A 57,671-nucleotide genomic window follows, 5' to 3' on the forward strand; every position below is an offset into this window, starting at 1 on the left:
CGCGGCCGCCCGGGTGATGCTCGGCGCGACCGTCAAGGAGCTGCGCGAGGAGGGCATGCTGCCCCCGACCGGTGACGGCGGCACGATGCCCGCGCACGCGCCGGTCTCGTGCAAGGAGGCGGTGCTGCCGTTCAAGCGGTTCCGCACCAAGGAGGGCGTCGCGGTCGACTCCCTGCTCGGGCCGGAGATGCGCTCGACGGGTGAGGTCATGGGGATCGACGTCGACTTCGGCTCGGCCTTCTCCAAGGCCCAGCAAGGCAGCGGGTCGGCCCTGCCGCGCTCCGGGGCGATCTTCGTCTCGGTCGCCAACCGCGACAAGCGCGCGATGCTCTTCCCGGTCAAGCGCCTCGTCGACCTCGGGTTCACGATCCTCGCCACGAGCGGCACGGCAGCCGTGCTCAAGCGCAACGGCATCGAGGCCACGGTGGTCCGGAAGATCACCGAGCGCGACGCGGACGCGACCGGCGAGAAGTCCATCGTCGACCTCATCCTCGACGGCACCGTGCAGATGGTCGTCAACACGCCCTCGGGCCAGGATGCCCGCGCCGACGGCTACGCCATCCGCGCGGCGACGACGAGTGCCGACAAGCCGATCATCACGACGATCGCGACCCTCGCCGCGGCGGTCCTCGGCATCGAGGCCCAGCTGACGGAGGAGGTGCGCGTCAAGTCCCTCCAGGACCACGCCCGCGACCTCGACCTCTACGGCCGGCGGGAGTCGCTGGCCGGGGCGGGAGCCCGCGCATGAGCGAGGCCACCCTGCGCGCCCGCGTCGCCCAGGAGGTGGCCGAGGTCATCGCGACCCGCCGGGTCGGCGCCTACCAGCACCTCACCGTCGTCGCACCCGGGGTCGCCGAGCTCGCCCGACCGGGCCAGTTCGTCGCCCTGGCGGTCGGCGGCGAGACGTCGGGCACGCTGCTCCGGCGCTCGTTCTCGATCCACAAGGTCAGCCCCTCTGGCACCTACGGCGGCACCGTCGAGATCGTCGTCTCGGCGGTCGGCAGCGGTACGCAGTGGATCGTGGACCGCGCCCCGCACGACACGATCGACGTCGTCGGCCCGCTCGGCAAGGCGTTCCCGCTGCCGACCGACCCGGTGGCGTGCGTGCTCGTCGGCGGCGGCTACGGCAGTGCTCCCCTCTTCTGGCTCGCCCGGGATCTGCGCGAGCGCGGCTGTCACGTCGAGATGGTGCTCGGCGCCGCGAGCGAGGACCGTCTCTTCGGCGTCGTCGAAGCGCGCCGGAGCAGCGACGGCGTCACGGTCACCACCGACGACGGCTCGGCCGGCCAGCAGGGCTGGGTGAGCGACGTCCTGCCCGAGATCATCACCCGCACCAAGGCGGGGGTCGTCTACGGCTGCGGCCCGATGGGCATGCTGCACTCGATCACCCAGGTGGCCGAGGCGCACGGCGCCGTGGCCCAGGTCGCCGTCGAGGAGTCGATGGCGTGCGGCGTGGGCGTCTGCATGACCTGCGTCATGCCCGTCGTCGGTGCCGACGGCACCACGCGCATGGTGCGCTCGTGCGTCGAGGGCCCGGTCTTCCGCGGTGACCGCGTCCGCTGGGACGCCTTCGACGGAGGGCATGCCCGCGTGCCCGACGACGCCGTCGGCGCCCCCAAGGTGGGGGGTCACTGATGGTGGACCTCTCCGTCGACCTCGGCGGCGGACGCCGCCTGCCCAACCCGCTCATGACGGCATCGGGCTGCGCCGCGAACGGTCGTGAGCTGCACCGCTTCTTCGACGTCGCCGAGCTCGGTGCCTTCGTCACCAAGTCCGTCATGGCTGACCCCCGCTCCGGCCGGGGCACGCCGCGCATGGCCGAGACCCCGTCAGGCATGCTCAACTCGATCGGCCTGCAGGGCCCCGGGATCGACGTCTTCGTCGACGAGGACCTTCCCTGGCTGCAGTCGGTCGGTGCGCGCGTGCTCCCGTCCATCGCCGGCAGCTCGAGCACCGAGTACGCCCACGTCGCGGCGACCCTGCGCGCGAGCCGCGCCTTCGACGCCGTCGTCGGTGTCGAGGTCAACATCTCGTGTCCCAACGTCGCCAACCGCGGCCTCGTCTTCGCGTGCGACCCGATGGCCTCGGCCAAGGTCATCGCGCTCGTGCGAGAGCAGCTGCCCCGCGACATCCCCGTCTTCGCCAAGCTGAGCCCCGACGTCACGGACATCACGGCTATCGCGGCGGCATGCGTCAAAGCCGGAGCTGACGGACTCACCATGATCAACACCCTCCTCGGCATGGTCATCGACACCGACCGGATGAGGCCGCAGCTCGGGGGCGTCACGGGTGGTCTGTCCGGTCCCGGCATCCGGCCCGTCGCCGTCCGGGCCATCTGGCAGGTGCGTCAGGCGATGTTCGACGGGCGCATCCCGACCGTGCCGATCATCGGCGTCGGGGGAGTGCGCACGGGCCGCGACGCCCTCGAGCTCGTCGCCGCCGGCGCCAGCGCGATCCAGGTCGGGACCGTCGTCTTCAACGACCCCTCGGCACCCGTGCGGGTCCTGCGCGAGCTGTGCGAGCTGCTCGAGTCCAAGGGCTACGCCCACTTCACCGACGCCGTCGCCGTGGCCCACGGCCGCTGACGGCGAGCGACCAGAGAACGGAGCCGACGTGACACAGCCCCACGTGACGCAGCCCTTCGGAGCCCGGCTACAGCGCGCCATGCGCGCGCACGCTCCGTTGTGCGCTGGCATCGACCCGCACCGCCGGCTCGTCGAGTCCTGGGGACTGACCTACGACGTCGCCGGTCTCGAGCGCTTCGCCCTGACGTGCGTCGAGGCCTTCGCCGGGCGGGTCGCGGCCGTGAAGCCGCAGTCGGCGTTCTTCGAGGTGTTCGGCAGCCGGGGCATCGCCGTCCTCGAGCGCGTGCTCACCGAGCTGCGCGAGGCGGGAACGCTGACGATCCTCGACGCAAAGCGCGGCGACATCGGCTCGACCATGACCGCCTACGCCGAGGCGTACCTCGGCAAGGACGCCGTGGCACCGCCCGACGCGCTCACGGTGAGCCCGTACCTCGGCTACGAGTCGCTACGCCCGGCGATCGACCTCGCGGAACAGACCGGCCGCGGCCTCTTCGTCCTCGCCCTCACGTCGAACCCCGAGGGCGCGAGCGTCCAGCACGCGACCCGTGACGGCGAGTACGTCGCCGGGTCGATGGTGCGTGGTGCCGGCGCCGACAACGCCTCCGCACGCCTCCGCGGCGAGCTCGGCAGCGTCGGCCTCGTCATCGGCGCCACGGTGGGCACCGCGGTGCACGACCTCGGTCTCGACCTCGTCGCGGCGGCGACCCCGGTGCTCGCGCCTGGCTTCGGTGCGCAGGGCGGCACCGTCGAGTCCCTCGCGCACACGTTCGGGAGCGCACGCGACCAGGTCCTGGTCGCCTCGAGCCGCGAGATCCTGGCGGTCGGCCCCGAGCCGAGCCGCCTCGTCGGGCAGCTGGGACGGGTCGCGGACGCGCTGCGCCCCTGAGGGCCGCTGGTCCTGCGCGGGTATGAGCCGCGCATGACCCAGCGTATGGCTCACGCCGTGTCACCTCGCCGACTGCTCGCCGTCGCCGCGATCGCCCTGACCGTGCCGTTCGCCGCCGCGTGCGCGTCGAGTGTGCCGCCGACCACGGGGTCCTCGAGCGCGTCAGCTGCCCCGACGACGTCGAGCGTGACGGCGACCGCCGCAGGCGACGCGTACTGCGACGCGCTCAAGGACGGCCAGAAGGAGCTCGAGTCGATCTCGAGCAACATCACCGACCAGGCGGCGCTCAAGCAGGGCCTGGCCGTGCTCCAGAAGATCAGGGCTTCGGCGCCGCCCGAGGTCGAGCATGCCTGGGACGACTTCATCGCGTTCGTCGACGCGGCAGCCGCCGGCAACACGAGCGCCATCGTCGGGGCCCTGGAGAAGATGCAGGCGGCCGGGACGACGATCGAGACCCACGCGAAGGCGACGTGCAACATCGACATGCAGTGACGCGGTCCTGACGCCCGCTCGCGAGCCCGGGCCCGCCGGGACGACCCGACGCCCACGGCATACGGTGTCCCCATGCGAACGACCGCCTTGAGCGCGCGCCGGTCGAGCCGGTCGAGCCGGTGGGTGGCCCTCCTCCTGCTGTCGACGGTCCTGCCCGTCGCGTCCTGCTCCAACGGCTCCACGTCGTACTGCGACGCGGTCAGGGACGCCGAGCAGGAGTGGAGCGAGGCGGGCGCGAGCCTGCAGGACCCCGCTGCCGCGGCCCGGCTCGTGACGACCGTCCGACGCATCGAGGCGAGCCCGCCCGACGAGGTCAGGGCCGACTGGAGGAAGCTGCTCGACCTCTTCGAGCGGTTCACCGTCGACAACCCGGACCTCAGCTCTCTCACGAAACAGCTGGCGGGGCTCGAGAGCGCGGCGAAACGGGTCGAGACGCACGCGAAGGAGACCTGCGGGGTCGACCTCGGTCGCTGACACCACGACGTGGAGCACGTCTCGCCTGCCACGCTGGCACCCCGCGTTGCGGCGCGGACGGACGACTGGCTAGGTTCGGCGGAGACAACACGCGAGGCGTGAAGGACGGCGGGGCGCACGGGCGTTTCCGCAGGCAGCAAGGAGACCGAAGACCGTGGCGCTTCCACCGCTCACCCCCGAGCAACGGGCCGCAGCACTCGACAAGGCTGCAGCCGCACGTCGGGAGCGAGCCGCGGTCAAGAACCGGCTCAAGTACTCCAGCGGCTCGCTCGCCGAGGTCCTCGAGGACGGCAAGGCCGACCCGGTCATCGGCAAGATGAAGGTCACCGAGCTGCTCGAGTCGATGCCCGGTGTCGGTCGCGTCCGGGCCAGGGCGATCATGACCGAGGTCGGCATCGCGGAGTCGCGCCGCGTCCGCGGCCTGGGCGCCAACCAGGTCGCTGCGCTGCTGCGCCGCTTCGAGAAGCCGTGATGTCGGCTGAGCAGACCGCGGAGACGACCCAGCACGACGCACCCGAGCGACCGCGCGGCCGCCTGACGGTGCTGGCCGGACCGACCGCTGTCGGCAAGGGGACCATCGCCGCCTACGTGCGCACCCACTTTCCAGGTGTCTGGTTCTCGGTCTCGATGACGACGCGTCACCCGCGCCCGGGCGAGGTCGACGGCGTGCACTACCACTTCGTCGACGACCACGAGTTCGACCGCCTCGTCGAGGCGGGGGAGTTTCTCGAGTACGCCGTCGTGCACGGCGCTGCGAAGTACGGCACGCCGCGCGGCCCCGTCGAGCGGGTCATCCGCGAAGGCCGTGACGCCCTCCTCGAGATCGACCTTCAGGGCGCGCGCCAGGTGCGTGAGACCTGGCCCGACGCCCTCTTCGTGTTCCTCGAGCCCCCGAGCTGGGACGAGCTCGTCCGCCGTCTCGTCGGCCGGGGCACCGAGGGGGAGGCCGAGCGTGAGCGGCGCCTGTCGACCGCGCGGGCCGAGCTGGCGGCCAGGAGCGAGTTCGACGAGGTCGTCGTCAACGACGATGTTCGTCGTGCGAGCGAAGAACTCGTATCATTGATGAGGTCGGGACGCGCCGAACGGTGAGTCCCGACCTGATGTGTGCACGCTGAGCGGCGCGATCCGCACCCGGCCGACGTCCCAGCGCACACCTCGAACCCGCTGAAACCAACGAAACGAGATCACTGTGTCCGGTACCCAGGCTGCTCCCATCGGCATCACCAACCCGCCGATCGACGACCTCCTGACCGCCGCCGACTCGAAGTACGCGCTCGTCATCTACTCCGCCAAGCGCGCCCGTCAGATCAACGCGTACTACTCCCAGCTCCAGGAGGGACTGCTCGACTACGTCGGCCCCCTCGTCGAGACCGAGGTCCACGAGAAGCCCATGTCGATCGCCCTGCGCGAGATCAACGAGGGCCTGCTGACCTCCACTCCGACCGAGGCCTGAGCCCCTCCCGGGCCGGCCGGTGCCGCAGATGCGTGTCGTCCTCGGCGTGAGCGGTGGGATCGCCGCCTACAAGGCCGCGTCCCTGCTGCGGCTCTTCACCGAGCACGGCCATGACGTCACGGTCGTGCCCACCGCGGCGGCGCTCCGGTTCGTGGGAGCGCCGACGTGGTCGGCGCTGTCGGGCAAGCCGGTCAGCACCGACGTCTGGACGTCGGTGCACGAGGTCCCGCACGTACGCATCGCCCAGTCCGCCGACCTCGTCGTCGTCGCGCCGGCCACGGCCGACCTGCTCGCCAAGGCCGCGCACGGCCTCGCCGACGACCTGCTGACCAACACCCTGCTCACCGCCCGGTGCCCCGTCGCGTTCGCCCCGGCGATGCACACCGAGATGTGGGAGCACCCGGCCACGCAGGCCAACGTCGAGCTGCTGCGCTCGCGCGGCGCGCACGTCATCGACCCCGCGGTTGGGCGACTCACCGGCAAGGACTCCGGAGCGGGCCGCCTGCCCGAGCCCGAGCAGCTGTATGCCGCCTGTCTCGCGATCGTCGAGGGGCGGGTCCCGGCCGCGGCCGGCGAGACCACCCGCGACCTCGAGGGGCGGCGGGTCGTCGTCTCCGCTGGTGGCACCCGCGAACCGCTCGACCCGGTGCGCTACCTCGGCAACCGCTCGTCGGGCAAGCAGGGGCTGGCCATCGCGCGGGCCGCCGCCGACCGCGGCGCGAAGGTCACGCTCGTGGCCGCCAACGTCTCGCTGGCCGTGCCCGACGGCATCGACGTCGTGCCCGTCGAGACGACGCTCGAGCTGCAGCGCGCGGTCGAGGAGGCCGCAGCCGCCGCCGACGTCGTCGTGATGGCGGCTGCGCCCGCCGACTTCCGCCCCGCCACGGTCAGCGACAGCAAGATCAAGAAGTCGTCCGACCCCGACGCCGGTCTTCGCGTCGAGCTCGTCGAGAACCCCGACATCGTGCGTGGCCTGGTGTCCGCCCGCGACGCGCGCGGGTCGAGCACGCCGTTCGTCGTCAGCTTCGCGGCCGAGACCGGCGACGACACCGGCACCGTCATGGACCACGCCCGCGCGAAGTTCGCCCGCAAGGGCAGCGACGTGCAGGTCGTGAACGAGGTCGGCACCGACCTCACGTTCGGCAAGGACGACACCACGGTCCACATCCTGCGGCGCGGCACCGACGACGTCGTCACGGTGGGCCCGGCCAGCAAGGACGCCGTTGCCGACGTCCTCTGGGACACCGTGTCACCCCTCCTGGGCTGAGCACTAGACTCTCGCCCCAACGCGCCTGCGCCACCCACGCACACCACGCACACCGCCACGCACCCGACCTAGGGAGAGCAAGTGTCCGCACGTCTGTTCACGTCCGAGTCCGTCACCGAGGGCCACCCGGACAAGATCTGCGACCAGATCAGCGACTCGATCCTCGACGCGCTGCTGACGGAGGACAAGAACGCTCGCGTCGCTGTCGAGACGATGGTGACCACCGGTCTGGTCCACGTCGCGGGTGAGGTGTCGACGACGGGCTACGTCGAGATCCCCAAGATCGTGCGCGACACCATCCTCGAGGTGGGCTACGACGGCTCCCAGAAGGGCTTCGACGGCCGAACGTGCGGCGTCTCCATCTCGGTCGGTGCGCAGTCGCCCGACATCGCACAGGGTGTCGACACCGCGCACGAGAACCGTCATGGCGGCGTCGACCCGCTCGACAAGCAGGGCGCGGGTGACCAGGGCCTCATGTTCGGCTACGCGTGCGACGACACGGCAGAGCTGCTCCCGCTGCCGATCTTCGTCGCGCACCGGCTCGCCGAACGCCTGACCCAGGTCCGCAAGAACGGCGAGCTCGCCTACCTACGCCCCGACGGCAAGACCCAGGTCACCATCGCCTACGACGGTGACAAGGCGGTCAGGCTCGACACGGTCGTCCTGTCGACGCAGCACGCGCCCGACGTGTCCCTCGAGGGCATGCTCGAGCCCGACATCAAGGCGCACGTCTTCGCGCCCGTCCTGGCCGAGCTCGCCGCCAACGGCACAGACCTCGACACCTCCGACTTCCGCGCGCTCATCAACCCCACGGGCCGCTTCGAGATCGGTGGGCCGATGGGCGACGCCGGCCTGACCGGCCGCAAGATCATCGTCGACACCTACGGCGGCATGGCCCGCCACGGCGGCGGCGCCTTCTCCGGCAAGGACCCGAGCAAGGTCGACCGCTCGGGCGCGTACGCCATGCGGTGGGTCGCGAAGAACGTCGTCGCCGCCGGCCTCGCCCGCCGCTGCGAGGTGCAGGTGGCCTACGCCATCGGCAAGGCGCAGCCGGTCGGCCTCTACGTCGAGACGTTCGGCACCGAGACCGTCCCGGTCGACAAGATCCAGGACGCGATCACATCGGTCTTCGACCTGCGCCCCGCGGCCATCGTCGACGCGCTCGACCTGCTCCGCCCCATCTACAAGCCGACCGCGGCCTACGGCCACTTCGGCCGCACCAAGGCCGACGGCATCGACAACGGCTTCACGTGGGAGCGCACCGACCGTGTGGACGCCCTGAGGTCTGCCGTCTCCGCCTGAGACTAGATTCGCCCCCGTGGGCGAGACCGACGACATCGAGCAGCGACCGGCCGGGCGGCCGGTCGCTGCCGTCGTCGTGGTGACCCCGCTCGCGCACCTCGACCGCGTCTTCGAGTACGCCGTCCCCGACGAGCTCGACGCCGACGCCGTCCCCGGGGCCCGGGTCCGGGTGCGCTTCTCGGGCCGCGAGCTCGACGGATTCGTCGTCGAGCGTCGGGAGCGCCCGACCCACGAGGGCCGGCTGACACCGCTGCGCCGCGTCGTGAGCCCCGAGCCGGTGCTGACGCCTGAGGTGCTCGCCCTGTGCCGCTCAGTCGCCGACAGGTATGCCGGCACGCTGAGTGACGTCCTGCGGCTGGCAGTCCCGAAGCGCCACGCCGCGGCCGAGAAGGCGCTCTCGCTCGAGTGCCCGCAGCAGGAGCCGCTCGCGGTGCCCGACCCGGGTGCCTGGACGGCATACGCGGCGGGTCCTGCCTGGCTGCGTCGGCTCTCCGCGGGCGAGGGCCCCGCGGCGGCATGGGGAGCCCTTCCGGGGCGCTCGGGGGAGGCGGACTGGCCCGCGGCCCTGGCCGTCGCCGCCGCGACCGCGCTCGCGGCGGGACGCGGTGCGCTCCTCGTCGTGCCCGACCACCGTGACGTCGAGCGGCTCGATGCAGCCCTGACCGGGCTGCTCGGCAAGGGGCGGCACGTTCGGCTCACCGCCGACCAAGGGCCCCAGGCGCGCTACACGGCATGGCTCAAGGTGCTGCGCGGGCACGTCAGGATCGTCATCGGCACCCGCGCGGCTGCCTTCGCGCCCGTGCACGACCTCGGCCTCGTCGCGTGGTGGGACGACGGCGACGACCTGCTCGCCGAGCCGCGCGCGCCCTACCACCACGTGGGGGTCGTGCTGGGACTGCGAGCCGCGGCGACGGGGGCGGCGTTGCTCACCGGCGGCTTCGCGCGCAGCCTGCGCGTCCAGGTCGACGTCGAGGCCGGCGCGATCGTCCCCGTCGACGCCGACGTGGCGACGCTTCGAGCCGCTGCGCCCCGCGTCACGATCGCGGGCGAGGGTGTCGACGAGGAGCGTGACGGGCCCGCCGCCCGCGCCCACATCCCGTCGCGGGCCTGGCGCGTCGCCAAGGACGCGCTCGTCGACGGGCCGGTGCTCGTCCAGGTGCCGCGTCGGGGCTACCTCCCCTCGCTCAGCTGCGCCGAGTGCCGCACTCCGGTCCGCTGCGCGCGTTGTCAGGGGCCGGTCGCGCTCGGCGGCTCCGGAGCGGCCCCGGCGTGCCGGTGGTGCGGCCTGCAGCTGGCGCCGCAGGGGTTCGAGTGCGGGCACTGCGGCTCGCGACGGCTCCGGTCGTCCGTCACCGGCGCGAAGCGCACGGCGGAGGAGATCGGGCGAGCCTTTCCCGGCGTCACGGTGCACACGTCCGGCTCGGGCGAGGTACTACGGGCCGTGCCGCGTGGGCCCTCGCTCGTCATCGCCACTCCCGGCGCCGAGCCGGTCGCCGAGGGCGGCTACACCGGCGTGCTGCTCCTCGATGCCTGGGCGAGCCTCGACCTCCCGGTCCTCGACGCACCCCTCGAGGCGGTGCGTCGCTGGATGGCGGCAGCCGCGCTCGCGCGGGAGGGGCGAGCCGTCGTGCTCTGCGGTGCACCCGAGGCGGTGGCGCTGCCCGCCCTGGAGGCGCTCGTCCGCTGGGACCCCACGTGGCTCGCAGCCCGAGAGCTGGCGGAACGGCGCGAGCTGGGGCTCCCGCCGGCCGCGCGGGTCGCGCAGCTGACCGGGGGTCGGCGGGCGCTCGAGGAGGCGCTCGAACAGGCCGACCTGCCGGCCAGCGCGCAGGTGCTGGGTCCGGTGCCGCTCGTCGGAGGCGCCGCCCCGCGCCGACAACCCCCCGACGGCGAGGCCTCGCGGGCGCCCGCGGACCACCACGTGCTCGTCCGGGTGCCCGCGGCCGACACCGCCACGCTGGCCCGGGCACTGCTCGCCGTCAAGGCGTTTCGTTCGGCCCGCAAGGAGACGGACGTCGTCACCGTACGCGTCGACCCGCTCGACACGTTCTGAGTCACCTCGAGAGCGTGCATGCGGCGGGCGGCCGGCCGCCATGGCAGCATGACGGCCATGTCCCCACGCGAGCTCGACATCGTCCTCTACGGCGCGACCGGTTTCGTCGGTGCGCTGACCGCAGCCCACCTCGTCCGGAACGCCGGCCCGGACATGCGCGTGGCGCTCGCGGGACGCTCGCGTCCCAAGCTCGAGGCCCTGCGGGCCGAGCTGGGCCAGGGCGCCGCGCAGTGGGAGCTCGTCGCCGTCGATGCGACGGACGCGCCCGGGCTGCGCACCCTCGCGGCGCGAACGCGGGTGCTGGCCTCCACCGTCGGCCCCTACGTCGCCCACGGCAAGGACGTCGCCCGCGCGTGCGCCGAGGAGGGCACGCACTACGCCGACCTGACCGGCGAGGTGCTGTTCGTCCGTTGGTCGCTCGACGAGCTCGACGCGAGGGCGACTGAGACCGGGGCCGCCATCGTCCACGCGTGTGGCTTCGACTCCATCCCGTCGGACCTCGGTGTCCTCATCACCGCACAGCGGGTGGCGGCGGACGGCGAGGGTGCCCTCGGAGCGACCACCCTGCTCGTCCGGTCGCTCAGAGGCGGGTTCTCGGGCGGCACCGTCGACTCGATGCGCCAGCAGGCCATCACCTCTCGGTCCACGCCCGGCGCCCGTCGCATCCTCGGTGACCCGTATGCGTTGAGTCCACGGCGCTCCGACGAGCCGCCCTCGGGACGTCGTCCGAGCTCGGGCCTGGTCGGCCGGCTGCGCCGCCTGGTGCCGATCGACCGTGACCCGGGCACCGGACGGTGGACCGGTCCCTTCGTCATGGCCTCCTTCAACACGCGCATCGTGCGTCTCTCCAACACCCTCACGGACTGGTCGTACGGCCGCGACCTCCGGTACCGCGAGGTCACCGACTTCGGGTCGGGGCCGATGTCTCCGGTCATGGCCGCAGGGATGGCCGTCGGGCTCGGTGGCCTCGTCGCCGGTCTGGCGTTGACGCCGACGCGCGCCGTCATCGACCGCTTCCTCCCCAGGCCCGGTGAGGGTCCCGGCCCGGAGGCTCAAGCGGCGGGCCGCTTCCGGCTCGAGATCCGCACCACGACGACGAACGGCGCCCGCTACCGCACACGGGTCGGCGCCGACCTCGACCCGGGCTACGGCGGTACCGCCGTGATGTTCGGCGAGACGATCCTGTCGCTCGCGCTGGACGCCGACGTGCCGAGGCGCGTCGGCGTGTGCACGCCTGCGACCGCCCTCGGGGAGGTGCTCGTCGACCGGCTCCGCGCCCAGGGTTTCACCTTCGACGTCGAGCGCGACGAGCGCGCCGGATCCGTCGCCGCCTGAGCGGGCGGCGTGAGGCTGACACCTCTCGTTGACCCCGCGGGCCTGGCATCCGGAGACTGAGTAGATCTCTCCCGAGAGCAGAGAGCCGGGCCAGGAGGGCCGGCGCAAGGGCCGCTGGACATGCCGTCTTCACGTGTGGCACCGCTGGCGCACCCACCGTTACCCCAACAGCACGGAGACCGGGGCTCGATACCAGGAGTGCATCGACTGCGGCAAGCAGCGGGACGTGCCCATCGGGCTCGGACTGGGGTGACTGACCACCTCGGAGCCTACCTCCAAAGGGATGCTTGACGGTTGAGCCGGCCGGGCTGCATACTCCCCAACATGTCTTTGGAGGAAGAGCGGATAAGCGAGCTGCGCGCCACGGCCCACCCGCTGCGGCTGGAGATGCTCTCGCTGCTGACGGGCGCGGAGCTCAGTGCCGCCGAGGTCGCCCGCGAGCTCGACGTCACGCAGGCCAACGCGAGCTACCACCTACGGCTGCTCCAGGCGGCCGGCCTGCTCGAGATCGCGGGCGAGGAGAAGGTGCGCGGGGGGAAGGCCAAGAAGTACCGCCACCCGTGGGACGCGCCGGTCGTGCGCCCGCAGGCGAACCGCGAGGAGGACCGCCTCGCCTACGTGCGGGTCCTCGCCGACATGATCCCGAGGCGGTTCGTCGAGCGAGAGCCCGGCTCGCCCGGTCGCTTCACCGACGCCGACCTCTGGGTCGAGCCGGAGGTGTGGGACCGGGTCGTCGCCCTCGTCGAGGAGGCGAGCTCGCTCATGCACGCGTCGGCGCGCCCGCCGCGCACCCAGGGGACGGTGCGAGCGGCGCTGTCCGTCGCCGCCTTCCGCCTCCGCGGCGAGAAGGCGACGGACGACGCGCGTGGGACGGTGTCGTCGTGAAGGTGCAGGAGTCGTTCGGCGCCCTGACGGACCCGCGCTTCGCGTGGTACTTCACCGCCCGCACGGTCTCGACGGCCGGAACCGTCATGGTCCCCGTCGCGCTCGCCTTCGCCGTCCTGCACATCGACCAGTCCGCCGCTGCCCTGGCCCAGGTGCTCGGCGTACGCACCCTGACGATGGTCGTCTTCCTCCTCGTCGGGGGAGTCGTCGCCGATCGCTTCTCGCGGATCGTCGTGCTGCAGGTCTCGCACGTCCTCACGTTCGTCACGCAGGCGCTCGCCGCCACCCTCATCATCAGCGGCCACGCCACCCTGACGCAGCTGACCGTCATCGAGGGCGTCAACGGCGCCGTCTCGGCCTTCACGATGCCCGCGATGATGGGCATCGTCCCGCTCGTCGTCGACCGGGCCCGGCTCCAGCAGGCCAACGCGCTGCTCTCGTTCAGCCGCAGCGGGCTGGCCATCATCGGCCCGGCCGTCGCGGGGCTGCTCGTCGTCGGCGTCGGCCCGGGCTGGGCGCTCGCGGTCAATGGCCTGACGTATGCCGTCGCCATCGTCTGCCTCACCCGCGTCGGGCTGCCGCGTCCCTCCGAGGAAGCGAGGTCGCGACGCCACGGGATGGTTCGCGATCTGCGGGAGGGGTGGAGAGAGTTCACGCGACGTGAGTGGCTCTGGGTCATCGTGCTCGCGTTCGGGCTGACGAACGCCATCCACTCCGGTGTCATCGGCGTGCTGGGGCCGCTCGTCGCGAAGTCCACCGAGGCGATCGGTGAGGCGGGCTGGGGCCTCGTGCTCAGCGTCGAGGCGCTCGGCACGGTGCTCATGACGCTCGTCATGCTGCGGCTGCGTCTGGCGCACCCGTTGCGTGCCGGCATGGTCGCGATCTGCGTGCTCGCGGTGCCGATGGCCCTGCTCGGCGTGGCCCCGGCCATCGTCCCGGTCGCCATCGGCTTCTTCCTGGCCGGCGCCGCCGGCGAGGTGTTCGGTGTCGGCTGGACCACCGCCCTGCACGAGCAGGTCCCGGTCTCGGTGCTCTCGCGCGTGTCGAGCTACGACGCGCTCGGCTCGTACGTCGCGATCCCCATCGGCACGTTCCTCTACGGCTGGCTCGCGACCATCGCCGACCTCGAGACGCTCATGCTCGTCAGCGCGGTCGTCTACGTCGTCATCTCGCTGTCCGCGCTGCTCTCACGTTCGGTCCGGGAGCTGGGCCGTACGACGGAGGAGCCCGACGAGTCCAGCGCTCGCAGTAGCGCGCCCGGCGGGGCCCGGGCCCCGAGGGGCCGGTGGCTGTCGGCCCCGAGACGTGACGGGGCCGACAGCACCAGCGTCAGCTGATGGTGACCCCGTTGTGGGCGGCGATCACCTTCTGCAGGGCCCGTGAGTCGACGAGCGTCGGGTTCGAGGACGACTGGTGCCTCCAGCCGTACGCGTAGTCCATGACCGGAGACGGAACCAGACGATCCCACTCCGCGTGCATCGCGCGCATCTGGTCAGCCGTGGGGAGGCGGTAGTAGCCGCCCGAGATCGCCTCCTGGCCGAAGGCCTGGTACACGGGGACGATGGCGCCGCGCGGGATGCCCGCGCTGAGGGCGGCGTTCACCTTGTCGGTGATCTTGCGCACCGGACAGGTCGGCGACGCGGTCGAGCACGGGTAGGGGTCCAGTCCGACCAGGTCCACATGACTGCTCGCAGGCTTGAACGCACTGTAGTCGGGGATCTTCGACAGGACGATGAACGACTTCTGGAGGCCACCGGTGCGTGACCGGATGTAGTCGGCGCGGCTCGCGAGGGCCGCGGCGCCTCCCGGGCAGTCGGCGATGTGGGGCTCGTCCGACAGGTAGTAGCCGAAGACCCTCGTGTTGGTGGCCAGCTTGTCGATCGTGGCCCGGAAGGTCGCGTCTGCCGGTGTCGGGCACTTCTGGCCCAGCCAGACCAGACCCTTGACCCCGCTGGGAAGGGTGGCGACACCCGAGACGCCGGTGTCGAAGACGTTGAACCCGAGGCCGGCGGGTGCCGTGGACCCCTGGAGGTTGGTGATGAAGTGCTTCGTGGTGCGAGAGACCGCCTGGCCGGTCTGCGGTGCGCTCGAGACGAGGAGGGCGAAGACTGCGGCGATGGTGAGGACGAGACGCTTCATCGAACGGCACCCTCCGCTCCGCCGGCGACCGGGCAGCGGTCTCGGTCAGCTCGCAGACGTGTCGACACCTGGGGGGAGGGGTTGATGGTGCGCATCGTGATCTCGCTCTCTGGTTGCGTAGAGACTGTGCAGCCTCGGAGAAGGGGGGTGAATGATCCCTAATGTCCCTGATGCGTGGGCATTCTAGGGTGTTTTCGGCATACATTGCCGGGTCGTCTCACGGCCCAGGCCAGGTGCCCGGCCGCGGGCATCTCGCCGGCGCCCCGCTGTTCCGACGGGGACGCGGCCACCTAGGATTGGCCCTGCCCGCCGGCCCAGGACTGAGGACGACACCGTGTCGATCAAGGACATCCGACTCTTCGGTGACCCCGTGCTGCGCACGCCGGCCGTCGACGTGGTCGACTTCGACAAGCAGCTCCGGGTCCTCGTCAAGGACCTCGAGGACACCATGCTCGACGCGCCCGGCGCCGGCCTGGCCGCCCCGCAGATCGGGGTCGGGTTACGGGTGTTCACCTACTGGGTCGACGGCGTGCTCGGGCACCTCGTCAACCCGGTTCTGGACCTGTCGAGCGAGGAACAGGTCGGGCCAGAGGGCTGTCTCTCGATCCCGGGTCTGGCCTTCGACACGAAGCGGGCCCTGTCGGTGGTCGCCAAGGGCCAGAACATGCACGGCGAGCCGGTCGTGCTCGAGGGCACCGAGCTGCTTGCGCGGTGCGTCCAGCACGAGACCGACCACCTCGACGGCATCCTCTTCCTGGACCGCCTCGACCCGGAGGCACGCCGTGAGGCGATGCGGGCGATCCGTGAGGCCGAGTGGTTCGCCGAGAACCCGCCCGAGGTGCGGATCAGCCCGCACTCGACCTTCGGCCGGGCGATGTGACATGAGGGTCGTCTTCGCCGGCACCCCCGAGGCGGCGGTGCCGAGCCTCGATGCGGTCGCGTCCTCGAGTCACGAGCTCGTCGCCGTCGTCACCCGCCCCGACGCCCCAGCCGGTCGTGGGCGACGGCTCGAGGCCTCTCCCGTGCGCCGACGCGCCGAGGAGCTGGGCGTTCCGGTGCTGACGCCGACCCGTGTCAAGGACCCCGTCTTCCTCGACGCCCTGCGAGAGCTCGCACCCGACGCATGCCCCGTCGTGGCCTACGGCAACCTCATCCCGACCGAGGCCCTGGCCATTCCGCGACTCGGCTGGGTCAACCTGCACTTCTCGCTGCTACCTGCCTGGCGGGGCGCGGCTCCCGTGCAGCACGCCGTCATGGCCGGCGACGAGGTCACCGGGGCGTCGACGTTCGTCATCGAGAAGGGCCTCGACACCGGGCCGGTGCTCGGCGTCATGACGGAGTCGATCCGTCCCCACGACACCGCCGGCGACCTGCTCGAGCGGCTCTCGACGGCCGGGGCGGGCCTGCTCGTCGCGACGCTCGACGGGCTCGAGTCGGGGCAGCTCGTCGCGCAGCCCCAGCCCGCCGAGGGCGTCTCGCTGGCGCCGAAGCTCGAGGTCGACGACGCGCGCATCGCCTGGGAGCGGCCGGCGCTCGCCGTCGACCGGCTCGTCCGCGGCTGCACGCCGGCCCCCGGCGCCTGGACGACCTTTCGGGGGGAGCGGCTCAAGGTGGCGCCTGTGACGGTGGCGGCCGCTGACGAGGTGTCGGGTGACAGCACCCTCGTCCCGGGCGCCCTGCTCGTGACGAAGAAGGACGTCTTCGTGGGCACCGGCACGCTGCCCGTCCGCCTCGGCACCGTGCAGCCGCACGGCAGGAGGCCGATGCCCGCGGCCGACTGGGCCCGCGGCACGCGCATCGAGGTCGGGGAGCGGGTAGGAGATGAGTGACGAGCGAGGTTCGGCCGGGCGTCAGGGAGGCCGCGACGGTGGCCGCGACGTCGGTCGCGACGGTGGCGGTCGTCGGGACGGCCGTCGGGGCGACCGCCAGCGTCCCCAGGCGCGCGAGCGGTCGGCCGGCCACCGGTCGGAGCAGCGCCCGTCCGAGCGGGCACGGCGCACGGACGCGCCGCGCCTCGCCGCGTACACGGCCATGCGCGAGGTCGCGGCCGGGGGCTACGCCAACCTCGTTCTGCCGAAGCTGTTGCGCGACAAGCAGATCCGCGGACGCGACGCCCGCTTCGCCACCGAGCTCGTCTACGGCGCGACGCGCCTGTCCGGGCTCTACGACTCGGTCATCGCCTCGGCGGCCGGGCGATCCCTCGACACCATCGACGCCAACGTGCTCGACACGTTGCGCCTCGGTGCCCACCAGCTGCTCGGCATGCGGGTGCCCACGCACGCCGCGGTCGACGAGACCGTGGCCTTGGCCCGGCAGGTCAACGGCGCCGGGGCGTCCGGCTTCGTCAACGCCGTCATGCGCCGGATCAGCGAACGTGACCCCGACGAGTGGCTCGACGTCGTCACGGAGGGCATCACCGACCCCGTCGAGCGCCTGGCGCTGCGCACGTCGCACCCGGTCTGGGTCGCCAAGGCGCTCCGCGCGGCCCTCATCGGCCACGGCGTCGCACCGGTCTCCGAGGTCCAGGCCTCGCTCGCGACCCTGCTCGAGAGCGACAACGCTCCGGCGAAGGTGTCGCTCGTCGCGCGGCCCGGACTTGCCTCGCTCGACGAGCTCGAGCACGACGGTGCCGAGCGCTCCGGGCTCAGCCCGGTCGGTGCGACGCTGCCAGAAGGCGACCCCGGCTCGATCCCCGCGGTGCGCGACGGGCGTGCCGCCGTGCAGGACGAGGGCTCGCAGCTGCTCGTCCTCGCACTTGCGTCCGCCGAGGTCCAGGGCGACGCGGCCGCGGCCGAGCGATGGCTCGACCTCTGCGCGGGACCCGGCGGCAAGGCCGGACTGCTTGCAGCCCTTGCCATCGAGCGGCGAATCCCGTTCGTGGCCAACGAGATCAGCGAGCACCGCGCCGACCTCGTCTGGCAGACCCTGGCCGCCGCACGGGCTGCCGCGCGAGACGCGGACGTGAGTCTCAAGGTGCGGCACGGCGACGGGCGGGAGCTCGGTGAGGTGGACCCGGAGGGTTTCAGCCGGGTGCTCATCGACGCCCCGTGCACCGGGCTGGGTGCGCTGCGACGCCGGCCCGAGGCCCGCTGGCGGCGCACCCCTGATGACGTCGCGGTCCTCGCCGGGCTCCAACGCGAGCTGCTGGCGTCCGGGATCGACGCGACGGCACCGGGCGGGCTGGTCGGCTACGCGACGTGCAGCCCCCACCTCAACGAGACACGGTTCGTCGTGAGCGACATCCTCAAGCGACGCGACGACGTCGAGCTCGTCGACGCGCGAGGACTGTTCGTCAACGCCGGCGGCCGCGAGCTGAGCAGCCTCGGGGAGGGTCCGTTCGTCCAGCTGTGGCCACACCTGCACGGCACCGACGCGATGTTCTTCGCCCTGCTGCGCAAGCGCTGAGCCGTCCCGAAACTCGCTGGCCGGCCGACGCTTTGGGTGGGCAGGGTGGAGGCATGACGGCATACCCGATGGACGACCTCGTGCCCAGCCCCTTCGACGAGAGCGTGGCGCCGACGTACGACGAGGGGTCCGCCCACATGTTCGACGCAGCCGTGCTGGGGCCGACCGTCGACGTGCTGCACGAGCTCGCAGGGGAGGGCCCGGCGCTGGAGCTCGCCATCGGCACCGGTCGGGTGGCTCTGCCGCTGCGCGCGCGTGGGGTGGAGGTCCACGGCATCGACTTCTCGGAGGCCATGGTCGCCGAGCTGCGGCGCAAACCCGGCGGCGACCGTCTGCCCGTGGTCGTTGGCGACATGACGACGACGCGCGTCGGCAGCGGCTACCAGGTGGCGTACCTCGTCTACAACACGATCACCAACCTCCTGACGCAGGACGACCAGGTCGAGTGCTTCCGCACCGTCGCGGAGCAGCTCGCTCCCGGAGGCTGTTTCGTCGTCGAGGTCTTCGTCCCGCAGCTGCGTCGGATGCCACCGGGACAGAGCGCGGTGCCCTTCCACGTGGGGGAGCGACACGTCGGCTTCGACACCGTCGACGTCGTCTCGCAGCGCTCTGTGTCGCACCACTACACCCGTGCGGGGGTGGATGCGCAAGGACGTGCACTGGCGACGTACGAGGCGTCGGCGCACCGCTACGTGTGGCCCTCGGAGCTCGACCTCATGGCCCGGATCGCCGGCCTGACGCTGCGGGACCGATGGGCGGACTGGACGAAGGCCCCCTTCACGGCAGAGTCCGAGTCGCACGTGTCGGTCTGGTCGAAGCCCGCCGACTGACCGCCTCTAGGCTGTGCGCGTGCAGATCTCACCGAGCATCCTGTCCGCCGACTTCGCCAACCTCGAGGCAGAGCTCGGGCGCATCGCGAACGCCGACTGGGCGCACGTCGACGTCATGGACGCCCACTTCGTCCCGAACCTCACCCTCGGGCTGCCCGTCGTGGAGGCCCTGGTCAAGGTGAGCCCCATCCCGATCGACGCGCACCTCATGATCGAGGACCCCGACCGGTGGGCGCCGCGGTATGCCGAGGCCGGATGCCAGTCGGTGACCTTCCACGTGGAGGCCGCCCGGGAGCCGAGGACGCTGGCCCGGACGCTGCGCGCGGCGGGGGCGCGGGCCTCGATGGCCATCAAGCCGGGCACCGACTTCGGCCCGTACGAGGAGCTGCTCCCCGAGGTCGACATGGTGCTCGTCATGACGGTCGAGCCGGGTTTCGGCGGCCAGTCGTTCATGGCCGACCAGATGCCGAAGGTGCGCCAGGTGCGCGAGGCCGTGCGCAAGCACGGGGGCGAGATCTGGATCCAGGTCGACGGCGGCGTCAGCGCCGACACCATCGAGCTGTGCGCCGATGCCGGGGCCGACGTCTTCGTGGCGGGCTCTGCGGTCTACGGCGCCGAGGACGCGGCCGCTGCCGTCGAGGAGCTGCGCGCGCTGGCCACCTCCCACCGCCACTGAGCCGGCCCGTCGCGTCGATGCGATCGCTCGCCGGGGTGCTCGTTCGTCGTCGTGGTGGCCGTCACGTGGTCACGGTGTGCGGCGCCGGTTGATGCGGGTGCATACTGGCTCTACGTGCTCCGGGGTCGGTGTAATTCCGAGCCGGCGGTTACAGTCCGCGACCCGACCGCATCCAGCGGCCGGTTGACCTGGTGAAACTCCAGGACCGACGGTGAAAGTCCGGATGGGAGGCAGCACGAGGCAGGCCAGGCTCGCTCGCGAGTCGCGCCGACCTCGCGACACGAGCGACGGTTCCGACCGGCTCGTGCCGCTCGGGTCGGGGCACCGGTCCGCGCAGAGTGTTCCCCGGAGTTCGTCCGTGCACCCGACGAATGACCAAGGACGAACACCCTCATGCAGGCTCTTGCTCTCGCGGACCACGCGAAGAACGTCTTCCAGCAGACCCTCGACGCGTCCATACCGATCGGCCCCTACCAGCTGCACTGGACCGAGCTCGTCGCCGTCCTGATCGGCCTCGCCTCGGCGTACCTCGGCATGCGCCGGTGGGTGTGGGCCTGGCCGGTCGGCATCATCGCCAACGTCATGCTCTTCTTCGTGTACCTCGGGGCCCTCTTCGGTGCCGACGAGCGGGTCCCGCTCTTCGGGCAGGCCGGCCGCCAGGTCTTCTTCATCCTCACGAGCCTCTACGGCTGGTGGCGCTGGTCGCAGGTGCGCCGGCTCAACCACGCCGACGACGCGAGCGGGGCCGCCATCACTCCGCGGTGGGCCACGGTCCGTGAGCGCACGGGCGTCCTCGTCTTCTGGCTCGTCGGGACCGTCGTGGTCCACCAGGTCTTCGTCTGGCTCTGGAGCCTCGCGCCGAACCCGTTCTTCACGCCGGAGTGGTGGTTCTACTGGTGCGACGCCTGGATCTTCGTCGGCTCGATCGTCGCCACCTACGCCATGGCGCGCGGCTGGAACGAGTTCTGGCTCGCCTGGATCGGCGTCGACCTCGTCGGGGTCCCGTTCGGGTTCGCGACGAACTACGTGCCCACCGCGGTGCTCTACTCCTTCTACGGCCTGTTCGTGGTGTACGGCTTCACGCAGTGGGTCAAGGCGTCGCGGCTCGAGAAGCCCGACGCCGAGCCCCAGCTCGCCGGGACGGCGACGAGCTGACCCATGGGAGACACGGCCGCACCGGCCTGGATGCGGCGAGCGCTCCAGCTCGCCGCGGCGGGACCATGGCCCGACGCCAACCCACGCGTCGGGTGCGTGCTCGTGGCGTCCGACGGCACCGTCGTCGGTGAGGGCTTCCATCACGGCGCGGGCACGCCCCACGCCGAGGTCGAGGCGTTGCAGGCGGCGGGCGACGCGGCCCGAGGGGCCACGGCCTACGTGACGCTCGAGCCGTGCTCGCACACCGGTCGCACCGGCCCCTGCTCCGACGCCCTGCTCCGTGCGGGCGTCGTGCGGGTGGTCTTCGCACAGTCGGACCCGAACGTGGATGCTGCCGGGGGAGCCGAGCGACTCCACGCCGCAGGCGTCCAGGTCACCGGGGGTGTGCTCGCCGACGAGGCGGCCGCGCTCAACGACCGCTGGGCCCGCACGGTCGCGCTCGGACGCCCGCTCGTGACCTGGAAGCTCGCGACGACCCTCGACGGGCGCAGCGCCGCCGCCGACGGCAGCAGCCAGTGGATCACCGGCGAGGCCGCCCGCGCCGACGTCCACCTGCTCCGTGCGAGCCGCGACGCCGTTCTCGTCGGCACCGGCACCGTCCTCGCGGACGACCCGCGCCTCACCGTGCGTATGCCGGACGGCGCGCCCGCCGAGAGACAGCCTGTCCGCGTCGTGATGGGTCTTCGTGACGTCCCTCCCGCTGCTCGCCTGCGCGATGCACCCGGAGAGGTCGTCCACCTCGCGACGCACGAGCCCCGGGAGGCCCTGGAGGCCCTGTGGGTCAAGGGGATCCGTGACGTATGGCTCGAGGGCGGCCCGACGCTCGCCGCAGCGTTCCTCCGCGCTGGTCTCGTGGACGACGTCTACGCGTACGTTGCCCCGGCCCTGCTCGGCTCAGGCAGCGCAGCCGTGGCTGACCTCGGTATCGGGTCCATCGAGGGGCTCCAGCGCCTCGAGCTCGTCGACGTCGAGGTCGTCGGGGGAGACGTGCGCATCCATGCCGAGGTGCCGACCGGCGGACCGACCCGCGCCGAGAACCCGACCCATCACACCGCCGACCACACCACGCACAACGACAGCGAGCACGAGCCAGCCGTCAGCCGCTGACGCGAGAAACCTGAGGAGACAGTCATGTTCACCGGAATCGTCGAGGAGCTCGGCACCGTCTCGGCCATCGAGCACGGCGCCGGGTCCGCCGTGCTCCGCATCGACGGGCCCGTCGTCGTGAGCGATGCGACGCACGGCGCCTCGATCGCCGTCAACGGCGTCTGTCTCACCGTCACCGAGCACGACGCGAGGGGCTTCACCGTGGACGTCATGGCCGAGACGCTCGAGCGCAGCAGCCTCGGCTCCCTGGCGCCCGGCGACCGCGTCAACCTCGAGCGCGCCATGCCCGCCGACGGCCGGTTCGGCGGCCACGTCGTCCAGGGGCACGTCGACGGCACCGCGACCATCACGGCGCGTACGCCCGGCGACCGCTGGGAGACGGTCGACTTCACCCTCCCACCCGGCCTCGCGGCATACGTCGTCGAGAAGGGCTCCATCACGGTCGACGGGGTCTCGCTCACCGTGGCGCACGTGGCTGACGACGCCTTCGGGGTGTCTCTCATCCCGACGACGCTCGCCCTGACGACCTTGGGGCACAAGGGCGTCGGCGACGTCGTCAACCTCGAGGTCGACGTCATCGCCAAGTACGTCGAACGACTGCTCACCCACCGACAGGAGGTCGCGCCATGACCACCCTCTCGACCATCGAGTCGGCCCTCGAGGCTCTCCAGGGCGGTCGTCCCGTCCTGGTCCTCGACGACGAGGACCGAGAGAACGAAGGGGACCTCGTCCTCGCCGCGGAGACCGCGACCGAGGACTGGATGGCCTGGACGATCCGGCACTCGTCCGGCTACCTCTGCGCGCCGATGCCCGCCGAGGTCGCCGACCGGCTCGAGCTGCCGCTCATGGTCGCCGACAACCGGGACCCTCTCCGCACGGCGTACACGGTCTCGGTCGACGCAGCCGCTGGCGTGACGACCGGCATCAGCGCCGCTGACCGCCTGCGCACCGTGCAGGTGCTCGCAGACGTCGACTCCACTCCTGCCGACCTCATCCGACCCGGCCACATCCTGCCGCTTCGAGCCCGTCACGGTGGCGTCCTGACCCGTCCCGGGCACACCGAGGCGGCCGTCGACCTCACCCGCCTCGCGGGGCTCTCGCCCGTCGGAGTCATCGGCGAGCTCGTCCACGACGACGGCACGATGATGCGTTTCGACGCCGTCGTGGAGCTGGCACACGAGTTCGGCCTCCCGGTCATCACCATCGAGCAGCTCATCGACCACCGACAACGCCTCGACCGCGTCGAGCGGCTCGCGACGACCCGGATCCCGACGGTCCACGGCACGTTCACCGCGCACGGCTACCGTGACACGCTGACCGGCGACGAGCACGTCGCACTCGTCAGCCCGCGCGGCCTGCAGGGCCTGAGCCGCTCCGGACCCGTCCTGACCCGGCTGCACTCCGAGTGCCTCACGGGTGACGCGTTCGGCTCGCTGCGCTGCGACTGCGGCCCGCAGCTCCAGTCGGCACTCTCGCGGGTCGGTCGCGAGGGCGGCGTCGTCGTCTACCTCGGCGGGCACGAGGGACGCGGCGTCGGGCTCGTCGACAAGCTGCGCGCGTACGCCCAGCAGGACCGCGGGGCCGACACCGTCGACGCCCAGACGGCGCTCGGGCTTCCCGTCGACGCGCGGGAGTACGCCGCCGGCGCGGCCATCCTGCACGACCTCGACGCCACGCAGGTCGTGCTCCTGACGAACAACCCCACCAAGGTCTCGGCGCTGCGCCACCTCGGCCTCGACGTCGTCGCGGTCGAGCGGCTGCACGGGCCGATGGGCGAGGACAACGAGCAGTACCTCATCACCAAGCGCGAGCGCATGGGCCACGACATCCCGGTCACGAGCGACCGGCACGGCAAGGAGACGGCATGAAGGACGGCGCCCCCACCATCACGACCGACGGCACCGGACTGCGTGTCGCGGTCGTCGCCGCGAGCTGGCACGACCAGGTCATGGGCGGCCTGCTCGACGGCGCGCGTCGCGGTCTCGCTGACGCGGGTGTGACCGACGTCGACGTCGTCCGGGTCCCGGGCACGTTCGAGCTGCCCGTCGCGTGCGCGGCCCTCGCCGGACGCTACGACGCGCTCGTCGCCCTCGGCGTCGTCATCCGCGGGGGCACGCCCCACTTCGAGTACGTCTGCCAGGCGGCCACCGTCGGCCTCACCGACGTGTCGGTGCGCACCGCGACCCCCGTCGGCTTCGGCGTCCTCACGTGTGACGACGAACAGCAGGCGATCGACCGGGCGGGCCTGCCCGGCTCCGCCGAGGACAAGGGCCACGAGGCCGCCACCGCAGCCGTCGCCACCGTCGTCGCGCTCCGTGCGGTCACAAGCCGCGTCGCCACCAGTTGAGCGCCGGTGAGCCCGTCGCCGGGCGGCCCGTAGGGTGGTCCACCGTGAAGAGCTTTGAGCAGCTGTATGCCGAGCTGGCCGAGAAGGCGCTGACGCGGCCCGAGGGTTCGGGCACCGTGGCGCAGCTCGACGCCGGCGTGCACGCCATCGGCAAGAAGATCGTGGAGGAGGCGGCCGAGGTCTGGATGGCCGCCGAGTACCAGTCGACCGACGAGGCGGCCGAGGAGATCAGCCAGCTGCTCTACCATCTCCAGGTCCTCATGATCGCCAAGGGCATCTCGCTCGACGACGTCTACACCCACCTCTGAGGATCCCGACTCCCATGCTGCGAATCGCCGTGCCCAACAAGGGCGCCCTGTCCGACGCCACCGTCGAGCTGCTACGCGAGGCGGGCTACCGCACGCGCCGCGACACGAAGGAGCTCGTCGTCACCGACGCCGAGAACGACGTCGAGTTCTTCTACCTCCGTCCGCGCGACATCGCCGTCTACGTCGGCTCCGGCACCGTCGACGCCGGTGTGACGGGCCGCGACCTGCTCCTCGACTCCGGGTCATCGGCCGTCGAGGTCATGGAGCTCGGCTTCGGCGCGTCGACCTTCCGGTACGCCGGCAAGCCCGGTCACGTCGGCACCGTCGACGACATCGCGGGCAAGCGCGTCGCCACGTCGTATGCCGGTCTCGTCCGCGCCGACCTCGACGCCCGCGGGCTGTCGGCAGACGTCGTGCGCCTCGACGGCGCCGTCGAGACGGCCATCACCCTCGGGGTCGCCGACTGCATCGCCGATGTCGTCGAGACCGGGACCACCCTGCGCCAGCAGGGCCTCGAAGTCTTCGGTGACCCGATCCTGCGCTCCGAGGCCGTCCTCATCCGCGGCGACCGTCCCGGCGAGGCCCAGGCCATCGAGGTGCTCCAGCGCCGCGTCGCCGGCGTCATCACCGCCCGCACCTACGTCATGCTCGACTACGACTGCCCGAAGGAGCTCGTCGACCGCGCCTGCGAGCTGACACCGGGGCTCGAGTCGCCCACGGTCTCGCCGATGCAGGACGAGGCCTGGGTCGCCGTGCGTGCCATGGTGCCCCGCGTCGGGCGCAACCGCCTCATGGACGAGCTGTACGACCTCGGCGCCCGTGCCATCCTCGTCACCGACATCGCCGCCTGCCGGCTCTGACCGGCACGGCGCGAGAACGGACGTGAGCAGGTGACCGAGCAGACCGGGCCGTCGTCCACCGACGCGTTGGCTCCGTTCCGGCCCAAGCGTGGTCGTGCGGTGGCGCTCGGCGTCGTCTGGACCTCGCTCGCGGTGTTCGGAGTCATCGCCGCCGTCATGCCGGCGCAAGCCGACGGCCGCTGGGGCCTCGGTGACCGGCTCATGTTCTTCGGCCTCGGGGTGGCGATCGCCTTCATCGCCTGGCGCTACGCCTCGATCGTCGCGGTGCCGAGCCGCGAGGGACTCGTCGTGCGCAACCTCGTCCTGACCCGCTCGCTCGAGTGGCCCGAGATCGTGGCGATCCAGTTCGGCGGTGGTGAGCCGTGGGTGACGCTCGACCTCGAGGAGGGCGACACCGTCGCGGTCATGGCGATCCAGAAGGCTGACGGTCCCGTGGCGGGGCGGGAGGCCTCCCGGCTCGCCGCGCTGGTCCAGGCCTTCGGCGAGGCGGCAGAGCCGCGCCGTCCCGAGGACCTGCGGTGACCGCCGACGCCGCAGACCCCAGCGACCGCAGCGACCCCAGCGACCGCAGGGACCCGACGGGGTCGGCCGGCCCCACGCCGGACCGGATGCGTCACGCCCTCGGGCACTTCGCGACCGGTGTCACGATCGTCACGGGGTTCGCCGAGGGCGGCGAACCCGTCGGGTTCGCGTGCCAGTCGTTCGCCTCCGTCTCGCTCCACCCGCCGCTCGTCCTCTTCTGCGCGGACCACCGGGGACGGTCGTGGCCGCGGATGCGCGAGGAGGGTCGCTTCACCGTCAACGTCCTGGGCCACGAACAGCGCGACCTCATCGGTCGCTTCGGCTCGACCTCGGGCGCTCGGTTCGACGGCCTCGACTGGGCGCCGTCGGCCCTGGGCGGCCCGAGCCTTCCCGGCGTGCTCATGCGGGTGCACTGCACGGTCGAGCAGGTCCACGTCGCCGGAGACCACGACGTCGTCATCGGTCGCGTGCGCGACCTCGAGGACGGCGAGTCCGGCCGGCCGATGCTCTTCTACCGGGGCCGTTTCACCGTCACCGAGAGGCGTGCGCCATCGGGGGCCGACGACGGCGCCCCGCCGATGGACGACTACTGGGGCTGAGCCCCGCTCGCTCTGTCGGGGCGCACTGCTCCCCGGCGCGCGTCGGTGCGGGCGACGAGCCCCTCCCACGACCAGTGCGGCAGCGTCAGCCCGTCCGGTACGTCGTCGCGCGACCCGTGGTAGGTGGCCATGTAGCCGGTCGCCCACGTGAAGTACCCGACGAGCGCATCGCGTACGTCAGGGTCACGGGCCAGACCCACGTCGTCCACCGCGCTCTCGAAGCAGGCAACCGCGCGCCGGTCCATCTCGCGGTGCTCACCGTTGCCCGAGTGCATCCGCACGACGCCGGTCTCGGTCCCGATCGAGCCACTGTAGGCAGGCGGGCCGCCGAGCGCCTCGGCCCAGTACGCGGCAAGCCGCTCGGTGTGGTCGCGGTGGAAGCCGTGCGAGAAGGCATGCGACACAACGGGATCGGCCATACAACGCTCGTGCCAGGCGTGCGCCAGCCCGATGAGCCCTCCCATGCCGCCGACGGCGTCGTAGATGCTGGAGGCCATCGACGCAGGCTCCCACCTCGCGGGCGGTGCCGACAAGGCCCGGGAGCCGGGGCAGTGTGGGTTCCGGGCCTTGTCGGTCAGCGGAAGTGGATGAAGTTCGACGGCCAGGAGTAGCTGCCGCGGGCGATGATCCGACGACCGCTCATCGACGTGTAGGTCCTGCCGAGGACCGTTCCGCCGTAGCCGCTCTCGGAGATCGCGATGGTGTCACCGTCGGCGCTGACCCAGTCCACGTAGGCCACGTGGTTCGAGTTCCACTGCGCGATGTCGCCGACACGGGGCCTCTGGTCGACGACGAAGCCCTTGTCACGGGCGTAGTTGTCCCACGTGGCGGCGTTGCCGAGGTTGCCCGGGTTCCGCACACCGTCGCGCGCGAGCCGGTAGGCGGCGAAGTTCGTGCAGTTGTTGCCCCACGCGTCGACGGGGTAGTTCCACGCGCTCTGGCCGTAGTAGCCGAAGCGCTCGATGCAGTTCTGCGTGGCGCGCGAGTAGCAGCTCCAGTTCGACGGTGCCGGCCCGCCGGTGATCGCCCAGAGGACCGACGAGGTGCCGTACACCGCGACGTTGGCGTTGCCGAGGACGCGCACGACGGAGCCGGCGCCACTCGTCTTCGTCGACCAGAGCGACACACCGCTCCTGTTGCGCACGACGAAGTTGCCGTCGGCCTGCATCGAGGCGGTGCTGCCGGTGCCGGTGGTGAACGTGGCCCACTGGCGCACGCCTGTGGCCGAGCTGAGCACGAGGTTGCCGTCGGTACCCATCTTGAGGAACCACGCGCGGTTGGCCGACATGATCTGCTCGCCGGACCGGAGCACCTGCCCGGGGAGCATCCGGTCGTAGCGGATGCCGCGGTGGTCCCAGACGGTCGTCGTGCCCTGGCGTACCTGGAGCAGGCCGTCGTTAGTCAGGGTCAGCAGCGACCCGGTCCAGCCGTTCGTGCCACTGGACCATGCGACCGTGCCGTTGGTGCGCCACATGACGAGGTTGCCGTCACCCCGGACCTGGAGCCGGTTGCCCGCTCCGGCCGTGCCGCTCGCCCAGCGCCGCACGCCGGTGGAGGTCGTGATGACGAGGTTGCCGTCCGGCTGCATCGTCGCGAAGTAGCTGCCCGTCGAGGAGCGCAACGCGGTGCCGGACGAGAGGACCTGTCCGTTCTGGAGCGTCGCCCCTGCGACGTAGGTGAACGCCCGGTCCTTGACGACGGTGCCGGCCGGCGTGGTCACCCGCATGGGGACGGCACCGGTCGCGATCCGTGCCGGCACCACCGCCGTGATCGTCGTGGCGGAGATCCGGGTGAACGAGGTCGCCGCGACGCCGTTGAACCACACGCCCTGGACGTTGGTGAAGGACGTCCCGCGCAGGGTGACGACCGTGCCACCGCGCAGCGGGCCGGCCGCCGGGGTGACCGAGGCGACCACGGGCGGGTCCTGGAAGGTGAAGCGACCGGCGCCGACGACCGGTGACGTGCCGCCGGGGGTCGTGACGCGCACGTCGACCACGGACTCGGCGTGCGCGGGCAGCGTGACCCGGAGCTGGGTCGCGGAGACGCGCGTGACGGCGGTGGCGGGTGTCGTGCCGAACACGACGGCCGAGACCCGGTCGAACCCGGTGCCCGTCACGGTGACGACGCCGCCGCCGCGCGTCGGCGCGAGGGTGGGCGACAGCGACGTGACGGTCGGCACGGGCTGGTAGGTGAACATCGCCGCTGGGGACGAGGCCGAGACGCCACCGGGCGTCGTCACGCGGACGAGCACGGTGCCAGGGGTCGCGGCCGGCGTCGTGAACCGCAGCTGGGTGTCGGACACCCGCACGAGGCCGGTGGCCGGCCGGCCACCCACGTCGACGGCCGACGCCAGGGAGAGGTTCGTGCCGGTGAGCGTCAGGACGGTGCCGCCGTGCAGCGGCCCGGCGGGGGCGGACAGCGCGGTGACCGTGGGGACGCCGACGTAGGTGAAGGTGGCGCGGGCGTTCTCCGGGCTCGTGCCGTTGGGGTTGGTCACGCGCACGGCGACGGTGCCCGCGGCGTGCGCAGGAGCGGTGACGCGCAGGGTCGTCTCGGACACGCGGACGAGGCCGGTGGCGGCGACGCCGCCGAAGCGAACGTCGCGGGCGTCGCCGAGGTGCGTGCCGGTGATCGTCACGACGACACCGCCCTGGAGGGGACCGGCCGTCACCGAGAGCCCCGTCACGGTGGGAGGCGAGCCGTACGCGTATCGGGCGGCGGAAGTGATGGGCGACGTGCCACCGGGTGTCGTCACGCGGACGTCGACCGGTCCGGACGCGTGAGCCGGGGTCGTGACGCGCAGCGTCGTGGCGGAGACACGGACGATCGCCGTCGTGACGGTCGTGCCGAAGCGCACCGCGGTTGCGCGGGTCAGTCCGGTGCCGGTCAGCGTGACGACCGTGCCGCCCCGCGGCGGGCCGGTCTGGGGGGTCAACGAGGTGATGGTCGGGACGGCCTCGTACGCGAAGGTGCTGGCCGCCGTCGCTGCGGACGTGCCGTACTTCGTCGTCACGCGGACGCTCACGACACCGGCGGCATGGGCCGGCGACGTGACGCGCAGGCTCGTGCTCGACAGGACGGTGAAGCGCGCCGCGGTCGTCCCGAAGGTCACCTTCGTCGCGCCGCCGAACCGGGCACCGGTCAGGGTAAGGACCGTTCCGCCGGCGACCGGGCCCGCGGTGACGGAGAGCGAGCCGACGCTCGGGGGAGGCGCGTACGCGTACCGAGCGCGCGACGTCAGTGCGCTCGTGCCGCCCGGCGTGCTCACCCGCACGTCGACGGTGCCGGCGGCGTGCGCCGGGGCCGTGACGCGCAGGGTCGTGGCGGACACCCGGACGACCTTGGTCGTCGTCGTGGTGCCGAACCGGACCGAGGTCGCCCGGGTGAGGCCGGTCCCGCTCAGGGTGACGACCGTGCCGCCGCCCGTCCCACCGGCCGCGGGCCAGAGCGACGTGATCGTCGGGACCGCCTCGTACGCATAGGCGTTGGCCGACCACGGGGAGGACGTGCCCGCCGCGGTCGTCACCTTGACGTTGATGAGAGCCGCTGGGTGCGCCGGAGCGGTGACCCGCAGGCTCGTGCTCGACAGCACCGTGAAGCGGGTGGTGGCGGCGCCGCCGAACCACACCGTGCGTGTGCCCGTGAACCGCTGGCCGGTGAGCGTGACCACGTTGCCGCCGCGCACCGGGCCGGCGCTCACCGACAGCGACGAGACGGCCGGCTTCGTGACCGGCGCGGGCGTCGTCGTGGTCGGCGTGGTGATCGCGGTGTAGCTGAAGCGCGTCGCGGACGTGGCGACGGACGTGCCTCCCGGCGTCGTCACGCGCACGTCCACCGGTCCCGCCACGCGCGCCGCCGGGACGGAGACCCGGACCTGCTGGGCCGACAGGCGTGTCAGGCCCGTCGCGAGGGTGCTGCCGAAGCGCACCGCGCTGGCGCGGTAGAGGCCCGTGCCCGTCAGGACGACGGAGGTGCCGCCCGCCGTCGTCGCGGAGCGGGCCGACAGCCCCGTGACGGTGGGCACCGGGTCGAACGCGAAGGTGGAGCGGGTCGAGACCGGCGACGTGCCGGACGGCGTGGTCACCCGGACGTCGACGAGACCGGCGGCGTGGGCCGGGGTCACGACGCGCACTCGCGTACTCGACACCTGGGTGATGCGGGTGACGGCGGTCGTGCCGAACCAGACCTTCGTCGCGCTGCCTGCACCGGTGCCCGAGACGTCGACCGCCGTGCCGCCTGCCGTCGGGCCGGCGACGACCGACAGGGCCACGGCTGCGGGCGCTTCGGCCGCGACGGCCGCTGAGGCACCCGTGAGCCCCGGTATGCCGGCGACGACGGCCAGGGCGACCAAGGCCGACAACAGGCGTCGCACGGTCCGTCCGTCGGCACCACGAGGGTGTTCGTTCAGCGGGGTGGGGCGGGGCAGCATTCGGCGGTCTCCTTGCAGTCAGCACGTCCGGCGAGCATTCTGCACAGGCGAAACGTCCCTTGTACGCCGTTTCGCCCTAATTGGGTCGCCCCACAGGTCCCATGAGCACCAGATGTAGTGGTCGACGCGTGGGCGCCGAGGGCGTGCTGCGGCTAGTCGACGCGCGGCAGGTCCGGCCGCAGGCGCACGACCGCCGCGCCCTGCACGACGCCGATGACGGCGAGGATCGGCCACACGAGAGACAGGCCACCCGTGACGTCACGGACGAGGCCCATGGCGACCGGCCCGACGGAGGAGACGCCGTAGGAGACGAGGAACCCCATCCCGGTGAGGCGCCCGCTCGCCTCGGGCGTCCGTGCACAACGCACGAGCAGCACGAGTGCGAGGGAGAACGCGGCTCCCTGACCGAGGCCCGTCACGACGGCCCAGAGCCACGGGGCGGTCATCGGGGCGAGCCAGATGCCCACGCACCCGGCGACGCCGAGCGCCGCCGCCGGCAGGAGGAGCCGCCGCAGGTCTGCCTCGCGGTCGCTGAGGACCGGGCCGAGCAGGCCCGACACGATCTGCGCGCCGCTGAACGCGGCCGCCAGGTAGCCTGCCGACGCGCGCGACCACCCCTGCTCGACGTAGGTGGGGGCGAGCCAGGTGACGGCGGAGTAGAAGCACCACGACTGCAGCGCGAGGTAGCCCGCGACGAGCCACGCCGTCCGGTGGCGCCACGGCAGGCGGCCCGGGCCCTCCTCGTCCGGCGTGTGGTGAGGGTTCGCCCGCACGGTGAACGGTGCCCACGCGACGACACCGACCAGCGCCACCACCGACCACGACCCGAGCGAGGCCTGCCAGCTGCCGAGGCGGTCGGCCAGCGGCACCGCCAGCGCGTAGCTGCCCGAGGCGCCGCCCATCATCGCGAGCATGTAGAGACCGGTCACGAGGCCGGTGCGCTCGGGCGGGAAGTACGTCTTGACGAGCCGGGGGAGCAGCGTGCCCGCCACGGCGATGCCGACGCCACAGACGAACGTCCCCGCGTAGAGCACGACCGTGTTGTCGCCTGCGAAGCGGCTCAGGGTGCCGCCGAGGATGCTGACGACGGCAGCGAGCACGGCCGCGGAAGCACCGGTCCGGTGGGCGATCCGGCTCGCGACCGGCGCGAAGAGGCCCATGCACAGCACCGGGAGCGTCGTCAGCGCACCCGCGGCGGCGTGGCTCAGGCCGAGGTCCGACCCGATGGCGTCGAGCAGGGGCGGGACGCTCGTGATCGCGATGCGCAGGTTCGCCGCGACCGCCACGAGCGCCACTGCCATCACCCAGACGGGCGGGAGGGGCCGGATGGTGCGGTCTCGTCGGAACACCCTCAGAGACTAGATGTGTCGATGACGAGGTCCGCGCGCCGCCTCGTCCGGTCGGCGTCGAAGAGCGCGTCCTCCTGGTCCGCCCAGCGCTGCCAGTGCGGTCGGTAGGTCTCGCCGTCGCGCGCGATCCCGCGGCGCTGCCGCAGGAGGAGGTCGGCGTCGACGAACACGGTGAGGGCGGCATACGCCCGGGCGGGGTCGACACTCGCACCGCACCCCTCTACGACGAGGTACCGGCAGGGCGGCACCTCGCGGGTGCCCGCCCACTGTTCCCGCGCCCAGCTCCACTCCCGGTATGCCGCGGGCTCACCTCGGGACAGCGGCTCGAGCACCTGCCGGGTGAGCAGCGCCGGGGACTCGGCGAGTCCGTCCCAGCCCGGGTAGAGCTGGTCCATGTGGAGGACGGCGACCGTGCCGGCCGCCCCGAGAGCGAGCTCGACACCTCCGGCGAGGGTCGTCTTGCCGGCGCCGCTCCGCCCGTCGATGGCGACCACGACGACCTCGCCGCAGCGCGGCTGCGCGGCCAGCGCGCGGACGACGACCGCATCGACGTCCGCCTGGCGCGGCGGCCGGGTCACGTCGTCCCACATGGGCGCGACCCTACCCACCGTCGCGCCCTGCCCTAGATTTGACGCCATGCCCGTCGCCACCAGAGTCATCGCCTGCCTCGACGTCGACGCCGGCCGCGTCGTCAAGGGCGTCAACTTCGAGAACCTCCGCGACGCCGGCGACCCCGTCGAGCTCGCCAAGGTCTACGACCAGCAGGGCGTCGACGAGCTGACCTTCCTCGACGTGACCGCGAGCAGCGGCAACCGGGAGACGACCTACGACGTCGTCCGCCGCACCGCCGAGCAGGTCTTCATCCCGCTCACGGTAGGTGGCGGCGTCCGCACGGTCGACGACGTCGACCGGCTGCTGCGCGCCGGCGCCGACAAGGTGGGCGTCAACACGGCCGCGATCGCTCGGCCCGAGCTGATCGCGGAGATCGCAGCACGTTTCGGCGCCCAGGTGCTCGTGCTGTCTGCGGACGTACGGCGCCGCATCGGCGACGACGGCCGGCCCACCGACGACTTCGTCATGACGACCCACGGTGGCCGCACGCCGGTCGACCTCGACGCGGTCGAGTGGTGCGCGCGGGCCGCCGAGCTCGGGGCCGGCGAGATCCTGCTCAACTCGATGGACGCCGACGGGACCAAGGACGGCTTCGACCTCGAGCTCATCCGCCGGGTGCGGGCGGCCGTGTCGGTCCCGGTCATCGCGAGCGGTGGCGCCGGCCGCGTCGAGCACTTCGCCCCGGCCATCGGGGCGGGCGCCGACGCCGTGCTCGCCGCGAGTGTCTTCCACTTCCGGGAGCTCACGGTCGGCGAGGTCAAGGACGCGCTGCGCGCGGCCGGGATCACGGTGCGCTGACCGGTCAGGAGAGGCCGAGCTCCGCACGGTGCAGGGCGGCGATGTCGTCGGCGTCGCCCTCGAGCTCCACGCGCGCGACGGACGTGCGCCCGTACGCGTACAGCACGAGCTCGCCGGGGGCTCCCCGCAGGATGACGGTGCCGTGGTCGTCGGGCAGCTTGGCGGCATGCCGGCCATGGCCCTCCGCGATGAGCACGATCCCCGTCGCAGCCTTGCGGAACATCAGCCGCGCCGTGCGGCGCAACGCCGCCCACAGCTTGCCCTCCAGCTGCGGCGAGAGCTCGCGCGGTGTCCAGTCGGGCTGGGCGCGCAGCACGTCCTCGTGGTGCACGAAGAACTCGATGAGGTTGGTGACCTCGTCGACCTTGGGGTGCGACATGGGGTTCCACGCCGGGGCGCCGCGTCGCACACGGTCGACGAGGGCCGGGTAGTCGCCGCTCGCGATCTTGCGCTGCTCGCGCTCCAGGTGGCCGGCCAGGAATGGCACCACCCGGCCGATCGAGAGGTCCGGCCGCCCGTCGCGGACCACGATGTGGGCGGCGAGGTCGCGGGTCTGCCAGCCTTCGCACAGCGTGGGCCGGTCGGGTCCGAGACGGTCGAGGTCGTCGCAGAGCAGAAGCCGTTCGGACTGGGCGTGGCGGGTCATGCCGCCATCCTCTCAGGGCGGCATCCCGACGAATCTCGGTGGCTCGTGCGCCGTCGGCTTCGTAGGGTTTGATGGTGATCGAGCTCGTGCGCCCCACCGTCGACCTGGCCGAGTCGTGGTGGGCGATGGTCGACGAGTTCGGTGGCGAGACGATCCACGGTTCGGCGTACCACGCCCGCGACCGGCGGATGCTGGCCGAGCCGGACGCGTTCGAGGCCTGGGTCGACTGGCTCGCGCGCCAGGAGCACCCCGACGAGCCGCTCCCACCCGAACGCGTCCCGTCGTCGTACCGGTGGATCGTCGAGGAGGGTCGGGTCGTCGGGAGCATCGCCGTCCGCCACGCGTTGACGCCGTCGCTCGTCGCCGAGGGCGGGCACATCGGGTATGCCGTCGCCCCGGGTTCCCGGCGCCGCGGCATCGCCCACGCCGCGCTGGGTCAGGCGCTCCGTCTGGCGGCCCGGCGCGGCATCGACCCCGCGCTCGTGACCTGCGACGCGACCAACACCGCCTCGGCGCGGACCATCGCGTCCTGCGGAGGGGTCCTCGAGGACGAGCGCGACCGCGTGCGCCGGCACTGGATCCGCACCGGCGCGCCGGCCGCGCCGATCGGGCCGGAGCCGATCGAGACGCGCGCGGCACGGCTCGTCCCGATCACGGCCGACGACGCCGGCGCCATGCTGGCGGGCAGGACGCGACGCGACTGGGCCGAGGGCTACCCACGCGAGGACGACCTGGACGCGGTGCGCACGATGCCGCCCACCGGGCCCGACGCGTGGTCGCCGCGGCACGTCGTGCGTCGCGCGGACGGGCGCGTGGTCGGGTCGATCGGCTGCCTCGGCCCGCCGGACGACGGTGTCGTCGAGGTCGGCTACGGGCTGGTGCCGGCCGCTCGCGGCAGTGGGCTCATGACGGACGTTCTCTCCGGCATGGTCCGCTCCCTCGAGGCCGCGGGGCTGCACGTCGTCGCCCACACCGCGCCCGACAACGTGGCGAGCCACCGCGTGCTCGCACGGCTGGGGTTCGAGCGTGTCGGGATAGAGGGGGCCGGGGTACAGGGGGCCGGCGGCGAGCAGGGCACCGCGGGTTCCGAGTGGCTGTGGAACAGAAGGAGCGCGGCGGGCGTTGTCAGCGACGCGTGAGAGTCTGCAGGTTCGACCAGAGAGCACGTCACCAGGGGAGCGGAGCACAGTGAACGTCCCGACCACCTCGACCCTGCGGGAGGGTCTGGCCGTCATCGGGCGTGGCATCAAGGGCCAGCCGCGCTGGTTCTCCCTCGCCGTGCTCGGCAGCATCGTCTACGGCGTCATGACGAGCCTCACGGCCGCTGCCATCGGCTACGTCGTCGACCGGGCCGTCACACCCGCCATCGCGGCGCGGCACGTCACCTCGGGGCAGCTCTGGTTCATCGGTGGCGTCATGTCGGCCGTCGTGCTGACGATGACCGTCGGCGTCATCGGCCGGCGCCTCGCCGGTGGCGTGGCGATGTTCAACCTCGGGGCGATGTACCGCCGCCGCGTCACGCGCCAGTATCTCCGGCTACCGCTGAGCTGGCACCACCGGCACCCGTCGGGCCAGCTGCTGTCCAACGCCAACGCCGACGTCGAGGCGACGTGGAACATCTTCGCGCCGCTGCCCATGGCTCTCGGTGTCATCGTCATGCTCGTCTTCGGCATCGTCCAGATGGTCGTCGTCGACCCGTGGCTCGCCGTCGTGGGCCTCACGGTCTTCCCGATGCTCTTCCTCGCCAACGTCGCGTTCCAGCGCGCGATGTCGCCGCGGGTCACACACGCGCAGCAGCTGCGCGCCGACGTCTCCGAGGTCGCGCACGAGAGCTTCGAGGCCGCCCTCATCGTCAAGTCGCTCGGACGCGAGGACCACGAGGCCGAGCGATTCCGCGCGGTGACCCACGAGCTGCGCGACGCCAACATCGAGGTGGGGCGCACGCGTGGGCGGTTCGACCCAGCCATCGAGGCGATCCCGACCATCGGCACCCTCGCCGTCCTCTTCGTCGGCACCCTGCGCGTGCGCAGCGGCCAGCTCTCGGCGGCCGAGGTCGTGCAGATCGCCTACCTCTTCTCGATCCTCGCCTTCCCGGTCCGAGCCCTCGGATGGGTGCTGGCCGAGCTGCCCCGAGCCGTCGTGGGCTGGAACCGTGTCTCGGCGGTGCTCGACGCGACGGGGAGCATGGCCTTCGGCGAGCGGGCCCTGCCGGCCGGCGCGGCGAGCCACCTGCAGGCCGAGAGACTGGCCTACGCCTACGAGATCGAGACCGAGGACGGTGGCGCCGACCTCAACCCCGCCGTCGTCGACGTCACCCTCGACGTCGCCCCCGGGTCGACGGTCGCGCTCGTCGGCCCGACGGGCAGCGGCAAGTCCACCCTCACCAACCTCATGATGCGCCTGGTCGACCCCGACACCGGCGCGGTGCTGCTCGACGAGGTCGACCTGCGCGAGGTGCGGCGCGGCGGCATCAGCGACGTCGCAGCCCTCGTCGCCCAGCAGACGTTCATGTTCGACGACAGCGTGCGTGGCAACATCACGCTCGGGGCGCAGCACGACGACCAGAGCGTCTGGCGCGCCCTCCACGTGGCCCAGGGGGCCGGCTTCGTCGAGAAGCTGTCCGACGGGCTCGACACGCACGTCGGCGAGCGCGGGGCCAGCCTCTCCGGTGGGCAGCGCCAGCGAATCGCCTTGGCCCGAGCGGTGATCCGCCAGCCAAAGCTGCTCATCCTCGACGACGCGACCTCGGCCGTCGACCCCAGCGTCGAGCAGGCGATCCTCGGCCGGCTGCGTGAGGCGAGCTCGGGCACCACCGTGCTCGTCGTCGCCTACCGGATGGCGACGATCCTGCTCGCCGACGAGGTGGTCTACCTCGAGGGCGGCCGGGTCGTCGACCACGGCTCGCACGAGCAGCTCCTCGACCGGTGCGTCGGCTACGAACGCCTCGTCACGGCATACGCCCGCGAGGCGGCCGAACGCGAGGCGATCGCCGCCGACGAGGAGTTCGACGACGAGCTCGACGAGGTCTCCCGATGAGCATGCACGCCGCGGCCCTCGTCGAGCACCATGGCGTCGCGACCGGCAAGGACATGACCACGTGGCAGACCTTGCGTCGGGGCGTCGAGCTGTCACCCGAGCTGCGCAAGGGCATCTGGGTCACCGTGGCGCTGGCGGTGCTCTCGACGCTCGGGCGTGTGCTCGTGCCCTTCGTCGTCCAGCGCATCACCGACGACGGCATCCTCGCCGCGAGTGGGCCCGACACCGGGGTCGTTGCGGTCTACATCGGCGTAGCCCTCGTCGGTGTCGTCGTGACCGCCCTGTCCGCCTACTTCGTCAACGTGCGCCTTTTCCGATCATCCGAGAGCGGTCTGGCGACCTTGCGGCTCAAGGCGTTCCGGCACATCCACGACCTCGCGATGCTCACCCAGAACACCGAGCGTCGGGGGTCGCTCGTCTCTCGCGTCACCTCGGACGTCGACACGATCTCCATGTTCGTGCAGTTCGGCGGGCTGATGCTCATGATCAACCTCGCGCAGATCACGCTCGCGACGGTGCTGATGTTCGTCTACAGCCCGTTGCTCGGCCTCGTCGTGTGGCTCTGCTTCGTGCCGCTGTTCGTCATCATCCGCAAGTTCCAGGGCATCGTCGGGCGCGCCTACACGCGGGTGCGTGAGCGGGTCGGCGACATGCTCGGGGCGATCTCCGAGGCCGTCGTAGGCGCGCAGGCCATCCGCGCCTACGGTGTCGAGGACCGCACTGCCGAGCGCATCGACGCGGCGGTCGAGGCGCATCGCAAGGCGGCCATCGGCGCGCAGGCCCGGTCGGTCATCGCCTTCACCTCGGGTCAGCTCGTCTCGGGCCTCACGACGGCCGTGGTCCTCGTCGTGGGCACGGTCCTCGCCGCGCGGGGGAGCCTGACCCTCGGCGAGCTGCTCGCCTTCCTCTTCCTCGTCAACCTCTTCACGATGCCGGTCCAGCAGGCCACCGAGATCCTCAACGAGATGCAGAACGCCGTCGCCGGGTGGCGGCGCGTCATCGGCATCATCGATACCCCGGCCGACGTCTCGGACCCTGGGGAGTCGGGCGTCACCCTGCCGCGCGGGCCCATCACCGTGCAGTTCACCGGCGTCGGGTTCGCCTACCCAGCAGGCCCGCCGGTCCTCCACGACATCGACCTGACCATCGCGCCGCGCAGCCGTATCGCGATCGTCGGCGAGACCGGCTCCGGCAAGTCGACCCTCGCCAAGCTGCTCACCCGGCTCATGGACCCCAGCAGCGGCCGGGTCCTGCTCGACGGGGTCGACCTCCGCACCGTCCGGTTCTCGTCCCTGCGCTCGCGCGTCGTGCTCGTCCCGCAGGAGGGCTTCCTCTTCGACGGCACCCTGCTCGACAACATCCGGTTCGGTCGGCCGCAGGCGAGCGAGGACGACGTCCGGCTCACGCTCACCGAGCTGGGGCTCGACGCGTGGGCGGCGACCCTCCCGCTCGGACTCGCGACCGATGTCGGCCAGCGCGGCGAGTCGCTGTCGGCGGGGGAGCGTCAGCTCGTCGCCCTGGCTCGCGCCTACCTCGCCGACCCCGACCTGCTCGTCCTCGACGAGGCCACGTCGGCGGTCGACCCCAGCACGGAGGTCCGGCTCCAGCGGGCCCTCGACTCGCTGACCCGGGGTCGCACCTCCATCGCGATCGCGCACCGTCTCTCGACGGCGCAGGCGGCCGACGAGGTGATCGTCGTCGACGCCGGCCGTGTCGTCGAGCGTGGCCACCACACCGAGCTCGTCCGGCGCGGCGGCGTCTACTCGCGCCTGCACGAGTCGTGGGTCGCGCAGCAGCAGGCCGTGTGACCGGCGCCCGACGCGTGTCTGACCCGCGGCCGCCCGGTCCAGGGTGGGGCCGCCAACCGGCAGAATGACCGGGTGATGGACGCAACCGACCCGACCGCTGACGTGACGCCCGACCAGTCGCGGCTCGACCCGACGATCGCCGAGCTGCTCAAGCGTGACGAGCACGGGCTGGTCGCCGCGGTCGTGCAGCAGCACGACACCGGTGACGTCCTCATGGTCGGCTGGATGGATGACGAGGCGCTGCGTCGCACGCTGACCGACGGCCGCGTCACGTTCTGGTCGCGCAGTCGTCAGGAGTACTGGCGCAAGGGGGACACGAGCGGCCACGTCCAGTGGGTCAAGGGGGTGCGCCTCGACTGCGACGGCGACGCGCTGCTCATCTCGGTCGACCAGGTGGGCGCTGCCTGCCACACCGGCGACCGCACCTGCTTCGACGCCCGCGTCCTCCCCGCGACGGTCGGCGGGCCTTGACCCGGGTGGAATAGCCCACTCGACGGCGGGGGCGTGTCGTCGACTGGGCGACTTCACCCGCGGTCCGTGGGACGAGCCGGGGACACGGCATTCGACCGGGTGGGCCAGAATGGCTCGGTGCCCGACTCGAACACCTCGCTCGCCCCTGCGCCCGCGCCACACGCAGACCTCGCGTGGGGGCGGACCTGGCCGAGCCTCGAGGTGTTCACCGAGCTCGCGCTCGAGCACCGTCGCGTCATTCCGGTGGTACGCCGGGTGCTGGCCGACGCGGAGACGCCCGTCGGCGTCTACCGCAAGCTCGCCAAGGACGCTCCGGGCACGTTCCTGCTCGAGTCCGCCGAGCACGGCGGCGTGTGGTCGCGCTACTCCATCGTCGGTGCCCGCAGCGCGGCCACGCTGACCGAGCGCGAGGGGCAGACGCACTGGATCGGCGAGCCGCCCGTCGGCCTGCCCACCGAGGGCGACCCCACCGAGGCGGTCCGTGACACCGTCGCGGCCCTCGCGACCCCACGGATCCCGGGGCTCCCCCCGCTCACGGGCGGGCTCGTCGGCGCCATCACGTACGACGCGGTGCGGCGCTGGGAGAAGGTGCCCGACGGCGGCCGCGACGAGCTCGACCTGCCGGAGGTCGCGATGATGCTCGCGACCGACCTCGCCGTCTTCGACCACAGCGACGGCTCGCTCCTGCTCGTCGCCAACGCCGTCAACCACGACGCCACCGACGAGCACATCGAGGACGCCTGGGCCGATGCCGTGAGCCGTCTCGACCGCATGGCCGACGAGCTCGCGGCACCCGCGCCCAGCACCGTGGCGACCATCGACCCCGTCCCGAACGAGCCGACGAGCAGCCACACCCGGCCCGAGTTCGAGGAGATGGTCGAGGCGGCCAAGGAGGCGATCCGCGCGGGCGAGGCCTTCCAGATCGTCGTCTCGCAGCGCTTCACGGTCCCGTGCCCGGCCGACGCCCTCGACGTCTACCGGGCCCTGCGGGTCAGCAACCCCAGCCCCTACATGTACCTGCTGCGCATCCCGCACCCCGACGGCACGGCCTACGACATCGTCGGCTCGAGCCCCGAGGCGCTCATCAAGGTGACCGGCCGCCAGGCGATCACCCACCCCATCGCCGGGTCGCGCCCGCGCGGCAAGAGCCCCGACCACGACGCGCACCTCGCCGAGGAGCTGCTCGGCGACGCGAAGGAGCGCGCCGAGCACCTGATGCTCGTCGATCTGGCACGCAACGACCTCCAGCGCATCTGCCGGGCCGGCACCGTCGACACGGTCGACTTCATGTCGATCCGCCGCTACAGCCACATCATGCACATCGAGTCGACGGTCGTGGGTGACCTGCGCGACGGCCAGAGCGCCTACGACGCGCTCGTCGCAACCTTCCCGGCCGGCACCCTGAGCGGCGCGCCCAAGCCCCGGGCGATGGCACTCATCGACGGCTACGAGGGCCTGCGGCGCGGGCTCTACGGCGGGGTCGTCGGCTACCTCGACTTCGCCGGCGACCTCGACATGGCCATCGCCATCCGCACGGCGCTCATCAAGGACGGTCGCGCGCACGTGCAGGCCGGCGCCGGCATCGTCGCCGACTCGGTGCCCCACCTCGAGTACGAGGAGACGGTCAACAAGGCAGCGGCGGCGCTGCGGGCGGTCGCCGCCGCGGCCGGTCTTCGTCTGCTGGGTGACCGCCCGACATGACCGTCGAGAAGAAGCGCGCCGCGCTCGTCGTCCTCGCCCCCGCCGCAGCGCTGCTGGGGCTCACGACCCAACCCTGGGCGACGGGCGAGTCCCGCGACGTGCTCAGCCAGGCCGTCACGGACGTCACCGGTGGAGCTGCGGCCCCCGGCGTCGTCGGGCTGGCAGCCGTCTGCGTCGTCGCCCTGCTCGGCCTCATGACCGGCGGCCGGGTCATCCGCACGGTGTCCGCAGGCGTCGTCGTCCTGGCGTCCCTCGGAGCCCTGGTGATGACCTTCCTCGTGGCCCTGCGGCCGGTCGACACGGTCGCCGACGCCGTCGCCCGCGAGCTCGCTCGCACCACCGCTCCCGACGCCACCGGCTCGACCACCGTCTGGGCCTGGCTCGCCGTCGGAGCGGCTGCCCTGCTCGCCGCCGGAGCCGCTCTCACCGCGCTGTCGAGCAGGTCGTGGGCAGGGCTGTCGGGACGCTACGAACGGGGTGAGAAGCCCGAGAGCGGACCCCGCGGCGAGGTGCGCACGACGTGGGACGAGCTGACCGACGGCGGTGACCCGACCCTGCGCGACGCCCCCGACGAGACCTGACACAATGACGGGCGAGGGCACGCCACGACTCGGCGCCGCCGGCCGGACCAGAGAGGACGCCATGGAAGAGCAGCACGAGGACCACGGACACAGCGTCGCCGCGTGGACGGCGGTGGGCATCATCCTGGTCGGTTCGGCCATCGCCTCCGTTGCCGTGCTCCTGCCCAACATCGTCCTCGGCATCGTGGGCGCCGTCGTCATCATCGCCGGCGCCATCGCCGGCCGGGTCATGTCCATGGCCGGCTACGGCAGCAAGGGCCACCACGCGCAGGCGGGCGCGATCGTCGACGCCCCCGACGAGCTCGGTGCCGAGACCGTCGGCAAGAGCTGAGAGCAGTGCCGACCGTTCTCGACGGGATCATCAGCGGCGTCCGCGACGATCTCGGGCGTCGTCGTGCCGCCCAGCCGCTCGCCGAGCTCGAGGCGCGGATGGCCGACGTCGCGCCTGCCCTCGACCCGATGCCCGGCATCCGCTCCGCTGAGGGTGTCGCCGTCATCGCCGAGGTCAAGCGGTCGAGCCCGAGCAAGGGTGCTCTCGCCGACATTCCCGAGCCGGGTCGCCTCGCCCGGGCGTATGCCGCCGGGGGAGCCAGCGCGATCAGCGTTCTCACCGAGCAGCGCCGGTTCGCCGGCAGCCTCGCGGACCTCGACGAGGTCCGTGCCGCAGTTCCGACCCCGTTGCTGCGCAAGGACTTCATGGTCGACGCCTACCAGGTCACCGAGGCCCGAGCGCACGGCGCCGACCTGATCCTGCTCATCGTGGCCGCGCTCGAGGACGCGCTCATGCGCGATCTCCACGACCAGGCTCGTGAGCTGGGCATGACTGTCCTCGTCGAGGTCCACGACGCCCCGGAGCTCGACCGCGCGCTCGCGCTCGACCCCGTCCTCGTCGGCGTCAACGCCCGCAACCTCAAGACGCTCGAGGTCGACCCGCGCACCGTCACCGACCTGCTGCCGCGGGTCCCCACGGGCGTCGTCGGGGTGGCCGAGTCGGGTGTCACGGGCCCGGCAGACGTGGCCACCTACGTCCGGGCCGGAGCCGGCGCTGTGCTCGTCGGCGAGGCGCTCGTCAAGGACGGCGCCCCCGAGCAGGCCATTCGGGCCTTCATCGACGCCGCCGGCGCGGTGCGGGGCGAGGCCCGTCCCGCTACTGCCGTCACGGCAGGGGAGTGAGCATGGCCATGACATCCAACGTGCCGGCATACGGCCGTTTCGGGGGTTTCGGCGGACGCTACGTCCCCGAGGCGCTCATCCCAGCGCTCGAGCAGCTCGAAGAGGTGTGGCGCAAGGCCGTCGTCGACCCAGAGTTCGTCGGTGAGCTCGAGCGGCTCCAGCGCACCTACACCGGGCGGCCGAGCATCATCACCGAGGTGCCGCGCTTCGCCGAGCACTGTGGCGGTGCCCGGGTCATCCTCAAGCGCGAGGACCTCAACCACACCGGCTCGCACAAGATCAACAACGTCCTCGGGCAGGCGCTGCTCACGAAGCGCATGGGCAAGACGCGCGTCATCGCCGAGACGGGTGCCGGACAGCACGGGGTCGCCACGGCGACCGCGGCTGCGCTGCTCGGCCTCGACTGCGTGATCTACATGGGGCGCAAGGACACCGAGCGCCAGGCACTCAACGTCGCCCGAATGCGGCTGCTCGGGGCGCGCGTCGTGCCCGTAGACCACGGCAGCAGGACGCTCAAGGATGCCGTCAACGAGGCGTTCCGCGACTGGGTCACCAACGTCGCGACGACCCACTACGTCCTCGGCACGGTGACGGGACCGCACCCCTTCCCCGAGATGGTTCGCGACTTCCACCGGGTGATCGGGGTCGAGGCGCGTCAGCAGGTGCTCGACCTCGTGGGACGGCTGCCCGACGTCGTCTGCGCGTGCGTCGGAGGCGGTTCCAACGCGATGGGCATCTTCCACCGCTTCCTCGACGACGCGTCGGTTCGACTCGTCGGGTTCGAGGCCGGCGGCGAGGGCGTCGCGTCCGGCAAGCACGCCGCGCGGTTCTCGGCCGGGTTCCCCGGCGTGCTGCACGGCGCATACACCTACGTCATGCAGGACGACGACGGCCAGACCATCGAGTCGCACAGCGTCTCGGCCGGGCTCGACTACCCGAGCGTCGGTCCCGAACACGCGTACCTGCTCGAGTCGGGTCGTGCCGAGTACCGCCCGATCACCGACGACGAGGCGATGGAGGCGTTCTCGCTGCTGTCGCGCACCGAGGGCATCCTGCCGGCCATCGAGAGCTCGCACGCTCTGGCGGGCGCCATGATGCTGGGGCGCGAGCTCGGTCGTGACGCGGTCATCCTCGTCAACCTCTCGGGTCGAGGAGACAAGGACGTCCACACGGCCGCCCAGTGGTTCGGCCTCATCGACGACGAGGGCCGCGTGGCTGACGGCGCTCTGCCCGACGAACCGGGCGCCAAGGGCTTGGGGGAGCAGCAGTGAGCGTCGGACCCGTTCTCGACTCGTGCCGCGCGGAGGGTCGCGCGGCACTCATCGGCTACCTGCCGGTCGGCTTCCCGACCGTCGAGGGCTCCATCGAGGCGATGAAGGTCCTCGTCGAGTCCGGCGTCGACATCATCGAGATCGGCGTGCCCTACAGCGACCCCGTCATGGACGGCCCCGTGATCCAGGACGCTGCGGTGCGCGCCCTCGCCGGTGGCGTCCGCCTGGCCGACATCTTCACCGCTGCCCGCGAGGTCTCGGGCCAGGGTGCGGGGGCGCTCGTCATGACCTACTGGAACCCCGTCCTGCGCTACGGGGTCGAGCGCTTCGCCGCCGACCTCGCCGCCGCCGGGGGAGCCGGGCTCATCACGCCCGACCTCATCCCTGACGAGGCGGCCGAGTGGATCGCTGCAGCCGACGCCCACGACCTCGACAAGGTCTTCCTCGTCGCGCCGAGCTCCACCCCCGACCGCCTGGCCGCCGTGACCGCCGCGTGCCGCGGGTTCGTCTACGCGACCGCCGTCATGGGCGTCACGGGGGCGCGGACGAGTGTCGGCGAGGCCGCCGACGCGCTCGTGTCGCGCACCCGTGAGCACACCGACCTCCCGGTCTGCGTCGGTCTCGGAGTCTCCACGGGCGCCCAGGCCGCCGAGGTCGGACGCTACGCCGACGGCGTCATCGTCGGCTCGGCGCTCGTGCGCTGCCTCACCGAGGCCGCGACCGTCCAGGACGGCCTCGAGGCGCTCGGCATCCTGGCGCGTGAGCTCGCCGACGGCGTCCACAGGAGCCGGTCGTGACCGGGCTGACCGGCCTGCCCGCAGCCCTCGGGGCCGCGCTTCCTGCCGAGATCCCGTCGCCCAGCGTGGGGGTCTGGCACCTCGGACCGCTGCCGATCCGGGGGTACGCCCTGTGCATCCTCGCCGGCATCGTCGTCGCGGTCTGGCTGACGCAGAAGCGCCTCGAGGCCCGCGGCCACCGCAAGGGCATCTCGATCGACATCTCCGCGTGGGCGGTGCCCTTCGGCATCCTCGGTGGGCGCGTCTACCACCTCATCACCACGCCCCAGCCGTACTTCGGTGAGGGGGGCGACCCCTGGAAGGCGTTCGCGATCTACGAGGGGGGCCTCGGCATCTGGGGCGCCGTCGCGCTCGGTGCGCTGGGGGCCTGGATCGGCTGTCGCAAGAACGGCGTGGCCTTCCGCGACTTCGTCGACGCGGCCGCTCCCGGGCTCGCGATCGCGCAGGCGATGGGGCGCTTCGGCAACTGGTTCAACAACGAGATCTACGGCGCACCGACCGACCTGCCGTGGAAGCTCAAGATCTACGAGTGGGACACCGCGGCCGGCCACGCGGTCCTCGACGCCCAGAACAACCCCGTGGTCAAGGGGTACTTCCAGCCGACGTTCCTCTACGAGGCGCTCTGGTGCCTGCTGCTCGCGGCGTTCCTCGTGTGGCTCGGACGACGGCGCGACCTCAGGGCCGGACAGACGTTCGCGGCCTACGTCATGGGCTACCCGGTGGGCCGCATCGTCATCGAGAACATGCGCACCGACTCGGCCAACCTCATCCTCGGCCAGCGGGTCAACACGTGGGTGTCGATCCTCGTCTTCCTGCTCGGCGTCTACCTCTGGCGCCGGTTCGGGGCGATGGAGCCGCCGCCCCCGCCCTCGAGCCCCGAGGACGGCGCGGACGCCACGGACGGCGCCGAAGATCCTTCGGCGAGCGCCGCCGGCAACGGGTCAAACGCCGCCGCCGCCACAGAGCCGAAGGTGGACCGTCCGGCGCAGTCCTGACGCGACCAAAGTCACGGCGCCCGTGCCGGATCAAGCACGGCGTCTCAGGATTCGGAATCAGCCGTATCAACAGGTAGGACGAGCGGCTCCTCCGATATCGTCGTCCAGAACGCCTGTGGCCAGTGCCGTCCACATGCCTTGAGTCATGTCGTGTGGCCGTGTCGCGGTCGCGGCCCGGTCCCAGCAGAAGGACGGTGAAATGTCGCCGCACACCCGCACCCGTGCTCCCTTCAGTGCACACCCGGAGAACTCCGGTCTCTACCGCCGCGAGTTCGAGCACGACGCCTGCGGTGTCGCGCTCATCGCGACGATGCGGGGGACGGCAGGTCACGACATCGTCGAGCACGCCCTCACGGCGCTGCGCAACCTCGACCACCGCGGCGCCACCGGTGCCGACCCGCTCGTCGGTGACGGCGCGGGCATCCTGACGCAGATCCCCGACGAGTTCTTCCGGGCGACCGTCCCCTTCACCCTGCCCAACAACGGGGCGTACGCCGCCGGCATCGCCTTCCTGCCGCAGAACCCCATCGAGCGGGCCGCGGCCAAGGCGCGCATCGAGGAGATCGCGGTCGCCGAGAACCTCAAGGTCCTGGGCTGGCGTGAGGTCCCGGTCGAGGGCGACCTCGTGGGTGCCGTCGCGCGCGAGTGCATGCCCGCCTTCGAGCAGCTCTTCGTCAGCAGCTCGATCGGCCGCCAGGTCGCCCTCGGGCTCGACCGGCTCGCCTTCTGCCTGCGCAAGCGCGCCGAGCACGAGGTCGACGTCTACTTCGCGTCGCTGAGCTCGCGCACCATCGTCTACAAGGGCATGCTCACGACCGGCCAGCTCGAGCCGTTCTTCCCCGACCTGTCCGACCCGCGCTTCGCGACCGAGCTCGCGCTCGTCCACTCGCGATTCTCGACGAACACGTTCCCCTCGTGGCCGCTCGCGCACCCGTACCGCCTCATCGCGCACAACGGCGAGATCAACACGGTCAAGGGCAACCGCAACTGGATGCACGCCCGCGAGAGCCTGCTGACGAGCGACATCATCCCGGGCGACCTCGACCGGATCTTCCCGATCTGCACGCCCGACGCGTCCGACTCCGCAAGCTTCGACGAGGTGCTCGAGCTGCTCCACCTCGGCGGCCGCTCGCTCCCGCACGCCGTGCTCATGATGATCCCCGAGGCGTGGGAGAACCACGCCACGATGGACCCTGCGCGCAAGGCGTTCTACGAGTTCCACTCGACGTTCATGGAGCCGTGGGACGGCCCGGCCAACGTCTGCTTCAGCGACGGCACGCTCGTCGGCGCGGTGCTCGACCGCAACGGCCTGCGTCCTGGCCGCTACACCGTGACCGACGACGGCCTCGTCGTGCTCGCGTCCGAGTCCGGCGTGCTCGAGCTCGACCCCGCGACGATCGTCCAGCGTGGCCGTCTCCAGCCCGGGAAGATGTTCCTCGTCGACACCGAGCACGGCCGCATCGTCAGCGACGAGGAGATCAAGTCCCAGCTCGCCGCTGCCAAGCCGTATGCCGAGTGGCTCCACGGCGGCCTCATCCGCCTCGAGGACCTCCCCGAGCGCGAGCACATCGTCCACACGGCCGCGTCGGTCGCGCGCCGTCAGCAGACGTTCGGCTACACGGCCGAAGAGCTGCGCATCCTGCTCACCCCGATGGCCAAGTCGGGCGGCGAGGCCCTCGGCTCGATGGGCACGGACACCCCGATCGCGGTCCTGTCGTCCCGCCCCCGCCTGCTCTTCGACTACTTCACGCAGCTCTTCGCGCAGGTCACCAACCCGCCGCTCGACGCGATCCGCGAGGAGCTCGTCACCTCGCTCGGCACCTACATGGGGCCCGAGGGCAACGCCCTGTCGGCCTCGCCGGCGCACGCGCGCCAGCTCGTGCTCGAGTTCCCGGTCATCGACAACGACGAGCTCGCCAAGATCGTCCACATCAACGCCGACGGCGACCTGCCCGGCTACGCGACGCACGTCGTCCGCGGTCTCTACGACGTCACCGGCGGGGCCGCCGCGATGCGCGACCGCCTCGAGGAGATCTTCGCCGAGGTGTCCCAGGCGATCTCGCGCGGAGCGCGCTTCGTCGTGCTCTCCGACCGCGACTCGGGCCGCGACCTCGCACCCATCCCGTCGCTGCTGCTCACCGCGGCCGTGCACCACCACCTCATCCGTGAGAAGACGCGCACCCAGGTCGGCCTGCTCGTCGAGGCCGGCGACGTGCGCGAGGTCCATCACGTGGCGCTCCTCATCGGCTTCGGCGCGGCTGCGGTCAACCCGTACCTCGCGATGGAGACGGTCGAGGACCTCGTCCGGGCCGGCGAGATCGAGGGCGTGACGCCCGAGAAGGCCGTGGCCAACCTCATCAAGGCCCTCGGCAAGGGCGTCCTCAAGGTCATGTCGAAGATGGGCATCTCGACCGTGGCGTCCTACCGCGGCGCCCAGGTCTTCGAGGCCATCGGCCTGTCGCAGGCCCTCGTCGACCGCTACTTCACCGGCACCGTCTCGCAGCTCGGCGGCGTCGGCCTCGACGTCATCGCCCGCGAGACGGCCGAGCGCCACGCGCGGGCCTACCCGACCGACGGCGTCCACCAGCCGCACCGGGTGCTCGAGGTCGGCGGCGAGTACCAGTGGCGCCGCGAGGGCGAGCCGCACCTCTTCGACCCCGAGACGGTGTTCCGCCTCCAGCACTCGACGCGGCAGCGCCGCTACGACATCTTCAAGCAGTACACCCAGCGCATCGACGACCAGACGTCCCGACTCATGACGCTGCGAGGCCTCATGGGCTTCAAGCAGACGGGAGTCACCGGCCGGCTTCCGGTCCCGATCGAGGAGGTCGAGCCGGTCAGCGAGATCGTCAAGCGCTTCAACACCGGGGCGATGAGCTACGGCTCCATCTCCCAGGAGGCGCACGAGACGCTCGCGATCGCGATGAACCGCCTCGGTGGCCGCTCCAACACCGGTGAGGGCGGCGAGGACATCGAGCGCCTGCTCGACCCCGAGCGTCGCTCGGCGGTCAAGCAGGTCGCATCGGGTCGGTTCGGCGTGACGAGCCTCTACCTCACGCACTCCGACGACATCCAGATCAAGATGGCCCAGGGCGCGAAGCCCGGTGAGGGTGGCCAGCTGCCCGGGCACAAGGTCTACCCGTGGGTGGCCAAGACCCGGCACTCGACGCCGGGCGTCGGCCTCATCTCGCCGCCGCCGCACCACGACATCTACTCGATCGAGGACCTGGCGCAGCTGATCCACGACCTCAAGAACGCCAACCCGGCGGCGCGCATCCACGTCAAGCTCGTCTCCGAGATCGGTGTCGGCACCGTCGCGGCGGGCGTGTCGAAGGCGCATGCGGACGTCGTGCTCATCTCGGGCCACGACGGCGGCACGGGAGCCTCCCCGCTCACGTCGCTCAAGCACGCCGGTGCCCCCTGGGAGCTCGGTCTCGCCGAGGCCCAGCAGACCCTCGTGCTCAACGGCCTGCGCGATCGCATCGTCGTCCAGGTGGACGGGCAGCTGAAGACCGGCCGCGATGTCGTCGTCGCTGCGCTCCTCGGCGCCGAGGAGTTCGGCTTCGCCACGGCACCGCTCGTGGTCTCGGGCTGCATCATGATGCGCGTCTGTCACCTCGACACCTGCCCGGTCGGCATCGCGACGCAGAACCCCGAGCTGCGCGCCCGCTTCTCGGGAAAGCCGGAGTTCGTCGAGACCTTCTTCGAGTACATCGCCGAGGAGGTCCGCGAGAACCTCGCGGCGCTCGGCTTCCGCTCGATCGAGGAGGCCGTGGGCCAGGTCGGCAGCCTCGACCTGGACAAGGCGATCGCCCACTGGAAGGCGTCGGGCCTCGACCTGTCGCCGATCCTCGCCGTCGCCGACAACCCCACCGGCGGCACGCTGTACCAGTCGGCCACGCAGGACCACGGGCTCGACAAGGCGCTCGACAACGAGCTGCTGAGCCGTGCCCTGCCCGCCATCGAGGGCGGCGAGCAGGTCCGCACCGAGATCGCGGTCCGCAACGTCAACCGCACCGTCGGCACGATGCTCGGCCACCACGTGACGAAGGCGCACCCGCACGGCCTCGCGGACAACACGATCGAGCTGTCCATGACCGGCTCGGGCGGGCAGTCCTTCGGGGCGTTCCTGCCGGCCGGCGTCACGATGCAGCTGTTCGGCGACGCCAACGACTACGTCGGCAAGGGCCTGTCGGGCGGCCGCGTCGTCGTGCGTCCACACCGGGCGGCCGACATCGTCGCCGAGGAGAACGTCATCGCCGGCAACGTCATCGCCTACGGCGCGACCGCGGGGCAGCTCTTCCTGCGCGGCACCGTCGGCGAGCGCTTCTGCGTCCGCAACTCGGGTGCCCACGCCGTCGTCGAGGGGGTCGGTGACCACGGCTGCGAGTACATGACGGGAGGCGTCGCCGTCGTCCTCGGCCAGACCGGACGCAACTTCGCGGCCGGCATGTCGGGTGGCGTCGCGTACGTCCTCGACCTCGACCACGAGCTCGTCAACCCCGAGCTCGTCGACCTCATCCCGCTGCGCGACCAGGACGAGGCATCGCTCCGCGAGCTGCTCGCAGGCCACGTGAGGTGGACCGAGTCGCCGGTCGCGGGCGCGCTGCTCGACGACTGGGCCAGCGCACGCGAGCGGTTCACGCTCGTGCTGCCGCGCGACTACCAGCGTGTCCTCGACGTCCGTGCCGAGGCGGAGGCCCACGGCCTCGACCTCGACGGGCCCGACGTGTGGAACCGGATCATGGAGGCTTCCCGTGGCTGACCCCCAAGGCTTTCTCACCACCCGCGAGCGCGAGCTCCCGGCCCGCCGCCCGGTCCCGGTCCGTATCCGGGACTGGAAGGAGGTCTACGAGGAGCAGCAGCTCGGGCAGCTCCAGCGACAGGCCGGACGCTGCATGGACTGCGGCATCCCGTTCTGCCACTCGGGCTGTCCCCTCGGGAACCTCATCCCGGAGTGGAACAACTTCGCCTGGCGCGGTGACTGGTCCGACGCGATCGAGCGTCTCCACGCGACGAACAACTTCCCGGAGTTCACGGGCCGGCTCTGCCCGGCGCCGTGCGAGACGGCCTGCGTGCTCGGCATCAACCAGCCGGCCGTCACCATCAAGCAGGTCGAGGTGACGACGATCGAGCGCGCCTTCGACGAGGGGCTCGTCAAGCCGCTGCCGCCGGAGCGCCTCTCGGGCAAGACGGTGGCCGTCATCGGCTCCGGTCCCGCCGGGCTCGCCGCGGCGCAGCAGCTGACGCGGGCCGGCCACACGGTCGCCGTGTTCGAACGGGCCGACAAGCCGGGTGGCCTGCTCCGCTACGGCATCCCCGAGTTCAAGATGGAGAAGTCGGTCCTGGACCGTCGCCTCGACCAGATGGAGGCCGAGGGCACCCGCTTCCGCAACGGCATGAACGTCGGCGTCGACATCACGGGCCGCCAGCTGCGCGACCGCTACGACGCCGTCGTGCTCGCGCTCGGTGCCACGGTGCCGCGCGACCTCGACGTCCCGGGCCGCGAGCTCGGTGGCATCCACCAGGCCATGGACTACCTGCCCCAGGGCAACCGCGCGGCGCTCGGCGAGCAGGTCGAGGACCAGATCCTCGCGACCGGCAAGCACGTCGTCGTCATCGGTGGTGGCGACACCGGCGCCGACTGCATCGGCACCGCACACCGCCAGGGCGCGGCGTCCGTCACGAGCCTCGAGATCATGCCTCAGCCGGGCGACGAGCGTCCGTCCAGCCAGCCGTGGCCGACCTACCCGATGCTCTACCGCGTCGCGAGCGCGCACGAGGAGGGCGGCGACCGCATCTACGCCGTCAGCACGACCGAGTTCGTCGGCGACGACGACGGCAACGTCGCGGCCCTGCGCCTCACCGAGGTCGAGTTCGTCGACGGCAGGCTCACGCCGAGGCCCGGCACCGAGCGTGAGATCCCGGCGCAGCTGGTGCTGTTCGCGATGGGCTTCCTCGGGCCCGAGGGCCCGGGTGTCGTCGAGCAGCTCGGCGTCGACCTCGACGAGCGCAGCAACGTCAAGCGCGACAAGAACTTCATGAGCTCCGTGCCCGGGGTGTTCGTGGCCGGTGACGCCGGTCGCGGTCAGTCGCTCATCGTGTGGGCCATCGCCGAGGGCCGCGCAGCTGCCGCCGGTGTCGACGCGTGGCTCACCGGCTCGAGCTCGCTGCCGCGCCCCATCGCGCCGACCGACCGGCCGCTCACGGCCTGAGGTCCCGCCGGGGGTCGCCCGCCGGCTCCCAGCGGCCTCCCAGCCAGGCCCGCGACGGAAGCCCGCGACACGGCATACGCGAACGATTTCCCACAGCCCCAAGGCAATCCACGCAGGTTCGTCCCACAGGGCGAACCTGCGTGGTGACCCGCGTCACAGCACCCATAAGGTTGAAACATGCGTCGCGCCAAGATCGTCTGCACGATCGGACCCAAAACCTCCTCGCCCACCCAGCTCCGCGCCCTCGTCGACGCCGGCATGGACGTCGCCCGCCTCAACCTCTCCCACGGTGACCACTCCGTGCACGAGCAGGTCTACCGGGACGTCCGTGCAGCGAGCGACGCGTCCGGCCGCGCGGTCGGCATCCTCGTCGACCTCCAGGGCCCCAAGATCCGAACGGGCCGGTTCGCGTCCGGGCCGGTGACGCTGAGCCCCGGCCAGCGCTTCACCATCACGACCCGCGACGTGGAGGGCGACGACACCGTCGTCGGCACCACGTATGCCGGCCTGCCGGGTGACGTGAGCCCCGGCGACCTCCTGCTCATCGACGACGGCAAGGTCATGCTCAAGGCCGTCGAGGTCACCGACACGGACGTGCTGACCGAGACCGTCGTCGGGGGCGAGGTCAGCAACAACAAGGGCATCAACCTGCCCGGCGTCGCGGTCAGCGTGCCGGCCCTGTCCGACAAGGACCGCGAGGACCTCCGGTTCGCGATGCGCCTCGGGGTCGACATGATCGCCCTGTCGTTCGTCCGCTCGGCCGAGGACATCGACGACGTCCACGCGATCATGGACGAGTTCGGCGACCGCATCCCCGTCATCGCCAAGATCGAGAAGCCGCAGGCCGTCGAGAACCTCGAGGGCATCGTCGCGGCGTTCGGCGGGATCATGGTGGCCCGCGGCGACCTCGGCGTCGAGATGCCGCTGGAGGAGGTGCCCCTCGTCCAGAAGCGCGCCATCGAGCTCGCCCGTCGCCAGGCCAAGCCGGTCATCGTCGCCACCCAGGTGCTCGAGTCGATGATCGACAACCCCCGGCCCACCCGCGCCGAGGCCTCCGACGCCGCCAACGCCGTCCTCGACGGCGCCGACGCCCTCATGCTGTCCGGTGAGACGTCCGTCGGTGCGTGGCCGATCGACGCCGTGCGCACCATGGCCCGGATCATCGAGTCCACCGAGGAGCACGGCCACGACCAGATCGCCCGGATGAAGACCAACCCCAAGACGGTCGGGGGAGCGGTCACCAAGGCCGCCGCCGAGATCGGCGAGATCGTCGAGGCGAAGTTCCTCATCACCTTCACCGAGACCGGTGGCTCGGCCACGCGCATGGCGCGCATCCGGCCCCGGCTGCCCATGCTCGCCTTCACGTCCGAGCAGCGGGTCCGCTCCCAGCTCGCCCTCGTGTGGGGCGTCGAGACCTACCTCGTGCCACGCATGCACCACACCGACCAGTTCGCGATGCAGGTCGACCTCAAGCTCATCCCCGAGGGACGCGTCGCCGAGGGAGAGCGGGTCGTCATCGTCGCCGGCTCGCCCCCCGGCATCCCCGGGTCGACGAACGCGCTGCGCGTGCACCGCGTCGGCGACGCCGTCAACCGGGCCGCCCCGGCCTACCGGCCGGAGGAGGTCACGGGCTGACGCGGCCCGCCGCGTCCCAGACCCTCGGCACGCGCTCGCGCATGCCGTGACCGCGCGTTCCATGGATGCCGCCGGCCGCGCCCGGCGGCATCCGCGCGTCCACGGGTATGCTGGCGCGGCACCTCGGCCGGGGTGGTGGAATGGCAGACACGGGGCACTCAAAATGCTCTGACCGAGAGGTCGTGCGGGTTCGAGTCCCGCTCCCGGCACCCTTCGCCGGCGCGCGTCCGCCGCGCGGGGCCGCGCACGGTCACCGCCCCGAAACGCGGCCGAAACGTGCTCCCGGCTAGGCTCTGCCCGTGAGCACAGACGAAAGCACGACGCCGAAGCCGACCCCCACCGCAGCCGCCGACACCGGCTCCGGCGCGCCGACCCCGGTCACCGGTGCGACCCGCATCCTCGTCGCCGAGGACGAGGCGCTGATCCGTCTCGACCTCGTCGAGATGCTCGGTGAGCAGGGCTACGACGTCGTCGGCCAGGCAAGCAACGGCGAGCAGGCCGTCGCGCTCGCCAAGGAGGTCAAGCCGGACCTCGTCATCATGGACGTCAAGATGCCGGTGCTCGACGGGCTCTCGGCCGCCGAGCAGCTGCACGAGTCGAAGCTCTGCCCCGTCATCATGCTCACCGCGTTCTCGCAGACCGAGCTGGTCGAGCGTGCGCGCGACGCCGGCGTCATGGCCTACATCGTCAAGCCCTTCACGGCCGACGACCTGCGCCCCGCCATCGACATCGCGACCTCCCGCTGGCAGGAGCTCAAGGCCCTCGAGGCCGAGATCGCCGACCTCGGCGAGCGGCTCGAGACCCGCAAGCTGGTCGACCGTGCCAAGGGCGTGCTGATGAGCCAGCTGAAGCTGACCGAGGCGGACGCGTTCCGGTGGATCCAGAAGACGGCGATGGACCGCCGGCTCGGGATGAAAGAGGTCGCGGAGGCCGTCATCAACGGCTTCCCGGCGTCCTGACGTCGGGGCCGCCGCAAATCGTCCCGTCGCAGGTCACGCGCAGGTCACGACACGGTCACCGATCGCGAGTTTGTGGTGACCCGGGTGTGAGGTTGGGCCTAGTCTCCTGTCAGCCCTCGACCGAGGGATGTGTGACATCAGGAGGACACCCGTGCGTTCTACCCTCAAGTTCGCTGTGCCGCTCGCGGTCGCAGCTCTCGCCCTCGGTGCCTGTGGCACCAAGGGTGGCGAGACCCCGGCGCCGGGCGGCACCGGCGGTGCCGCTCAGGCCGCCTGCGACCTGAAGATCGGCATGTTCGGTGCCCTCACCGGCCCGAACGCCAACCTGGGCATCTACATCCAGAACGGCGTGAACCTCGCGCTCGACGACTACAACAAGAAGCACCCGAACTGCAAGGTCACCCTCGAGAACTACGACTCGCAGGGCCTGCCCGACCAGGCCCCGGCTCTGGCCAAGAAGGCCATCGACGACAAGAAGGTCGTGGGCATCGTCGGCCCCGCCTTCTCGGGTGAGTCCAAGGCGGCCGACCCGGCGTTCAACGAGGCCGGTCTGGTCACCATCACGCCGTCCGCCACGGCCACGAAGCTCTCCACGAATGGGTGGAAGACGTTCTTCCGCGCCCTTGGCAACGACGACACGCAGGGGCCCGCGGCCGCCAAGTACATCAAGGAGACCGTCAAGTCGACCAAGACGTTCGTCATCGACGACGCGTCTGAGTACGGCAAGGGCCTGGCCGACATCGTCCGCAAGGACCTCGGCGCGCAGGTCGTCGGCAACGACACGATCCAGCAGAAGCAGACCGACTTCAGCGCCTCCGTCACCAAGGTGGTGAGCTCGGGCGCCGACACGCTCTTCTTCGGTGGCTACTCGCCCGAGGCCGCGCCGCTCATCAAGCAGCTGCGCGACGCCGGCTGGAAGGGCACGTTCGTCGTGGCCGACGGTGTCAAGGACCAGTCCTACATCGACAACGCCAAGGACGCCGCCGAGGGCACGATCATCACCTGCCCGTGCGTCCCGCCGGACGTGGCCCCCGACTTCCAGGCCGCGTACAAGGCGAAGTACAACGAGGACCCCAACACCTACTCGGGTGAGGGCTACGACTCCGCCACGATCCTGCTCGAGGGCATCGCCGCCGGCAAGGACCGCGAGAGCATGCTCGACTTCGTCAAGTCCTACGACAAGAAGGGCGTGACGAAGCAGCTCAAGTTCGACGACAAGGGCGAGTCGGCCGACATCAAGGTCTTCGCCTACAAGGTCGAGGGCGGCAAGATCGTCGGCATCGGCGAGATCAAGTAAGACGAACGTCATCGAACGGGGGGCGGTTGGAGCAGTAGGCTCCGACCGCCCCTCCGTTCGGTTGACGCTCGACCTCTGATCTCGCCCACCGCACCCGGCCCAGGAGGTCTTGGATGCAGTACCTGTTGGACAACTTCTTCTCCTTCACCATCACCGGACTGACCATCGGCGCGGTCTACGCGCTCGTCGCGCTCGGCTACACGCTCGTCTACGGCGTGCTGCGCCTGATCAACTTCGCGCACTCCGAGGTCTTCATGTTCGGCACGTTCGCGGCCCTGTGGGTCGTGATGCTCCTCGGTGGCAAGGGCGGCGGCTCCGTCGGCCAGGTCATCTTCTGGGTCGCCATGATGTTCGTGGCCGCCATGGCGATGTCAGGCCTGATCGCCGTGCTCCTCGAGCGTGTCGCGTACCGGCCCCTGCGCAAGCGCAACGCACCACCGCTCATCGCGCTCATCTCCGCCATCGGCGCGTCGTTCGTGCTCGCCGAGCTCATGGGTCTGCGCAGCCGCGTCGCCTCCTGGGTCGGGCTCGACGACAACCTGCGTGACTACGTCCGCAACTCGCGCAACAACGCCGGTATGCCGACCATCATCCAGCCGCAGCCGATCTTCACGATCGGTGGCTACCACGTCACGAACGTCGACATCCTCGTGATCGTCGGCGCGATCGCCATCATGGTGGTCCTCGACCAGTTCGTGAAGCGCTCGCGTCTCGGCCGCGGCATCCGCGCCGTCGCGATGGACCCCGAGTCGGCCGCCCTCATGGGCGTCAACCGCGACCGCGTCATCCAGGTGACCTTCCTGGTGGGCGGTGTCATGGCCGGTGCGGCCGCCGTCTTCTACATGCTGAAGATCGGTATCACGCGCTACGACGCGGGCTTCATCCTCGGCGTCAAGGCGTTCACGGCCGCGGTCCTCGGAGGCATCGGCAACCTGCGCGGCGCGCTGCTCGGTGGCTTCGTCCTCGGTCTCGCCGAGAACTACGGCTCCGCGCTCGTCGGCACGCAGTGGAAGGACGTCGTCGCGTTCGTCCTGCTCGTGCTCATCCTGCTCTTCCGACCCACCGGGCTGCTCGGTGAGTCCCTCGGAAAGGCGCGCGCATGAGCACCTCGACACCAGCCACGACCACGACCACCGGCGAGAACCAGGACGCCCGGAGGCCCGGCTTCAAGGAGCGCGTCAACGGCCTCCCGAGGCCCGTCAAGATCGCGCTCTGGGT

The 57,671-nt window shown here is 71.7% G+C and carries 54 protein-coding genes, 1 tRNA gene and 1 riboswitch (2 of these 56 running past the window's edge); of the genes, 49 read left to right on the plus strand and 6 right to left on the minus strand.

Annotated elements, in window-relative coordinates:
* From carB to H9I49_RS18365, 15 genes are all read left to right on the plus strand, one after another.
* Positions 1-748, plus strand: the 3' portion of a protein-coding gene (gene carB, locus H9I49_RS18295) for a carbamoyl-phosphate synthase large subunit (protein WP_188031838.1). 2,585 nt of this gene lie to the left of the window's left edge; the window shows 748 of its 3,333 coding nt (coding positions 2,586-3,333); the start codon falls outside the window, past its left edge; the stop codon is at positions 746-748.
* A complete protein-coding gene (locus H9I49_RS18300) occupies positions 745-1,635 on the plus strand; it encodes a dihydroorotate dehydrogenase electron transfer subunit (protein ID WP_188031839.1) in 891 nt (296 codons plus the stop codon). Before carB ends, H9I49_RS18300 begins: the two co-directional genes overlap by 4 nt.
* Positions 1,635-2,585: a dihydroorotate dehydrogenase gene (locus H9I49_RS18305; protein WP_188031840.1), complete on the plus strand. Its 951-nt coding sequence runs from the start codon at positions 1,635-1,637 to the stop codon at positions 2,583-2,585. The genes H9I49_RS18300 and H9I49_RS18305 overlap by 1 nt, the downstream gene beginning before the upstream one ends.
* Positions 2,586-2,613: 28 nt before the next feature.
* The gene (gene pyrF / locus H9I49_RS18310) at positions 2,614-3,471 is read left to right on the plus strand and encodes an orotidine-5'-phosphate decarboxylase (protein ID WP_370587648.1); all 858 of its coding nucleotides are present in this window, start codon (positions 2,614-2,616) and stop codon (positions 3,469-3,471) included.
* A 33-nt stretch (positions 3,472-3,504) separates the two neighbouring features.
* Entirely contained in the window at positions 3,505-3,963 is a 459-nt protein-coding gene (locus H9I49_RS18315) for a hypothetical protein (protein WP_188031841.1), read from the plus strand.
* Between the two features lie 72 nt (positions 3,964-4,035).
* Positions 4,036-4,437, plus strand: coding sequence for a hypothetical protein (locus H9I49_RS18320; protein WP_188031842.1), 402 nt, complete (start codon positions 4,036-4,038; stop codon positions 4,435-4,437).
* 154 nt (positions 4,438-4,591) lie between these two features.
* Positions 4,592-4,909 carry an integration host factor, actinobacterial type gene (gene mihF, locus H9I49_RS18325; RefSeq protein WP_188031843.1) on the plus strand — a complete coding sequence of 106 codons (318 nt, stop codon included), beginning with the start codon at positions 4,592-4,594 and terminating at the stop codon, positions 4,907-4,909.
* Entirely contained in the window at positions 4,909-5,526 is a 618-nt protein-coding gene (gene gmk, locus H9I49_RS18330) for a guanylate kinase (protein ID WP_188031844.1), read from the plus strand. The genes mihF and gmk overlap by 1 nt, the downstream gene beginning before the upstream one ends.
* A gap of 100 nt (positions 5,527-5,626) precedes the next feature.
* The gene (rpoZ, locus tag H9I49_RS18335; protein ID WP_045192274.1) at positions 5,627-5,890 is read left to right on the plus strand and encodes a DNA-directed RNA polymerase subunit omega; all 264 of its coding nucleotides are present in this window, start codon (positions 5,627-5,629) and stop codon (positions 5,888-5,890) included.
* A gap of 28 nt (positions 5,891-5,918) precedes the next feature.
* Positions 5,919-7,157: a bifunctional phosphopantothenoylcysteine decarboxylase/phosphopantothenate--cysteine ligase CoaBC gene (gene coaBC, locus H9I49_RS18340; RefSeq protein WP_188031845.1), complete on the plus strand. Its 1,239-nt coding sequence runs from the start codon at positions 5,919-5,921 to the stop codon at positions 7,155-7,157.
* Positions 7,158-7,238: 81 nt separating this feature from the next.
* A complete protein-coding gene (metK, locus tag H9I49_RS18345) occupies positions 7,239-8,459 on the plus strand; it encodes a methionine adenosyltransferase (RefSeq protein WP_188031846.1) in 1,221 nt (406 codons plus the stop codon).
* 16 nt (positions 8,460-8,475) lie between these two features.
* Positions 8,476-10,512 (plus strand): primosome assembly protein PriA, encoded by a 2,037-nt coding sequence (locus tag H9I49_RS18350; RefSeq protein WP_370587649.1) that lies wholly within the window; start codon positions 8,476-8,478, stop codon positions 10,510-10,512.
* A gap of 57 nt (positions 10,513-10,569) precedes the next feature.
* A complete protein-coding gene (locus tag H9I49_RS18355) occupies positions 10,570-11,847 on the plus strand; it encodes a trans-acting enoyl reductase family protein (protein WP_223128916.1) in 1,278 nt (425 codons plus the stop codon).
* Positions 11,848-12,171: 324 nt separating this feature from the next.
* On the plus strand, positions 12,172-12,732 hold the full coding sequence (locus H9I49_RS18360) for a transcriptional regulator (RefSeq protein ID WP_188031848.1): 561 nt from the start codon (positions 12,172-12,174) through the stop codon (positions 12,730-12,732).
* Positions 12,729-14,069, plus strand: a complete 1,341-nt coding sequence (locus H9I49_RS18365; RefSeq protein ID WP_188031849.1) for an MFS transporter — start codon at positions 12,729-12,731, stop codon at positions 14,067-14,069. Before H9I49_RS18360 ends, H9I49_RS18365 begins: the two co-directional genes overlap by 4 nt.
* Here H9I49_RS18365 and H9I49_RS18370 read toward each other — a convergent pair.
* Positions 14,062-14,871 carry a hypothetical protein gene (locus tag H9I49_RS18370; RefSeq protein WP_188031850.1) on the minus strand — a complete coding sequence of 270 codons (810 nt, stop codon included), beginning with the start codon at positions 14,869-14,871 and terminating at the stop codon, positions 14,062-14,064. The genes H9I49_RS18365 and H9I49_RS18370 overlap by 8 nt on opposite strands.
* A 334-nt stretch (positions 14,872-15,205) precedes the next feature.
* Here H9I49_RS18370 and def point away from each other — a divergent pair, with 334 nt between their 5' ends.
* The 14 genes from def to H9I49_RS18440 all read left to right on the plus strand — a co-directional run bounded on the left by def (position 15,206) and on the right by H9I49_RS18440 (position 26,680).
* Positions 15,206-15,751: a peptide deformylase gene (def, locus tag H9I49_RS18375; RefSeq protein WP_188031851.1), complete on the plus strand. Its 546-nt coding sequence runs from the start codon at positions 15,206-15,208 to the stop codon at positions 15,749-15,751.
* 1 nt (position 15,752) lies between these two features.
* Positions 15,753-16,700, plus strand: a complete 948-nt coding sequence (fmt, locus tag H9I49_RS18380; protein WP_188031852.1) for a methionyl-tRNA formyltransferase — start codon at positions 15,753-15,755, stop codon at positions 16,698-16,700.
* Complete coding sequence (locus H9I49_RS18385; RefSeq protein ID WP_188031853.1) at positions 16,693-18,276, plus strand: RsmB/NOP family class I SAM-dependent RNA methyltransferase; 1,584 nt, start codon at positions 16,693-16,695, stop codon at positions 18,274-18,276. Before fmt ends, H9I49_RS18385 begins: the two co-directional genes overlap by 8 nt.
* 53 nt (positions 18,277-18,329) lie before the next feature.
* A complete protein-coding gene (locus H9I49_RS18390; RefSeq protein ID WP_188031854.1) occupies positions 18,330-19,106 on the plus strand; it encodes a class I SAM-dependent methyltransferase in 777 nt (258 codons plus the stop codon).
* Positions 19,107-19,125: 19 nt separating this feature from the next.
* A complete protein-coding gene (gene rpe, locus H9I49_RS18395) occupies positions 19,126-19,782 on the plus strand; it encodes a ribulose-phosphate 3-epimerase (protein ID WP_188031855.1) in 657 nt (218 codons plus the stop codon).
* A 111-nt stretch (positions 19,783-19,893) separates the two neighbouring features.
* A riboswitch (FMN riboswitch) is annotated at positions 19,894-20,022 on the plus strand.
* A 153-nt stretch (positions 20,023-20,175) separates the two neighbouring features.
* Complete coding sequence (locus H9I49_RS18400; protein WP_188031856.1) at positions 20,176-20,937, plus strand: nicotinamide mononucleotide transporter family protein; 762 nt, start codon at positions 20,176-20,178, stop codon at positions 20,935-20,937.
* Positions 20,938-20,940: 3 nt separating this feature from the next.
* Positions 20,941-22,044: a bifunctional diaminohydroxyphosphoribosylaminopyrimidine deaminase/5-amino-6-(5-phosphoribosylamino)uracil reductase RibD gene (gene ribD / locus H9I49_RS18405; protein ID WP_188031857.1), complete on the plus strand. Its 1,104-nt coding sequence runs from the start codon at positions 20,941-20,943 to the stop codon at positions 22,042-22,044.
* A 24-nt stretch (positions 22,045-22,068) separates the two neighbouring features.
* The gene (locus tag H9I49_RS18410) at positions 22,069-22,674 is read left to right on the plus strand and encodes a riboflavin synthase (RefSeq protein WP_188031858.1); all 606 of its coding nucleotides are present in this window, start codon (positions 22,069-22,071) and stop codon (positions 22,672-22,674) included.
* Positions 22,671-23,912 carry a 3,4-dihydroxy-2-butanone-4-phosphate synthase gene (gene ribB, locus H9I49_RS18415; RefSeq protein WP_188031859.1) on the plus strand — a complete coding sequence of 414 codons (1,242 nt, stop codon included), beginning with the start codon at positions 22,671-22,673 and terminating at the stop codon, positions 23,910-23,912. Before H9I49_RS18410 ends, ribB begins: the two co-directional genes overlap by 4 nt.
* Complete coding sequence (ribH, locus tag H9I49_RS18420; RefSeq protein ID WP_188031860.1) at positions 23,909-24,391, plus strand: 6,7-dimethyl-8-ribityllumazine synthase; 483 nt, start codon at positions 23,909-23,911, stop codon at positions 24,389-24,391. Before ribB ends, ribH begins: the two co-directional genes overlap by 4 nt.
* 44 nt (positions 24,392-24,435) lie before the next feature.
* Positions 24,436-24,699, plus strand: a complete 264-nt coding sequence (locus H9I49_RS18425) for a phosphoribosyl-ATP diphosphatase (RefSeq protein WP_188031861.1) — start codon at positions 24,436-24,438, stop codon at positions 24,697-24,699.
* Between the two features lie 14 nt (positions 24,700-24,713).
* Complete coding sequence (gene hisG, locus H9I49_RS18430) at positions 24,714-25,559, plus strand: ATP phosphoribosyltransferase (RefSeq protein ID WP_188031862.1); 846 nt, start codon at positions 24,714-24,716, stop codon at positions 25,557-25,559.
* A gap of 30 nt (positions 25,560-25,589) precedes the next feature.
* Entirely contained in the window at positions 25,590-26,081 is a 492-nt protein-coding gene (locus tag H9I49_RS18435; protein WP_188031863.1) for a PH domain-containing protein, read from the plus strand.
* On the plus strand, positions 26,078-26,680 hold the full coding sequence (locus tag H9I49_RS18440; protein WP_370587650.1) for a flavin reductase family protein: 603 nt from the start codon (positions 26,078-26,080) through the stop codon (positions 26,678-26,680). Before H9I49_RS18435 ends, H9I49_RS18440 begins: the two co-directional genes overlap by 4 nt.
* Here H9I49_RS18440 and H9I49_RS18445 read toward each other — a convergent pair.
* The 4 genes from H9I49_RS18445 to H9I49_RS18460 all read right to left on the minus strand — a co-directional run bounded on the left by H9I49_RS18445 (position 26,668) and on the right by H9I49_RS18460 (position 33,048).
* On the minus strand, positions 26,668-27,177 hold the full coding sequence (locus H9I49_RS18445) for a group II truncated hemoglobin (RefSeq protein ID WP_188031864.1): 510 nt from the start codon (positions 27,175-27,177) through the stop codon (positions 26,668-26,670). The two genes, H9I49_RS18440 and H9I49_RS18445, sit on opposite strands and share 13 nt — an antisense overlap.
* Before the next feature lie 77 nt (positions 27,178-27,254).
* A complete protein-coding gene (locus tag H9I49_RS18450) occupies positions 27,255-31,052 on the minus strand; it encodes an IPT/TIG domain-containing protein (RefSeq protein WP_188031865.1) in 3,798 nt (1,265 codons plus the stop codon).
* A gap of 209 nt (positions 31,053-31,261) precedes the next feature.
* On the minus strand, positions 31,262-32,458 hold the full coding sequence (locus tag H9I49_RS18455) for a CynX/NimT family MFS transporter (RefSeq protein WP_370587651.1): 1,197 nt from the start codon (positions 32,456-32,458) through the stop codon (positions 31,262-31,264).
* Positions 32,459-32,460: 2 nt separating this feature from the next.
* Complete coding sequence (locus H9I49_RS18460) at positions 32,461-33,048, minus strand: uridine kinase (protein ID WP_188031866.1); 588 nt, start codon at positions 33,046-33,048, stop codon at positions 32,461-32,463.
* A gap of 46 nt (positions 33,049-33,094) precedes the next feature.
* Between H9I49_RS18460 and hisF the strand changes: the two genes are divergently transcribed.
* Entirely contained in the window at positions 33,095-33,868 is a 774-nt protein-coding gene (hisF, locus tag H9I49_RS18465) for an imidazole glycerol phosphate synthase subunit HisF (protein ID WP_188031867.1), read from the plus strand.
* Between the two features lie 4 nt (positions 33,869-33,872).
* Here the strand turns inward: hisF and H9I49_RS18470 are convergent, their stop codons facing one another.
* A complete protein-coding gene (locus H9I49_RS18470; protein ID WP_188031868.1) occupies positions 33,873-34,514 on the minus strand; it encodes a TIGR03085 family metal-binding protein in 642 nt (213 codons plus the stop codon).
* A gap of 74 nt (positions 34,515-34,588) precedes the next feature.
* Here H9I49_RS18470 and H9I49_RS18475 point away from each other — a divergent pair, with 74 nt between their 5' ends.
* The 19 genes from H9I49_RS18475 to H9I49_RS18565 all read left to right on the plus strand — a co-directional run.
* A complete protein-coding gene (locus H9I49_RS18475) occupies positions 34,589-35,653 on the plus strand; it encodes a GNAT family N-acetyltransferase (protein WP_188031869.1) in 1,065 nt (354 codons plus the stop codon).
* 49 nt (positions 35,654-35,702) lie between these two features.
* Positions 35,703-37,550, plus strand: a complete 1,848-nt coding sequence (locus H9I49_RS18480; protein WP_188031870.1) for an ABC transporter ATP-binding protein — start codon at positions 35,703-35,705, stop codon at positions 37,548-37,550.
* On the plus strand, positions 37,547-39,358 hold the full coding sequence (locus H9I49_RS18485) for an ABC transporter ATP-binding protein (RefSeq protein ID WP_188031871.1): 1,812 nt from the start codon (positions 37,547-37,549) through the stop codon (positions 39,356-39,358). The genes H9I49_RS18480 and H9I49_RS18485 overlap by 4 nt, the downstream gene beginning before the upstream one ends.
* 75 nt (positions 39,359-39,433) lie before the next feature.
* Positions 39,434-39,829 carry a phosphoribosyl-AMP cyclohydrolase gene (gene hisI, locus H9I49_RS18490; protein WP_188032228.1) on the plus strand — a complete coding sequence of 132 codons (396 nt, stop codon included), beginning with the start codon at positions 39,434-39,436 and terminating at the stop codon, positions 39,827-39,829.
* 117 nt (positions 39,830-39,946) lie between these two features.
* On the plus strand, positions 39,947-41,530 hold the full coding sequence (locus tag H9I49_RS18495) for an anthranilate synthase component I (RefSeq protein ID WP_188031872.1): 1,584 nt from the start codon (positions 39,947-39,949) through the stop codon (positions 41,528-41,530).
* Positions 41,527-42,111: a Trp biosynthesis-associated membrane protein gene (locus H9I49_RS18500; RefSeq protein ID WP_188031873.1), complete on the plus strand. Its 585-nt coding sequence runs from the start codon at positions 41,527-41,529 to the stop codon at positions 42,109-42,111. The genes H9I49_RS18495 and H9I49_RS18500 overlap by 4 nt, the downstream gene beginning before the upstream one ends.
* 61 nt (positions 42,112-42,172) lie before the next feature.
* On the plus strand, positions 42,173-42,442 hold the full coding sequence (locus tag H9I49_RS18505) for an HGxxPAAW family protein (RefSeq protein WP_188031874.1): 270 nt from the start codon (positions 42,173-42,175) through the stop codon (positions 42,440-42,442).
* A 5-nt stretch (positions 42,443-42,447) separates the two neighbouring features.
* Positions 42,448-43,284, plus strand: a complete 837-nt coding sequence (gene trpC, locus H9I49_RS18510) for an indole-3-glycerol phosphate synthase TrpC (protein WP_188031875.1) — start codon at positions 42,448-42,450, stop codon at positions 43,282-43,284.
* 2 nt (positions 43,285-43,286) lie between these two features.
* A complete protein-coding gene (gene trpB / locus H9I49_RS18515) occupies positions 43,287-44,555 on the plus strand; it encodes a tryptophan synthase subunit beta (RefSeq protein WP_370587652.1) in 1,269 nt (422 codons plus the stop codon).
* Positions 44,552-45,352 (plus strand): tryptophan synthase subunit alpha, encoded by an 801-nt coding sequence (trpA, locus tag H9I49_RS18520; RefSeq protein ID WP_188031876.1) that lies wholly within the window; start codon positions 44,552-44,554, stop codon positions 45,350-45,352. The genes trpB and trpA overlap by 4 nt, the downstream gene beginning before the upstream one ends.
* Positions 45,349-46,347, plus strand: coding sequence for a prolipoprotein diacylglyceryl transferase (lgt, locus tag H9I49_RS18525; RefSeq protein WP_188031877.1), 999 nt, complete (start codon positions 45,349-45,351; stop codon positions 46,345-46,347). The genes trpA and lgt overlap by 4 nt, the downstream gene beginning before the upstream one ends.
* A 199-nt stretch (positions 46,348-46,546) precedes the next feature.
* Positions 46,547-51,112, plus strand: a complete 4,566-nt coding sequence (gene gltB / locus H9I49_RS18530; RefSeq protein ID WP_188031878.1) for a glutamate synthase large subunit — start codon at positions 46,547-46,549, stop codon at positions 51,110-51,112.
* Complete coding sequence (locus H9I49_RS18535) at positions 51,105-52,562, plus strand: glutamate synthase subunit beta (RefSeq protein ID WP_188031879.1); 1,458 nt, start codon at positions 51,105-51,107, stop codon at positions 52,560-52,562. Before gltB ends, H9I49_RS18535 begins: the two co-directional genes overlap by 8 nt.
* Positions 52,563-52,739: 177 nt before the next feature.
* Complete coding sequence (gene pyk, locus H9I49_RS18540) at positions 52,740-54,197, plus strand: pyruvate kinase (RefSeq protein WP_188031880.1); 1,458 nt, start codon at positions 52,740-52,742, stop codon at positions 54,195-54,197.
* 126 nt (positions 54,198-54,323) lie between these two features.
* Positions 54,324-54,406 (plus strand) — tRNA-Leu (locus tag H9I49_RS18545).
* A 90-nt stretch (positions 54,407-54,496) separates the two neighbouring features.
* Entirely contained in the window at positions 54,497-55,156 is a 660-nt protein-coding gene (locus H9I49_RS18550) for an ANTAR domain-containing response regulator (RefSeq protein ID WP_370587653.1), read from the plus strand.
* A gap of 151 nt (positions 55,157-55,307) precedes the next feature.
* Positions 55,308-56,453 carry a branched-chain amino acid ABC transporter substrate-binding protein gene (locus H9I49_RS18555; protein WP_370587654.1) on the plus strand — a complete coding sequence of 382 codons (1,146 nt, stop codon included), beginning with the start codon at positions 55,308-55,310 and terminating at the stop codon, positions 56,451-56,453.
* 113 nt (positions 56,454-56,566) lie between these two features.
* Positions 56,567-57,556, plus strand: a complete 990-nt coding sequence (locus H9I49_RS18560) for a branched-chain amino acid ABC transporter permease (RefSeq protein ID WP_188031881.1) — start codon at positions 56,567-56,569, stop codon at positions 57,554-57,556.
* Positions 57,553-57,671, plus strand: the 5' end (the start) of a protein-coding gene (locus H9I49_RS18565) for a branched-chain amino acid ABC transporter permease (RefSeq protein WP_188031882.1). Its footprint extends 1,045 nt past the window's final position; only the first 119 of its 1,164 coding nucleotides appear in the window; its start codon is at positions 57,553-57,555; its stop codon lies beyond the right edge, outside the window. Before H9I49_RS18560 ends, H9I49_RS18565 begins: the two co-directional genes overlap by 4 nt.

The sequence above is a fragment of the Terrabacter sp. MAHUQ-38 genome (assembly GCF_014518425.1).
In the GTDB taxonomy this organism is placed as follows: Bacteria; Actinomycetota; Actinomycetes; order Actinomycetales; family Dermatophilaceae; genus Terrabacter.

Coding starts and splice junctions, on each gene's coding strand:
- H9I49_RS18300 (WP_188031839.1), top strand. CDS start 745: ATGAGCGAGGCCACCCTGCGCGCCCGCGTCGCCCAGGAGGTGGCCGAG.
- H9I49_RS18305 (WP_188031840.1), top strand. CDS start 1,635: ATGGTGGACCTCTCCGTCGACCTCGGCGGCGGACGCCGCCTGCCCAAC.
- H9I49_RS18315 (WP_188031841.1), top strand. CDS start 3,505: ATGACCCAGCGTATGGCTCACGCCGTGTCACCTCGCCGACTGCTCGCC.
- H9I49_RS18320 (WP_188031842.1), top strand. CDS start 4,036: ATGCGAACGACCGCCTTGAGCGCGCGCCGGTCGAGCCGGTCGAGCCGG.
- gmk (WP_188031844.1), top strand. CDS start 4,909: ATGTCGGCTGAGCAGACCGCGGAGACGACCCAGCACGACGCACCCGAG.
- coaBC (WP_188031845.1), top strand. CDS start 5,919: ATGCGTGTCGTCCTCGGCGTGAGCGGTGGGATCGCCGCCTACAAGGCC.
- H9I49_RS18355 (WP_223128916.1), top strand. CDS start 10,570: ATGTCCCCACGCGAGCTCGACATCGTCCTCTACGGCGCGACCGGTTTC.
- H9I49_RS18360 (WP_188031848.1), top strand. CDS start 12,172: ATGTCTTTGGAGGAAGAGCGGATAAGCGAGCTGCGCGCCACGGCCCAC.
- H9I49_RS18370 (WP_188031850.1), bottom strand. CDS start 14,871: ATGAAGCGTCTCGTCCTCACCATCGCCGCAGTCTTCGCCCTCCTCGTC.
- fmt (WP_188031852.1), top strand. CDS start 15,753: ATGAGGGTCGTCTTCGCCGGCACCCCCGAGGCGGCGGTGCCGAGCCTC.
- H9I49_RS18385 (WP_188031853.1), top strand. CDS start 16,693: ATGAGTGACGAGCGAGGTTCGGCCGGGCGTCAGGGAGGCCGCGACGGT.
- H9I49_RS18390 (WP_188031854.1), top strand. CDS start 18,330: ATGACGGCATACCCGATGGACGACCTCGTGCCCAGCCCCTTCGACGAG.
- H9I49_RS18400 (WP_188031856.1), top strand. CDS start 20,176: ATGCAGGCTCTTGCTCTCGCGGACCACGCGAAGAACGTCTTCCAGCAG.
- ribD (WP_188031857.1), top strand. CDS start 20,941: ATGGGAGACACGGCCGCACCGGCCTGGATGCGGCGAGCGCTCCAGCTC.
- H9I49_RS18410 (WP_188031858.1), top strand. CDS start 22,069: ATGTTCACCGGAATCGTCGAGGAGCTCGGCACCGTCTCGGCCATCGAG.
- ribB (WP_188031859.1), top strand. CDS start 22,671: ATGACCACCCTCTCGACCATCGAGTCGGCCCTCGAGGCTCTCCAGGGC.
- ribH (WP_188031860.1), top strand. CDS start 23,909: ATGAAGGACGGCGCCCCCACCATCACGACCGACGGCACCGGACTGCGT.
- hisG (WP_188031862.1), top strand. CDS start 24,714: ATGCTGCGAATCGCCGTGCCCAACAAGGGCGCCCTGTCCGACGCCACC.
- H9I49_RS18445 (WP_188031864.1), bottom strand. CDS start 27,177: ATGGCCTCCAGCATCTACGACGCCGTCGGCGGCATGGGAGGGCTCATC.
- H9I49_RS18460 (WP_188031866.1), bottom strand. CDS start 33,048: ATGTGGGACGACGTGACCCGGCCGCCGCGCCAGGCGGACGTCGATGCG.
- hisF (WP_188031867.1), top strand. CDS start 33,095: ATGCCCGTCGCCACCAGAGTCATCGCCTGCCTCGACGTCGACGCCGGC.
- H9I49_RS18470 (WP_188031868.1), bottom strand. CDS start 34,514: ATGACCCGCCACGCCCAGTCCGAACGGCTTCTGCTCTGCGACGACCTC.
- H9I49_RS18485 (WP_188031871.1), top strand. CDS start 37,547: ATGAGCATGCACGCCGCGGCCCTCGTCGAGCACCATGGCGTCGCGACC.
- hisI (WP_188032228.1), top strand. CDS start 39,434: ATGGACGCAACCGACCCGACCGCTGACGTGACGCCCGACCAGTCGCGG.
- H9I49_RS18500 (WP_188031873.1), top strand. CDS start 41,527: ATGACCGTCGAGAAGAAGCGCGCCGCGCTCGTCGTCCTCGCCCCCGCC.
- H9I49_RS18505 (WP_188031874.1), top strand. CDS start 42,173: ATGGAAGAGCAGCACGAGGACCACGGACACAGCGTCGCCGCGTGGACG.
- trpB (WP_370587652.1), top strand. CDS start 43,287: ATGGCCATGACATCCAACGTGCCGGCATACGGCCGTTTCGGGGGTTTC.
- gltB (WP_188031878.1), top strand. CDS start 46,547: ATGTCGCCGCACACCCGCACCCGTGCTCCCTTCAGTGCACACCCGGAG.
- pyk (WP_188031880.1), top strand. CDS start 52,740: ATGCGTCGCGCCAAGATCGTCTGCACGATCGGACCCAAAACCTCCTCG.
- H9I49_RS18560 (WP_188031881.1), top strand. CDS start 56,567: ATGCAGTACCTGTTGGACAACTTCTTCTCCTTCACCATCACCGGACTG.